Below are 56,980 nucleotides of genomic sequence, written 5' to 3' on the forward strand. Positions count from 1 at the left end.
GGTGACGGGCGACCTGTCGGATGAGCCGCCATGCCCCGCGTGCGGTCGGCGATCGCTGCGCCCCGACGTGGTGTGGTTCGGTGAGGCGGTCCACGGTCTCGACGAGATCTTCGACGCGGTGTCGCTCTGCGAGGAGTTCTGGGTCATCGGCACCTCGGGCGCGGTCACGCCCGCGGCATCGCTCGTCGCCGTCGCGGCCGAGGCCGGAGCCCGCACGGCCCTGCTCAACCTCGAAGCGCACGAGGACACGCGCCTGTTCGACGAGGTGCTGCTCGGTCCCGCGACCGAGACCGTCCCCGCGTGGACTGCGCGGTTCTGACGGTCAGCGGGGGAGGGTGAGGATCTCGGCGGCACCGTCGGTGATGGCGACGGTGTGCTCGGTGTGCGCGGTGCGGCATCCGGTGGAGCTGCGCAGCGTCCAGCCGTCGGGGTCGGTCACGAGGATGTCGGTGTCGTCCATCACCCACGGCTCGAGGGCGAGCAGGAGCCCGGGGCGCAGGCGGTAGCCGCGTCCGGGTCGGCCGATGTTGGGTACGTGCGGGTCGCCGTGCATGACGCTGCCGATGCCGTGGCCGCCGAACTCGGTGTTGACGGCGTACCCCGCCCCGGTGAGGACGGCGCCGATCGCGGACGAGATGTCGCCGATGCGATTGCCCGGGCGGGCAGCCTCGATCCCCGCCGCGAGGGCTCGCTCGGTGGCATCGATCAGGGCGGCGTCGCGCGGCGGCTGCGACGGGCCGACGGTGAAGCTGATCGCGGCGTCGGCGGCGACCCCGTTCTTCGTGATCGCGAGGTCGAGCGTGAGCAGATCTCCGGAACGCAGGGCGTAGTCGTGCGGCATCCCGTGCAGGACGGCGTCGTTGACGGCCGTGCAGATGTAGTGACCGAACGGGCCGTCGCCGAACGAGGGCGCGTAGTCGACGTAGCAGGATGTCGCCCCGGCTCGCACGATCAGCTCGCGAGCCCACGCGTCGATGTCGAGCAGGTTCACGCCGACGGTCGAGCGTTCGCGCAGCTCGCGGAGGATGTCGCCGACCAGCGCGCCGGTGGTGCGGGCGTAGCCGAGCTGCGTCTCGTTCAGGATCTCGATCATGGGCTGCTCTCCATCGGCGTGATTAAAATACCGGTCTGATAATACCGATATGCTCGCCGCATGATGGTTCGCCCGGCGCACACGCCCGAGACGATCGCGCGAGGCCGGCGTCTGGGCGCCTTCCTGCGCCAGGCGCGCGGCGACCGCTCGATCGCCGAGGTCGCCGCGGCCGCGCAGATCTCGGCCGAGACGCTGCGAAAGATCGAGACGGGCCGGCTGGCGACGCCGTCGTTCACGACGGTCGCCGCGGTCGCGAACGCTCTGGACCTCTCGCTCGACGAGATCGCCGCGCAGGCGCGGGGAACGGATGCCGCGCTGCCGGCGTGAGCGCGGATGTCGGCGGGCGCCGGTAGCGTCGGGGCATGGAACCGCACCGGCTCACCCGCGAGCAGGCACGTCGCATCATCGTGCGGGCGCAGCTGCTCGAAGCGGACCGCCCGGGTGACGTCGTCGAGGTCGCCGAGCAGCTCGGTGCGATCAAGATCGATCCGACGGCGGTCCTCGCTCCGAGCGAGCAGACCATCCCGTGGACGCGCATCGGCTGGGGGTACGAGCCCGGGCAGCTGACGAAGGCCGTCGAAGACGACCGTCAGCTGTTCGAGTACGCAGGGTCGTTCTATCCGGCGAGCGTCCTGCCGCTGATGCGCGTACGGATGCGCAGCCGGCCGCTGCGCGAGAGCGCCGCAGCGTGGCTCGAAGCCAACGCGGCGTTCCGCGCTGACGTGATCGCCCGTCTGCACCGGGACGGGCCGCTGCTGGCCGCCGACATCCCCGACACCGCCGCGGTGCCGGCGGGCAACGAGAGCGGCTGGTACAGCGACAACCAGGTGCCGCGCATGCTCGATCTGCTCGAGCGGCTCGGCGAGGTCGCGGTCGTCGGGCGGGTGGGACGACTGCGCCGATGGGATGTCGCCGAGCGCGCCCGCGGCCCCGAGCCCGACGGCCCCGACGCCGACGAGGCGGGCGCGCTGCTCGACGAGCGCCGCCTGCAGGGCGCCGGCCTGGCCCGCCAGCGATCGTCGTGGTCGGGAGTCGGCATGGCCGGCGAACCGGCGCTGGTCGACGGCAGCTCCTGGAAGTGGCGCGTCGACCCGCGGGCTCTCGCGGGGATCGACGACGACCCCGGTGGCCGGGTCGCGATCCTCAGTCCCTACGACGGCATGCTCTTCGACCGGCCGCGCCTCATCGAGGCGTTCGACTTCACCTACAAGCTCGAGCAGTTCGTGCCGAAGGCCCAGCGCGTCTACGGCTACTTCGCCCACCCGATCCTGTGCGGCGACCGGTTCATCGGTCTGCTCGACGCCGCGCTCGACAAGGCGAAGGAGAACCTCGTGGTCTCGGCGGTGCACGAGCTGGTGCCGTGGGAGAGCGAGGAGCGCGATGCGGTGGACGCCGAGATCCACGACCTCGCCGGCTGGCTCGGGGTGCCGGTGCGCGGGCTCGACTGACGCCTACCAGCCGACCGCCGAGGTCGCAACCAGGTCGCCGTGCCGACTGCGAGGGCGAAGCATGGGAGCAGCCCCGAAATCGAAACCGAAAGGAGCCGCCCATGGCCCGCATCATCGAGACCATCGACGTCGACGTGCCCGTGTCGGTCGCGTACAACCAGTGGACGCAGTTCGAATCGTTCCCGCACTTCCTGAGCTTCGTCGAGTCGGTCACCCAGCTCGACGACGGCACCACGCACTGGAAGGTGAAGATCGGCGGGGCTGAGCGCGAGTTCACTGCGAAGATCACCGAGCAGCACCCCGACGAGCGCGTCGCCTGGAACAGCGTCCAGGGCAAGGACGAGCACGCCGGCGTCGTCACGTTCCACAAGCTGAGCGAGAACGAGACGCGCGTCACCGTGCAGCTCGACTGGAAGCCCGAGGGCTTCGTCGAGTCGGTCGGCGCCGCCGTCGGCATCGACGACCACGCCGTGAAGAAGGACCTCACGCGCTTCAAGGAGTTCATCGAGTCGCGCGGCACCGAGACCGGCGCCTGGCGCGGCGACATCGAGAACTGACCTCGATCCGCGAAGAACACGAGGCCCCTCCGCTGAGCGGAGGGGCCTCGTCGGTGTCGCCGAGGTTCAGCTGCTGAGCTTGCGCAGCGCGGACCGCTTGTGCGCGGCCTGGTTGCCGCTCTTCTCCGACTCCACGATGAAGGCGGGCTCGTCCGCGGATGCCGTGAACTTCTGGCCCGCGAACTGGAAGTCCTTCTCCTTCTTCTCGACGATGGTGCCCTGCGTGCGCCCCTGAGAGGTGTCCCAGCTGACGCGGTCGCCCTTCGACAGTTCCTGAGCCATGCCGGCCCCTTCCGTTGTGCGTTCGTTGCGGCGATCCTGCCGCGCCGCACGGACGCCGAGGTAGTCGTTGACACAGTCCGCCGCGATACGCCAGCGCTCGCCCGGTCGCCTGCGTCCTGCGAGACTGCCGCCATGCGCACCATCGTGATCACGGGAGCCAGCGACGGAATCGGAGCCGCGGCCGCGCGGCGCCTCACCCGCGAGGGGCATCGCGTCGTACTCGTGGGGCGGTCGCCCGAGAAGACCCGCGCGCTCGCCGCCGAGTTGGGGGCCCCGTTCCACCTCGCGGACTACGCCGAGCTCGCCCAGGTGCGCCGGCTGGCGGGGGAGCTGCGCGACGCCTATCCGCGCATCGACGTGCTCGCCAACAACGCCGGCGGGATCTTCGGTCCGCGCCACCTCACGGTGGACGGCTTCGAGCAGACGTTCCAGGTCAATCATCTCGCCGGCTTCCTGCTGACGAACCTGCTGCTGGACCGGCTGGTCGAGAGCCGGGCATCGGTCATCCAGACGGCCAGCGTCGCCGCACGGGTGTTCTCACGCTTCGACGTCACCGATCTCAACGCCGCGGGGCGCTACTCGGGCCGCGTCGCGTACGGCAACGCGAAGCTCGCGAACATCCTCTTCACTCGCGAGCTGCAGCACCGTGCCGGTGGCCGAGGCGTCTCAGCCGCGGCCTTCCACCCGGGCGTCGTCGCGACGCAGTTCGCCGCTAACGTGCCCGGACCCTTCCGCTGGATGTACCACAACCCCCTCGCCCGTCGGGTGATGACCACGACCGACGAGGGCGGCGCGCGGATGGTGTTCCTGGCGAACGGCGAGCCGGGACGGGAATGGGTCCCCGGCGGTTACTACGAGAACGACCGCCTCACGCGGTCGCACCGCGACGCGACCGACGCCGTCCTCGCCCGGGAGCTGTGGGACCGCAGCGCCGAGATGGTCGCTCTGGCGCGCTGAGGACGCGCCGCGGATGCCGCACGGTGAGGCATCCGGGCCGGAAGCGCAAGGGGCTCCGGTCCGACGGGGTGACGGCATACGGTGGGGATCCCACGAACGGAGGACCCGATGGTCGACAAGCGCACCGAGGCTCACGGACCCGGGCAGCTGCCGGATCGGCAGCCGCGCCCCGACCCCACCGACCTGACGAACCAGGAGAGCTTCCGCCAGGGCTCATCGTCGCGTTGGCTCGTGCCCGCGGGGGTGCTGGCCGCCGTCGCGATCGTGCTGTACGCCCTCGCGTTCCAGCTGCAGGTCGTGCTGCCGGCGATCGGCATCGTCTTCACGGTGGTCGCGTGGGCGATGATGCTGGTCGCCTCGCGCTCGTCGGGGGACGCGCCGGTACGCAACCGGCGACTGGCCGTCGCGATGGGGATCCTGGCGGTGGGGGCGCTCGCCATCTTCATCGGGATCTACCTGGTCGAGACGCTCGGTGCGCCCGGCCGATGACCGCGGCGAACACGGGCGCCGGTCCGACCGGCGCGGGCGCGCAGCCGGCTGCTCATCACCGCGTCATCGTGGTGGGCGGCGGCAACGGGGGCGTCTCGGCCGCCGCGCGACTGCTGCGCCGGGGTGTGACGGATGTCGCGCTCATCGAGCCCCGCGACGTGCACGAGTACAAGCCGCTCTTCTCCCACGTCGCCGGCGGTACGGCGCGCATCAGCGAGACGATGCGCCCGCAGCGATCCGTCATGCCCCGTGATGTGACGTGGATCCGAGATGCCGTCGTGCAGGTCGACCCCGCGCGTTCGGTCGTTCAGCTGGCCGGGGGCGGCGAGGTCGGGTACGACCAGCTCGTGCTGTCACCGGGCATGCAGAAGGACTGGGCGAGCGTTCCCGGCCTGGCGGAGTCGATCGGCACCGGCGACGTCACGACGCACTACGAGGGCGATCTCGCCGCCCGGACCTCCTTGCGGCTGCGCGATCTGCGGCGCGGGACGGTCGTCTTCACGCAGCCCGCCGGCCCGGCCTCCTGCGCGGGAGCGGCGCAGAAACCCCTGTACCAGGCCTGTGACTACTGGCAGCGCACGGGCGTGCTCGGCGACATCCGCGCCGTGCTCGTCGTGCCCGACAAGACGGTGTTCGGCATCGAGGCGTTCGACCGCGAGATCCAGCGCGCCGTCGACCGCTACGGCATCGAGCTGCACACCGACAGTGCCCTCATCGAGGTGGATGCGGACCGCACCGAGGCCGTCATCGCCTCGCCGACGGGCATCGAGCGGATCCGGTACGACCTGCTCAGCGTCACGCCGCCGCAGTCGGCCCCGGAATGGATCCGCGCGTCGGGACTGGCCGCCGACGACGACCCCGACGGGTTCGTCGAGGTCGACCCCGAGACGCTGCGGCATCCCCGCTTCGTGAACGTCTGGGGGCTGGGGGATGCCGCAGCCACGACGAATTCGAAGAGCGGCGGCGCCCTGCGAAAGCAGACGATGGTGCTCGCGAAGAACCTCGCCGCGGTGCTGGCCGGAAAGGAGCCGACGGCGCGCTACGACGGCTACGGCGTCTGTCCGATGACGGTGTCGCGTGCGAGCGTCGTGTGGGCGGAGTTCGGGCCGTCGGGCGAGCTGATGCCGACGATTCCGTTCCTGCGCCGGATGTACCGCGAGAGCCGGCTGTCGTGGTTCTTCGACCGCCGCGTGCTGCCCTGGGTCTACTGGAACCTCATCCTCACCGGGCGCGTCTGACCGCGGCGTCGTCCCGGCTGTCGCCGGTCTCGGCCGTCAGCCGCACCCGCGCGACGAGGATGCCGGCGAGGATCGAACCGGCGCCCCCTACGGCCATGTCGCCGATGGTGTCGTCGTAGTTGACGAAGATCGTGGTGACGAAGACGGCGCCGAGCCACTCGATCATCTCCCACACGGCGCTCAGAGCGAGCCCGAACGCCGTCGTCACGACGACGCCGGTACGCCGGCGGAAGTGCGCCGCCCCGGGCAGCGGCACGACGTGCAGCCGGGCGGCGGCGAGATAGCCGACCGCCGCGAGCACGCCGGTGCACAGGAAGTGCATCGGGATGTCCCACGCGGGGTACGTGCGGTACAGGTCGGCGATGTTGCTCCAGGCCGCCACGAGCACGGTGACGCCGCACACGATGTCGAAGGCCGGTCGCGCCCCCAGGAAGCGCGGGATGACGAGTGCCGGAAGGGTGAGGGCGAGGACGCCGGCGTCGGTGGCCTCGAACCAGATCGCCGCGATCGCGACGCTGATCAGTCCGGCGAAGCGCACGGCGTCGGCCGCGACGGCGCTCGCCGAGCGCGGCGGGCGCAGGAAGTTCTCCACCATGACGGGGCGGCTCACGACGTCACCTCGTCGAGTCCGAGCACGACGTGCACGCCGAGGTGGTCGGAGGGCGCCGCGCCGTCGACCGTTCGCGTGTCGATCGCCGCGCGCCGCACGGTCGCGCCCCGGTCGACGGCGATCCAATCGATCGGGCCCCGCCGCACGCGCGGCTCGTGGTAGCCGCCGTAGGTGTCCCACAGCGGGGTCGTCCGCTCCGACGCGACCTCCCACGCATCGACGAGGTTGCCGCTGAGCAGTGCCGCGAGCGGGGCCGAACCGGGACCTGCGTTCATGTCGCCCATGACGACGACCCTGCCGGAAGCCTCTTCCGCGAGGTCGTGGAGCATCCACGCCGCGCGCAGCCGCGACCGGGCGGAGAAGACGTCGAGATGGGTGTTGAGCACCGTCAGTGACGTGCCCGTGGCACGGTCGCGGAAGCTCGCGCGGACGACGACGCGGGGCACCGGATTGCCCCACGAGAGCGACCCGGCGACGCCGGGCGTCTCGGACAGCGCCCGCTGGGCATGACCGGTCAGCTCGAGGCGCTCGGCGTCGAAGAAGATCGGGCATCCCTCGCCCCGCCCGTCGGCGTTGCGACCGTGACCGACGAAGCGGTAGCCCGGGCCCAGCGACGCGCGCACGAGGTCGGCCTGATCGGGCATCGCCTCCTGCGTGCCGAGGATCGCCGGCGGGTCGGCCCGCAGCACGGCGGCCAACCGGGGCGCCCGCACTCTCCACCGGTCGTTCGGCGGCCACGTCGGACCGTCGATGCGGCGCCGGATGTTCCAGCTCGCGATGCGCAGGTCACCGACGGCCGGCTCGGGCGGCGGGAAGAGCCGCCGGACGGCGACTTCGGCACCGACGGGAGTGGTCATGCGTCCCCTCTCGTTCCGAACGGGCCACGACGGGATGCCGCGACGCGCAGCCATCGTCGCACGATGCGGATCGGCGGCAGGTCGACGGGCCAGTGCGTCACGACGGATCGGAAGCCGCGCGCGATGCGCTGTCCGAACGCGCGACGGTCGAAGAACGGACGCATCGACATGCCCATCGCCGCGCGCCGGGCGTAGCGGATCGGGTAGTACTCGCCGAGGTGGAAGGCCAGGTCGAAGTCGTCGTGCAGACCGGGGTCGCGGTGCACGCGTGCGCTGACGCGGCGCCACGCCGATCGTCGGAACGCGAGGTTCGAGCCGAAGAGCGGGAGGTGCCCGAGAGCGGTGAACCCGACCACGGCGTACAGCCCGAGGTACGCGGCCGCGAGCGCCGTGCGCAGGAGCCGGGGGCCGTCGGTGAAACGGGCGCCGCCGGTGAGGACGGCGGTGCCGGGGCGGGTCTCGAACTGGTGGCGAAGCCGCTGCACCCATGACGCCGCGGGCACGCAGTCGGCGTCGAGACGGAGGATCACGTCGCACGTCGCGCGGTCGTAGCCGGTCGCCGCGGCGGCCGGGATGCCCGGGTCGGCGCACGGCACGACGCGGGCGCCGCCGGCTCGCGCGACCTCCGCCGAGTCATCGCGCGAGCCGTTGTCGACGACGACGACCTCGTCGGGCGGATCGGTCTGCAGCGCGAGGGCCCGCAGGCACCGCCGGAGGGCGGGGGCGTCGTCCTTGACCGGGATGACCACCGACACCGTCGGTCGCTCGGATCGCGGGGCATCGTGGTACGGCATCGCCCCCTACGTTAGGCGGCCGGTCGGGGAGGGCCGATCGGGTTGACAGCGCGGCATCCGGTCAGCAGTGACATGCTGGGGGTATGCCTCAGCAGAGCGATCTCCTCGCCGTCCTCGTCGATGCCGACAACGTCTCGCCATCGCGGATCGGCGGCGTCCTCGCCGAGATCGCCACCTACGGGACCGCGTCGGTCAAACGCGTCTACGGCGACTGGACCAAGACCCAGCTGCGCGGGTGGAAGGACGCCGCGAGCGAGCACGTCATCCAGCCGATGCAGCAGTTCGACAACACGACCGGTAAGAACGCCACCGACAGCGCGCTCATCATCGACGCGATGGACCTGCTCTACACGCGTCGTTTCCAGGGGTTCTGCATCGTCTCGAGCGACAGCGACTTCACCCGTCTCGCCTCGCGGATCCGCGAAGAGGGAGTGACGGTCTACGGATTCGGAGAGCGCAAGACGCCCGAGGCGTTCCGCAACGCGTGCGACCAGTTCACCTACCTCGAGGTGCTGGGCGCGGCGAACGAGCCGGACGCCGCGCGCTCGACGACGCCCGCACGCTGGTCCTCCGCCGCCCTGCGCGGGGACGCGCGGCTGGTCTCGCTGCTGCGCAGCAGCATCGACACGGCCTCGGCCGACGACGGCTGGGCCGACCTCGGCACCGTCGGCCAGCTCATGCGCAAGCAGCAGCCCGACTTCGACCCCCGCAACTGGGGCTACGCCAAGCTCTCCGACCTGCTGAAGGCGGTCGACCTGTTCACCATCGAGTCGAAGCCCGGGGGGATGTCGCTGCGTCCCAAGACCGGCAAGGGGACGAAGGCGTCTGAGGCGCCGACGCCGACCGGGGCGGGCGATGCCGAGACCGAGACCGATGCGGCATCGGCGCCCGGACGGACGAAGCGCACCCCTCGCAAGCGGGGATCGGCGCGGGGCACGGCCGCTGCCGACACCCCGGACGCGTCGCCGACGGCCGCCTCGGGAGAGGCCGCAGACGCACCCGCGCCGACCGGCGGTGCTGATCCCGCGACGGACGTCCCCCCGTCGGATGCCGCCCCGGCGGACGCGTCGGATGCCGCCGCGGCGGATGTTGCCGCGACGGATGCGCCCGCGACCGACGCCGCCTCGACGGACTCCCCGGCGACGGATGACGCCGACGCCGCCGCCCCGGCAGCCGCGCAGCGCCCGCGGAAGAAGAGCACCCGCAGCCGCGCGGCGGCGTCCGAGCCGCAGCAGGAATCGCCCGAGCCCGACGCCGCATCGGCCGTGTCGAGCAACGCGGCCGCTGGCGCGCCGGGTGACGAGTCCGCCGCCCCGAGTGAGACCGCAGCGTCGGCCCCGTCGTCCGAGCGCGCCACCGCACCCAGTCGCGCCCGCCGAACGCGCCGCCCCATCGAAGAGCTCACGCTCGATCAGGCCCTCGACGCCGCCCTCGACGCCGTGTCCGACGCTGCGCGTCGAGCCGAGGCCACGACGGTCGCCGACACGGCGGGCCCGGCGTCCGACGACGTCGCGACGCTCACGACGGAGGACGCGCCGCAGCCGGTCGCGGACCCGACGCCGGAGGAGGCGGAGCCCGCTCGTCCGAAGCGAGCTCCGCGGAAGCGGACCCCGAAAGCAGCACCGTCCGAGCCCGTCGCACCGGAAGCCACCGGAGCGACCGAGGCGACCGGAGCGGCCGAGGCGAACGGCGTCACCGACGCTGCCGTTGCCGGCGCGCAGCCCGAGCCCGCGTCATCCGATCCCGCGGCGGCTGACGCCGCTGACACCGACGCCCCGGCGCCCGCACGCAAGCGCGCCCCGCGCCGCGCGTCGCGACCGGGCTCGGCGGCCGGCTGATCCGCGGCGCGCGTCAGCGGCGGGCGTCGGCCCGTCGGCGACGCAGCGCTGCCACGAGCCCGCGGCGACCACGCGAGCCCGCGGGGACGACCGGAACGGGCTGGGTCACCACCGCGTCGACCACCATCGATCCGTTCTTGGGGCCTACCACGGGCACCGGCGTGGTCGCTGCGGAGATGTGGTCGGCCGAGGCGACGGGCATCGATGCCAGCTCGCGCCGCGCGCGCAGGTAGGCCGGGATGAGGATGACGGTCGCACCGAGCCACGCGAGCGGATTGCTCCACGCGACGCCCGCGAACCCGATGAGCGCACCGAGCACCACTGCCGCGCCGGCGCGCATGAACAGCTCGACGATGCCCGTGATCGTCGGCACGAGCGTGTGGCCGAGTCCCTGCAGCGCGCCGCGCAGGACGAAGAGCACGCCGAGCGCGGTGTAGGTCGCGCCGTTGATGACGAGCATGAGAGCGGCGAGGGCTACGACCTCGTCCGCTCCGTCTCCGACGAACAGGCGCACGAGCGGCGCTCCGAGAGTCACGAGCACGACCCCCAGCAGCACCGACCCGATCACGGCCATCCAGGTCGCCTGAGCGACGCCCTGACGGATGCGGTCGGGGCGTCCGCCGCCGTAGTTCTGCGCGACGAACATCGACACGGCGAGCCCGAGCGACTGCAGCAGGGCGATCGCCAGGCCGTCCACGCGCGAGGCCGTTGTGTAGGCCGCGATCGCCTCGGCCCCGAGCTCGTTGAGGCGTACCTGCACGGCGAGTGTGCCGATGGCGATGATCGACGCCTGGAACCCCATGGGCAGGCCCAGGCGCAAGTGCACGGCGAGGTCGCTCCGCGTGACCCGCCAGTCGGAGCGGGCCATGCGCAGCACCGGGATGCGCCGACGGATGTATTCGAGGCACAGGAGCACCGAGAGGGCCTGCGAGACCACCGTCGCGAGGGCGGCGCCGCCGACGCCCCAGCCGAGCGGGCCCACCATGAGCACGACGAGCGCGATGTTGAACAGGCACGCGACCGTGAGGAAGATCAGCGGCGTGCGGGAGTCTCCGATGGCACGGATGATCGCGGCGAGGTAGTTGAAGAACATCGTCGCGCCCGCACCGAGGAAGCTCACCACCGCGAACGTCGTCGCGCCGTCCAGCAGCTGCGAGGGAGTCTGCAGCAGTTCGAGCAGGGGCCGCGAGAGGAACGGGGCGACAACGGTCAGCACCACGCTCGTGATGGCTGTCAGCGCCGTGCCCGCGGCCACGGACCGCCGCACGGCGGCGTGGTCGCCGGCGCCGAACGCCTGCGCCGTCGGGATGGCGAAGCCGGAGGTGAGCCCCCACGCGAAGCCGATGAGGAGGAAGAGCATCGATCCCGTCGCGCCGACGGCCGCGAGCGCATCGACCCCGAGCCAGCGGCCCACGACGATGGCGTCGACGACGTGGTACATCTGCTGCACCACATTGCCGATCAGCAGCGGCACCGAGAACGCGAGGATGACCCGCCACGGGCTGCCGGTGGTGAGGGTGCGGGACATCAGCTGACCTTCCCAGATCGAGCGGGCACGACAACGGCGGTGCCGGGCACCGCCGGCACGAGTCTATCGAATCGATTCGAAATTGTCGTGGGCGCGGTCCGGATTGCGTCACCCCGCCGGCAGCACGACCCGGACGTCGAGACCGCCGGCCGGGCGTGCGGTGATGTTCAGCTCACCGCGATGGCTGCGGACGATCGCGGCGACGATCGTCAGGCCGAGCCCGACGCCCTGATCCGCCGCGCGCGCACGACCGCTGCCGCGGACGAACGGCTCGGTGAGGGTCGCGGCGAGGTCGGGGGCGACTACCGGACCGGTGTTGACCACCTGCAGCGTCGCGGCGCCGCCGGGCATGGTCCCCGTGCGCACCACGACGTCGCCGTCCTGCGGGAGGTTGTAGGCGAGGGCGTTGGCGACGAGGTTCGCCACGAGCTGCCGCGCCAACGGCTGATTCGCGTGCACGACCGCAGCGTCGCCCTCGAGACGGACCGGTGGCGGAGAGCCCTCGGCGGGGCCACCGCGCGCCGCCGCGGCCCGCGCTTCCGCCACGACCTCGGCCGCGAGCGGCCGCAGATCCACCGGCTCGAAGCGCAACCCTGCGCGACCGGCCCGCGCCAGCGCGAGCAGCGCCTCGGTCGTGGCGATGGCGCGCTCGTTCGTCGCGGCGACGCGTTCGAGCACCCGGTCGACGTCGCGCCCCGCGGGATCGGCGCGCGCCACCTCGACGATCGTCCGGATCACCGCGTGCGGGGTGCGCAGTTCGTGCGACGCGTTGGCGGCGAAGCGACCCTCCTCGTCGACGGCTCGCTCGATGCGATCGAGCATGCCGTCGAAGGCATCCGCCAACTCGGTCAGCTCGTTGCGCCTGCCGCGCAGCGCGATCCGCCGCTGCAGTGTCCCGGCGTCGACGCCGCGGACCACGTCGGCGATGCGCCCGACGGGCGCGAGCATCCATCCCGCCAGCAGCCACCCGCCGCCCAGGCCCACCACCGCGAACGCGGCGAAGGCCCAGCCCGCGTACTTCACGAACACCTCGGCGAGGTCGGCGCGGCCGGGGGCCCACATGCCGGTCGAACCGGTGAAGAGGTCGCCGTCGGGCACGAAGCGCAGCATCAGCAGCCCCGCGGCGAAGAGGACGACGCCCGCGAGCATGAGGAAGCCGGCGTAGCTGAGCGTGAGCGTCGCCCGCAGCGACAGCCCCCGGCGGCGCGCCGTCACGCCGGGTCCGTCATCCGGTAGCCCACGCCGGGGACCGTCTCGATGACCCCCGGCTCGCCCAGACGCTTGCGCAGGGTCGAGATGGTGATGCGCACGGCATTGGTGAAGGGATCGGCGTTCTCGTCCCAGGCTCGCTCGAGCAGATCCTCGGCGCTGATCACGCCGCCCTCGGCGGCGACCAGCACCTCGAGGACGGCGAACTGCTTGCGCGTGAGCGCGACATAGCGCCCGCCGCGATAGACCTCGCGGCGGAACGGATCCACCCGCACGCCGCCGAACTCTCGCACCGGCGGCGCGGCCGCGGGGGAGCGGCGGGCCAGGGCGCGCAGTCGCAGCACGAGCTCGCGCATCGCAAACGGCTTGGTCAGGTAGTCGTCGGCGCCGGACTCGAAGCCGCTCGCCTTGTCGTCGAGCCGGTCGGCGGCGGTGAGCATGAGGATGCGAGGACTCTCGGGATGCGCCGAGAGGTGACGGGCGATCTCGTCGCCATCGGGACCGGGGATGTCGCGGTCGAGCACGACGACGTCATAAGCGGTGAGTGCGAGCTGCTCGAGCGCCGTGTCGCCGTCGCCGGCCAGATCGGCCGAGATCGCCTCGAGTCGGAGGCCGTCGCGGATCGCCTCGGCGAGGAACAGCTCGTCCTCGACGATCAGCACACGCATGCCAGCCAGGATAGGCCGGGCGGCATATCGCCAGCGTATGCGGAATCGACGACGCCGCGGCAACATGCCGCCGGGTCGACTGGGACCATGACCGCTCCCTCCGCCCCGAGCCCGCATCGTCCGGCCCCGCCCGCCGCGTTCGAGTCCGCGCGACGCGCGACCTTCGTCGCGCCGCGGACGCGCCGCGCCCGACCCTCGCGGCGCGTCCGCAGGCGCCGCCTCGCGGTGGCCGCCCTCGCAGCGACGGGAGCCGTCGCGGTCGCCGCCGGGATCCTGGGCGTCCTCGCACCGGTCACCGGGTCGTCCCTGCCATCGCTGCCGTCCGTCCTCCTCGGCGCGGCGTTCTCGCCGTCTGCCGAGGACGGCTTCATCCCCGACGGCAGCCGAGTCGACCTCGCCGACGAGCAGCTGCCCGCCATCTCGCGCCTCGATCCGCAGCTTCTGGCCGCGATGCGCGCTGCCGAGGCGGATGCCGCCGGCGACGGCATCCGATTCGAGGTGACGGGAGGATGGCGCAGCCCCGAGTACCAGCAGTGGCTGCTCGACACCCGTATCGCGGAGGTCGGCGAAGAGACGGCTCGCGCGTACGTCGCGACCCCCGAGCAGTCGCGGCACGTCGACGGCGACGCCGTCGACATCGGTCCGGTCGACGCGCAGTACTGGCTGATCTCCTACGGCTCGGCCTACGGCATCTGCCAGACCTACGCCAACGAGCCGTGGCACTTCGAGCTCGCGACCGAGCCCGGTCAGGACTGCCCCGACATGCGCACCGATGCCACCGGCTGAGTCCGTCCGTCGCGTGCGCCTACGATCGAGGAACGCCCGTCCCGTCCGAGGAGTGCCCGTGTCGACCGTCACCGCCGCCGCCCGTGCCCACGCCGACGACCTCGCCGCGTTCGTCGCGGCGTCGCCGTCGAGCTTCCACGCCGCCCAGGAGGTGGCCCGGCGGCTCACCGACGCCGGCTTCACCGCGCTCGACGAGCAGGAGGGCTGGCCGGCGCAGCCCGGCGGGCGCTACCTCGTCGTCCGCGACGGTGCGGTGCTGGCGTGGGTCGTCCCGGCCTCGGCGACCCCGACGACCCCTGTGCGCGTCTTCGGCGCGCACAGCGACTCGCCCGCGTTCAAGCTGAAGCCGCGTCCGACCACCGGGCGCCTGGGGTGGCTGCAGGCCGGTGTCGAGATCTACGGCGGCCCGCTGCTGAACTCGTGGCTCGACCGCGAGCTGCGCCTCGCCGGACGCCTCGTGCTCGACGACGGCACCACGGTCCTCGCGGCGACGGGGTCGCTGCTGCGGCTTCCGCAGCTGGCGATCCACCTCGATCGCGAGGCGAACGACCACCTCGCGCTCGACAAGCAGACGCAGACCCAGCCGGTCTGGGGACTGGGCTCGGCCGACTCCGCCGACCTGATGGGCGAGCTCGCCGACGCCGCGGGAGTGGATGCCGCCCGCATCCGCGGCTACGACGTCGTGACGGCCGACGCCGCCCGCGGAGCCGTGTTCGGCTCGGGCGACGTGTTCTTCGCATCGGGGCGGCTCGACGACCTCGCCTCGGTGCACGCGGGGGTCGTGGCGCTGGAGCGCGCCGCGGACGGATTCGACGCCGACCACATCGCGATGCTCGCCGTCTTCGACCACGAGGAGGTCGGCTCGGCGACTCGCTCGGGTGCGGCCGGTCCGTTCCTGGCCGAGGTGATCGAACGCGTCCAGCTCGCTCTGGGCGCCGACCGCTCCGAGCAGCTGCGGGGCCTCGCGGCATCCTGGTGCGTCTCGAGCGACGTCGGTCACTCGGTGCACCCGAACTACGCGCACAAGCACGACCCGGTCGTCCAGCCGGTGCTCGGCTCGGGGCCGATCCTGAAGATCAACGCGAACCAGCGCTACGCGACGGATGCCGTCGGCGCGGCGGCCTGGAACGGGTGGTGCGAGGCGGCCGGGGTACGCAGCCAGGAGTTCGTCTCGCACAATGGCGTCCCGTGCGGTTCGACGATCGGGCCGATCACCGCGACCCGCCTCGGCATCCGCACCGTCGACGTCGGCATCCCGATCCTCTCGATGCACTCGGCGCGCGAGCTCGCCGGGGTGAGCGACCTGCACGACCTCGCGCTCGTGGCCGAGGAACTGTTCCGCCGGTAGAATGGCACGGTCCGCGGCACCGGCCCGGGCCAAGCGATGCAACTACCTGCTGATGGAGCAAGGCGGCACGTGATCACGAGCTGACCTCCCGGAGGCGCGCATGACGACGAACGATCGTTCCCTCATCCACCACACCGGCTGGGGATTCTTCCCCATCGCCTTCGTCGCCCGCCTGCCCTTCGCCATGATGGTCGTCGGCGTGCTCACCCTCGTCGTCTCGGCGACCGGCTCGGTGGGTCTCGGCGGGCTCACCTCGGCCGCCGTCGGCATCGGCGTCGTGATCGCGGGCCCGGTCATCGGCGACGCCGTCGACCGCTTCGGCCAGCGCCGCGTGCTCGTGCCGCTGGGAATCGCCAACGGCATCCTGTTGGGGCTGTTCCCGGTCGTGGTCACCTCGGGCCTCGCCGACCCCGTGATCCTCGCGGCGGCGGCCGCGATCGGACTCAGCGCACCGCAGGCGGCGGCGATGTCGCGCAGTCGCCTGATGGGCATCATCCGCGTCCGCGTCGGCGCCGATCACCGCCCGCGCACCCTCTCGCGCGTCATGTCGTACGAGTCCGCCGCCGACGAGACAGCGTTCGTCATCGGGCCGTTCCTCGTGGGGATCCTCGCCGCGGTGATCGCCCCGTGGGCGCCCATCGCCATCGCGGCGGCGTTGAGCCTCGTGTTCGTCACCGCCTTCGCCCTGCACCCGAGCGGTCGCGTCGCCGCCGCGCTGCCGGCGGGTGAGGTCGACGAGCGCGCGCCGATGGCGGAGGTGCTGCGCGGCCGCATCCTCGTCCTCGTCGCCGCGACGTTCGGGGTCGGACTGTTCTTCGGCGCGACGCTGACGTCGCTGACGGCCTTCGCGCAGACGGCGGGGGAGGGCGTCGAGGCTGGCCTGCTGTACGGCCTCATGGGCATCGGCTCCGCCGCGCTCGCACTGGCGGTCGTGCTGCTGCCGACCCGGTTCGCCCTGCGGCACCGGTGGCTCGTGTTCGCCGCCGTGCTCGCCCTCTCGGCCGGCGGCTATGCCGCCGCGGATTCGCTCGGTCTCGTGGTGGTCATGCTGCTGCTCATGGGCCTGGGCGTCGGGCCGACCCTCGTCACGCTCTTCAGCATCGCCGGTCATCGTTCGCCGGTCGGCCGCTCCGCGACCACGATGACGCTGCTCGGTTCGGCGCTGACCTTGGCGCAAGCCCTCGCCTCGGCCGTCACCGGGGCGATCGCCGAGGCGGGCGAGGTCCGCCTCGCGATGCTGCTGCCGACGATCGCGGGTGTGCTGGTGCTCGGGTTGGGTCTGGTCAATCTCGGCATCGAGCGGCGCGAGCGCTCCGCCCCAGCAGTCGACGCTGCGGTCGCGCCCGCACCGGCCGAGGCGCTCGCCGACCGCTGAGCTGACGCGGCCGGTCAGAGCCAGGACGACGCGGCGCCCGCGCCCGCCCCGAGCAGGACGACCGCCCAGGCCGGGCAGCGCCAGAGCGCGAGCAGCCCGAAGCAGACGAGAGCGAGCGCGAACTGGTCGACCCGGGTGACCGAGGTCGTGAAGACGGGGTCGTAGAGGGCGGCTCCGAGGATGCCGACCACGGCGGCGCTCGCGCCCCGCACCGCTCCTGTCGCGCGCGGCCGGCGGCGGATCGCGGCCCAGAGGGGCAGGGCGCCGAGCAGGAGCAGGAACCCGGGCAGAAAGATGCCCGCGAGCGCGATGGCCGCCCCCGCGACGCCCCCGGGCCCGACCTCGGAGAGAGCGCCCAGGTACGCGGCGAACGCGAACAGCGGTCCCGGCAGCGCCTGCGCGGCGCCGTACCCGGCCAGGAAGGTCTCGGCGTCGACCCACCCTGGCCCGACGACGGAACTGTCCAGAAGCGGCAGCACCACGTGACCCCCGCCGAAGACGAGAGCGCCCGAGCGGAGGAAGGCATCGAAGAGCGCAAGCGCCTCGCTGCCCGTGGTCGCCGCCACGATCGGGCTCGCGACGAGCAGAAGCGCGAGCACGACGAGCGCGCCGACCCCGACCCGCGTCCCGGCCGTCGGCAGAGCATCGGGCAGCGCCGTCGCGGATGCCGAGGTCGGAGCGTCCTCGCTCTGGTCGGCGTCGCGCAGCCAGATCGCTCCGGCGATCGCCGCGAGCGCGATGGCGAGGAGCTGCGCGTACGGTCCGCCCACCAGCAGGACGGCCACGGCCGCGGCGATCGCGATCGAGCCCCGGGATCGGTCGGGTGCGAGGGAGCGCGCCATGCCCCAGACGGCGTGGGCGACCACGGCGACGGCGACGACCTTGAGTCCGTCGATGACGCCGCCAGCGAGCGGGCCCGACACGGCGTCGACGCTGGCCGCAGCCCAGACCATCAGGGCGGCCGAGGGAAGGGTGAACGCGGCGAAGGCCGCGAGCGCCCCGGCCAGGCCGGCGCGGCGCATTCCGATCGCGAAGCCGACCTGACTGGAGGCGGGACCGGGCAGGAACTGGCACAGCGCCACGAGCTCGCCGTATGCGCGGTCGCTCAGCCAGCGCCGACGGGTGACGAACTCGTCGCGGAAGTACCCGAGGTGTGCGATCGGGCCGCCGAACGAGGTCAGTCCCAGACGCAGGAACACCCCGGCGACGGCGGCGAGGTTCGGCACGATGTCAGCGCACCACCCGCGGGTGAACACGGGGTGAACGCCGCGCGCGAATAGCACACCGAGGTGACCGACCGCGTCACCGGCCGGTCACCCGGACGCGCCCCCGCGTTCACCCTCCGCTGGTGCGCCGTGCCTAGCCTCAGCGGCATCCCTCCCTGCACCGAAGGTGGTCGTCATGCCCGCTGAGCGCCCGCGCGCCCGTTTTCTCACCGTCGTGTTGACGGCGACCTTGGCGACGGGAGTCGGTGCGGCCTTCGCTGCGCCCGCGCTCGCGGCACCGGCATTCGCCGCGCCTTCGGCCGCCGACCGCGCGCTCGCGTCGCTCGTCGTGACCGAGATCGCGCCCGACAACGTCGGCGCCGACGACTACGAGTACTTCGAGGTGCACAACCCGACCGGCAGCGACATCGATCTCGCCGCCGACGGGTACTCGTTCGCGTACACCTACGTCGACAGCGCCGACCGCGAGCGCGATGTGGCTCTCACGGTCGCTGAGGCGACGGTCGTCCCCGCCGACGGCACCGTGGTGTTCTGGCTGAGCTACGCGACCGGCAGCGTCGACTCGTTCGCCCGCTCCGTCGACGACTTCCGCGCGCACTGGGGCGCGGCTGCCGACACGACGGTCGTCCGAGTGACGGGGCAGCCGGGCATGGCCAACAGTGCCCCGCGCGGCATCCGCGTCCTGCAGAACGACGCGATCGTCGGCTGGTCCACGTACGGCCGGACGGCGGCCGCCGCGGGACAGTCGGCGCACTTCGGCCTGCCCGCCGAGCGCACCGACGGCGGCATGGACCTCCTCGCCGAGCCGGCGCCGGCGAGCCCGGGGGTCGTCGCGCCCGAGGCCGTCACCCCGCCCGCGGGCCAGCCCGGCGAGCCCGGCTTCGACCCGCAGCCCGATCCGGCTGTCGTGACGGCGCCGCTGCAGATCACCGAGCTGCTTCCCGACTCGGCGAACGTCTCGGGCTCGGACGGCTTCGAGTTCATCGAGATCTACAACGCCAGCAGCAGCCCGATCGACTTCTCGAACTACACGATCGACTACCTCTACCCCGTCGAGGGCACGTCCAGCACGTGGCCGGCGGCTCCGAGCGGCGTCGTGATCCCGGGCGGTGACACGCTCGTGTTCTGGATCAAGAACGGCGCCAACGACACGCTGACGGCAGCCGACTTCAACGCTCACTTCGCGACGAACCTCGTGCTGGGCGACGACCTCGTCGAGATCTCCTTTGCCGGCATGGCCAACGGCTCGCCGCGCGGCGTCGCGATCGAGACCAACACCGGGCGGCACGTCAGCACCGCGATGTACAACCTCGACGGCGCGGACGACACGGTCGCCGATCAGGGCATCCGGTACACCGTCGGCGCCGACCTCGCCACGCAGCGGATCGTCGATCTGGCGCCGGCGACGCCGGGCGCCGTGCAGGCCGATCAGGTGCCCGCCGGTCTCATGATCGTCGCGCCCGACACGCAGGCGCCGACCATCGTCGATCGCACCGCCGGCGAGATCCAGCCCGGCGCCGACTTCACCATCACCGCGACGGTGACCGACGATGTGCTCGCGCGCACGGTCAGCCTGACCCTGGCGAACGACGTCGACACCGTCAACTCGCCGGTGCGCGCCAACCTGCTCGACGCCGGCGACGGGACCGTGTCGTTCGTCGTGAACGCCGCCGACCTCATCGGCAAGAGCTGGTACGAGTACATCATCACCGCCAGCGACGGTACGAACCGCGTGTCGACCGAGCCTCGGCGCGTGCCGGTGGCCGGGGTCAACACCGACTCGGTGCGCCTGAACCTCGAGGACGGTCAGTTCGTCTCGGGCACGACGGGCGTCGTGGCCGCCGGCGACGCGTACCCGAGCCCGATCGACCTGACGATCGACGGAGCGGCGATCGACACCGAGCCCGCACTCGAAGACGAGCCGCGGTTCGTGTTCGAGACGACCAACGTCAACTACTACTTCAAGAACGGCGTGCGCATCGGCGACGACGTCCTCAACATCTTCGAGATCGGCACGGAGGGGTGGGAGACGATCATCACCCCGATCCCGCTCGACTACGTCGTCCAGGGCGACGAGCTCGTCGTGAGTGTCTGGGCGGGCACGAAGAAGGCCCCCGAGATCGATCCCGACGAGAATAACGACGACTTCGAGATCCGCGGCCTGCGTCTCGTGCTGCCCGACGGGCGCACGCTCACCCCGACCGGCTACGACGATCCCGCCGCCGTCCTGCGCATGGGTGACAGCGTCAACGCCACCGGTGCGCCCTCGGGCAAGCTCGACTACTACGAGGCTCGGTTCCCGCTCCCCGACGACGCCTTCTCGGCGATCGCCGCCCAGTGGGACACGACCGAGCGCCCGGACGGCTCCGCGGTGGTCACCGCCACCGACGGTGTCGCCGAGGTCTCGCGGACCGTCGTCGTCGACAACACCGCTCCCGTCGTGGCGTCGCAGATCATCGACGGCACCGCCTACCAGGGGCCGATCGTCATCGACGCCGAGGTCGTCGATGGCGGCTCCGGGGTCGCCGGCGTCGTGGCCCGCCTCGACGGTGCGGAGATCGCCCTGCCGCACGAGACGTCGTCGGTCGACCTGGCGGCGGGGGAGCACAGCGTCGAGATCACCGCGACCGACCATGTCGGCAACGCCGAGACCTGGACGGCGACGTTCACCACGTACGTCGAGCAGCCCAGCGCCGGCGCCCTCGCCCCCGCCGAGGGCGCGGAGGTTCCGGCCGGTGACGTGACGCTGCAGGCGAAGGTCGAAGACCCGACCCGCGACGTGCTCGACGTGGCCTTCCTCGAGGGCCGCCGCCTTGACCTGTCGGACGGCGACGTCTCCGTGCAGTCCGGCACGACGCAGGACGCTCGCGCGGTCGACCGTGCACCGGCCGAACCGCTGACCACCGACCAGCTGCGCACGCTGGCCGCGGTCGACGGCGTCGCCGAGCAGATCTCCAGCGACCGGGCCTTCCCCTACCAGCTCTTCGACGTCGCGGTCACCGATGCCGACGCGGGCGCGGACGTGCGCTCGACGTGGTCGGGCCGCGCGAACACGGGGGCGACGGTCGTCCTCTACGCCCAGCGTGCCGACGGGTCGGGCTGGGACGAGGTCGACCGGCACGTGGCGGCATCCGACGACGAGGCGTTCTCACTCGACGCCGTCGTCGCGGTCGACGATTACGCGTTCGCCGCGCCGGACGGCGAGGGGCGGGTCGTGCGGATGCTCGTGCAGCACTCCGAGGGCTTCGCCGGCGCCGACCTCAGCGACCGCACGACCCCGGTGGCGCCGCACAACGCCGCCGACGTGCCCCGCACCGACTACGACTTCACGTTCGCCTGGGAGTCCGATACGCAGTACTACAACGAGAACACGATGCCCGGCGAGCCGTACCGCCACCAGCAGGCGATCCACTCGTACCTGCTCGATCGGCGCGACGAGCTGAACCTGCAGTACCTCTTCCACACGGGCGACATCGTCGACGACTTCGACGTCATGGAGCAGTGGGAGCGGGCGGACCCGGAGTACCGGCGCCTCGATGTGGCCGGTCTTCCCTACGGCGTGCTCGCGGGCAACCACGACGTGGGTCACCACCTCGAGGACTACACGAACTACGGCGCGTACTTCGGCGAGGAGCGTTATGCCGGCAACCCCTGGTACGGCGGCAGCTTCGAGGACAACCGCGGCCACTACGACCTCATCTCGGCGGGCGGCATCGACTTCGTGATGCTCTACACCGGCTGGCTGCCCGGAGACGCGTCGATCGCCTGGATGAACGAGGTGCTCGCGCAGTACCCCGACCGCGTCGCGATCATCGCGCAGCACGAGTTCATCCTCACCACCGGCGGGCTCGGTGCGATCCCGCAGCGGGTCATGGACGAGGTCGTCGCGGTCAACCCGAACGTCCGCATGGTGCTGTCGGGGCACTACCACGATGCCTTCCTGCGCGAGGACGGCTTCGACGACGACGGTGACGGCGTGGACGACCGGACGGTCTTCTCGATGCTGTTCGACTACCAGGGTCTGCCGGAGGGCGGCCTCGGGTTCCTGCGCCTCCTGCACTTCGACAACGAGGGCCGGCAGATGCTCGTGCGCACCTACTCGCCGTCGCTCGACGTCTACAACTCGGACGAGGCGAGCCTGCTCGGTCCGGGCGGCCCCGGCGACTACTCCCCGCAGGAGTTCTCGCTCACGTACGACCAGCTCCGCATCGACCCCGGCACCCGCAGCCTCGGCACCGACGCGTTCTCCGCCGAGATCCTCGGCGGCACCGAGATCGCCTCGTTCACCGACGTGGCGAGCGGCTCGATCCTGTCGGCCTCGTGGCCGCTGGCCGAGACGGGCGAGCGCGGCTGGTACGTGCGCACGAGCGACCCCTACGGAGCCGTCGACTTCTCGCGCGTCTCGCTGTTCACGGTGGTGCCGGCAGTCGAGCCCGAGGTGCCGGGTGGATCCGACGGCGGTTCGGGCACGCCGGCGCCGCAGCCGGGTGGCGGCGGCGCCCCGGGCGCCGGGGGACCGGCGGCCGGACGACCGGATGCCGGAGCCGTCGGCGCCCCGGCCGGCGCGGCGCGTCCCGAAGGGCTCGCGGCCACCGGAGGAACGTCGGGCCTCACCGGTCTCGGTGCGCTCGCGGCGGCGGCGCTGATCCTCGCCGGCGGCGCGCTGACGGTCGCGCGTGGCCGGCGTCGCCGGGGGAGCACCACCGGCTGATCGCCGCGGGCGGTGGGCTTCACGCGGTCGAGCCGTCGTCGGAGCCCACCACCTGATGCCAGTCCGGCAGCGGGTCGGGCAGGGTCCGCCACCGGGCGGGCCCTGCCGCCAGCTCGCCGTCGTCGAGCACGGCCTCGTCGAGCACCTGACGGAGGCGGCCGGGGTTGAGATCGATGCCTGTCATCGCGAGATCCTGTCCGACGTCGTCGAGGCCGTGCCCCGCATCCAGCGGATCGATCCACATCGCCGACCCGGCCTGCTCCCAGCGGGCCGGTGTTCCCGCCCGTGTCGCGAGCCGGCAGACGCCCACCGAGCGAAGCAGGATGCCGCAGGCGCCGGAGTCGAGGATCTCGAGCGCCCGAACGAGCCGAGCGGGGTGGAAGGGCCGCAGCTGCTCGTACCGCAGCGTCGTGACGCGGCGGTCGGTGAGGAACGGCTCGTGCTCGCCGTTGAGTACACGCGTCCACCCCGCGCGATCGTCGCGGGGCCCCACGGGGAGGGTCGTTCCGAAGCCCAGCGCCGCCAGGTCGTCGCGGACGCCGCGGCTTAGTCGCACGCGCGCGGTCGGCGCCAGGTGCGACGCGACGGCCATGAGGATCGACAGGTCGGCGGTGGGCAGGCGCTCCCAGTTGACGATGACGACGGCGCTCGCGCCCTCGATGAGCTGAGCCGCCAGCCGAGCGCGAGCGCCGACGTCGGCGCGGGCGTCGCCGTCGGGCACGGTGCGGCGCACGGGTGCGTCGTCGCGGAGGTCGTCGAGAGCGTGGCGGGCATCGACGACGCAGAGGGTGTCCATGCCGTGCAGGGTCGAATGGACCAGGAGGGGATCGGCGGCGCTCGGCAGATCGATGACGTGCAGTGAGCGGTGGCGTCCGGCTGCGGCGCCCAGCCGCGCGTAGCGACGGCGTTCGGCGCTGCAGACTCCGGTGATGGCGAGATGTGTGGTCACGGCGTGCTTTCCGACTTGTGATGCTTCGATGCCCACCGTACCTTGTTGTTGATAAGTATTCTCAATAGGAGGTCGGCATGAAGGTTCGCGCATCGATCAAGTCGTTGAAGGAGCAGCCGGGCGCGCAGGTCGTGCGTCGTCGCGGCCGCGTGTACGTGATCAACAAGCTCAACCCGCGGTTCAAGGGTCGGCAGGGATGAGCGCGACCGTCGCGCCCGCACATCGGTGACACGGCGGCGGCCGGGAGGCAAGCGCTCGTCGGTGTCGGCTCGGGCCGCTAGCGTGTGCGACATGAGCACCCCCGCTGAGCGCGCCCAGACCCTGTCCGAACTCCACGCCGCCCCCGAGATCCTGCGGGTGGTGAACGTGTGGGACGTCGTGTCGGCCGAGGCGATCCTCGCCCTGCCCGAGACCCGGGCCATCGCGACCGCCGGCCACTCGATCGCCGCCACCTTCGGGTACGAGGACGGCACCGACATCCCCCTCGACCTCGTCCTCGATATGGTCGGCCGCATCGTGTCGGTCGCCGGCGACATTCCCGTGACGGCCGACCTCGACGCCGGTTTCGGCGACCCGGGCGAGACCACCCGCCGCGCGATCGGTGTCGGCATCGTCGGTGCGAACGTCGAGGACCGCTTGCAGCCGCTCGCCGACTCGGTCGCCGCCGTCGAGGCGATCGTGCGCGCCGGCGAGGCCGAGGGCGTTCCGTTCGCCCTGAACGCCCGCACGGACGCCTTCGTCCGCGCCGGTGACCGCTCCACCGAGGAGTCGATCGCCGACGCCATCGAGCGCGGACGCGCGTACCTCGACGCCGGCGCCGACCTCGTGTTCGTCCCCGGAGTCCTCGACGCCGACATCACCCGCCGACTCGTCGACGGACTCGGTGAGCGCAAGCTGAGCGTCATCGGCCTGCCGGGTGCGCTGACGGCGAGCGAGTACGAAGACCTGGGCGTCGCCCGCATCTCGTACGGGCCCACGACGCAGCGGGTCGCGCTGACGGCGCTGCAGGATGTCGCCCAGCAGCTCTACGCGAACGGTGTCATCCCGCCGTCGACCCGCCCGCTGAACTGACGCGGCGGGCGCGCCGCGGCATCCGAGCAGCCGCGGCGCGCCGTGCGTCATGTCAGGCCAGCGCCACGCGCAGTCCGTCGGCGAACCGGGTCGTCGGGCGCCCGATGAGGCCCGCGAGCGGGCTGTCGGAGACGTCGAGGACGCCCTCGCGGATGCCGGTGTCGATCCCGGCGACGAAGGCGGCCGTGCCCTCGTCGAGCCCGGCGCCCGTGAGCGCGGCGATGTGCTCGGCCGTGGTCAGTCGCGCGTACGCGACGTCGCGACCGACGACCTCGGATGCGGCCGCCGCGATGTCGTCGTAGGTGACCGGGGTGTCGCCGGCGAACTCGTAGACCTGTCCGATGTGTCCCTCCTCAAGGAGCACGACGGCCGCACCCTCGGCGAAGTCGGCGCGGGTCGCCGGCGAGATGCGCGCGTCACCCACGGACGCGGCGATGACGCCGGTGTCAGCGGACCGCTGCACGTCGGGGACGTAGTTCTCGACGTACCAGTTGTTGCGGACGATCACGGCGGGGATGCCGCTCGCGGCGATCGCCTGCTCGGTCGCGCGATGGTCGGCTCCGAGCGCCCAATCGAAGCTGCTCGCTTTCGGGGCGCTCGTGTACACGAGCTTGCTCACGCCCGCGGCCGCCGCGGCGTCGATGACGTTCCGGTGTCCGTCGAGGCGAGCGCCCGGCTCGGACCCGGAGATCAGCAGCACCGACTCCACGTCCGCCAGGGCGGCTTCCAGCGACGCCGGGTCGTCGTAGTCGACGTGCGCCGTGCGTACGCCGCGATCGGCGAGATCGGCGACCCGCGACAGGTCGCGTGCGCCGGCGACGATGGTGCCGGGTGCCGCGCCGCGGGTGAGCAGCGCGTCGACGACGAGGTGGCCGAGCTGTCCGCTGGCGCCGGTGATGAGGATCGTCATGGTGTTCCTTTCGGTCGGGTGATCCTCGGCGTCAACCGCGCTCGCCGTCAGCGGCATTCCCGCCGTTGGGTACCCACTTTCCGGTAAGCTACCCACGTGACGGTGAGTTTCGCGGAATTGCAGCAGCGCTCGGATCGGGCATTCACCGAGAGCTGCCCGACGCGCGTCGTGCTCGACCACGTGATGAGCAAATGGGGCGTGCTGGTGCTTCTCGCACTCACCGACGGCACGGCCCGATGGGGCGAGCTGCGCCGGTCCGTCGCGGGCATCAGCGAGAAGATGCTCGCATCGACGCTGCGAACGCTCGAGGCGGACGGCATCGTCCGGCGCACGGCCTACCCCGAGGTCCCGCCCCGGGTCGAATACGCGCTGACCCCCCGCGGCGACGAGCTGATGGAGCGCATGATGCCCCTCATGGAGTGGGTCGCCGACAACGCCGACGAGATCGTCGAGCAGGGCGCCCGGCCGGTTGCCTGAACACCGCCCGGGAATGCCGCGGCAGGGGTTCCGCCCGGCGCGTCAGCGATATATCGTCGAGTATCGCTAACGCATCGACGACCCGGGAGGTCAGCATGAGCGGAACATTCCCCAACGGCGGTTTCGGCGGCCGAGACAGCATCTTCGGCGGACGCGGCGGCTTCAACGTCTCCGACCTCGGAAACAACGTCTTCGAGGCGTTCGACCAGCTGCGTTCGACCTTCGAACAGAAGGTCAACACGCGCGTCGGCCGCGGCGACGTCCGCGCTGCGGTGCTCGCGCTGCTCGCCGAGCAGCCGATGCACGGCTACCAGATCATCCACGAGATCGACCAGCGCAGCGGGGGCTCGTGGAAGCCCAGCGCCGGCTCGGTCTACCCCACCCTGCAGCTGCTCTCTGACGAGGGACTCATCAGCGCGCAGGAATCGAACGGTCGCAAGACCTACTCGCTGACCGAGGCCGGTCGCGCCGCGGCGACCGAGTCCGGCGAGAAGCCCGCCCCCTGGGAGGGCACGAGCCGCGACCACAGCCGCGTGACGGCGCTGCCGAAGGCCGGCGTCGAGCTGGCTCAGGCCGCCGCTCAGGTCGGTCGCAGCGGTTCGCCTGAGCAGGTGCAGCAGGCCGTCGAGATCCTCGACGACGCGCGCCGCAAGCTGTACGCCCTGCTCGCGCAGGCTTGACCGGGGTGGCCTCGGCCCACCCGCATCCGTCCGCATCACCCGGCGCGCGACCCGCGCCGGGTGATGCGCGCATGCGCGCCCGCTACCGTCGGATCCTGCGGTTCGCCGCGCGCGCACTCGTGCAGACGTGGTGGTTCGAGCTCGTGCTGCCGCGTTTCGGGCTGCAGCGGCTCGCCGACCGCCGTCGCGCTGCGCGCATGCGCCGCCTGGCGCGACGGTTCCATGTGCTCGCGGTCGGGCTCGGCGGGCTGATGATCAAGGTCGGGCAGTTCATGTCCTCTCGGCTCGACGTGCTGCCGCCCGAGGTCACGTCGGAGCTCGCGGGACTGCAGGACGAGGTGCCCGCCGTACCGTTCGCGCAGATCCGAGCCGCGGCCGAGGCGGAGCTCGGGATGCCCCTGAACCGGGCCTTCGCCTCGTTCGACGAGACGCCCGTGGCGGCGGCATCCCTCGGTCAGGCCCACCGAGCCCGGCTGACGCCGGAGCTGGCGCAGGATGCCGGCTTCGCCGACGTGATCGTGAAGGTGCAGCGTCCGGGCATCCAGGCCATCGTCGACGTGGATCTGGCGGCGCTGCGCCGCGTCGCACGCTGGCTGCGCCGCATCCGCATCGTGGCCGAGCGCGCCGACATGCCCTCGCTCGTCGAGGAGTTCGCCGTCACGAGCCTCGAGGAGATCGACTACCGGCACGAGGCGGCCAACGCCGAGCGTTTCCGCGCCGAGTTCGCCGACACCCGCCGCGTGACCGTGCCCGAGATCGCGTGGGAGCGTTCGACGGCGCGCGTGCTGACCCTCGCGGATGTCACCGCCATCAAGGTCACCGACGTCGAGGGCCTCCGTCGCGCCGGCATCGACCCGCGCGAGGTCGCATCGGCGTTCGCCTCGGTCATGTTCGACCAGTTCTTCGGATTCGGCTTCTTCCACGCCGATCCGCACCCCGGCAACGTGTTCGTCACCCTCGTGCCGCCGGATGAGCGGAGCGAGGGCGACCCGCCGTGGGTGCTGACCTTCATCGACTTCGGCATGATGGGCGAGATCCCGCCGAGCACGCGCGCGGCGCTGCGCACCGTGCTCGTCGCCGCGGCCGGCCGCGATGGACGGGGCCTGGTCGCGGGCATCGACCAGGTCGGGGCGCTGCTCCCATCGGCCGACGTGCGCGAGCTCGAGCGCGCGATGACGCAGCTGTTCGCCCGGTTCGGCGGCATGGGCTTCGCCGAGCTGAAGCAGGTCGACCCGCGCGAGTTCCGCGACTTCGCCGGCGAGTTCGGCGAGCTCGCTCGCGCCCTGCCGTTCCAGCTGCCCGAGAACTTCCTCCTCGTCATCCGTGCGGCCTCGCTGACGTCGGGGGTCTGCACCTCGATCGACCCCGCGTTCAACCTGTGGGACGCCGTCGAGCCCTACGCGACGCGGCTGCTGCGCGAGGAGCGCGGCGACCTCATGCGCGACGTGGCACAGCGGGCGATGACCCTCGCCGACGTCACGATGCGACTGCCGCAGCGCCTGGACGGGCTCATCACCCACCTCGAGGACGGCAACCTCGACTTCGACAGCAGGCGCCTCGAACGCCGGATGTCGCGCCTCGAGCGCCTCGGCCGGCGGGCCGTGTCGGGCATTCTGTTCGCGGGCCTCCTCGTCGCGGGTGTCCTGCTGCGCTCCGATGACGAGGCATTCGGCACGGTGCTCATGGGTGCATCCGTACTGCCGCTCCTGCACGTGCTGTTCGCGGGTCTGTTCACCGGCGGCGGCGGGCGGCGCGAGTAGCGTGGGCTCCATGCCCCGCGATGCCTCGAGCCCCGCTGCGCGCGATCAGCTGCGAGCGCTCGTCGCTCGCGCGGCTCGCTCGGTCACCGGTGCCGGCTCGGGTGTCGCCGGCACGCCGGTCGGTTCGGCGGGCGCAGCGACGCCGCCCGGCACGCGCGCGGCCGCGGTCCTGGTGCTGTTCGGCGTGCTCGATGGCGCGCCGAGCGCTCACGCCCCCGAGGCGGCGGTGTCGCGCGATCTCGACGTGCTCCTGCTGGCGCGGGCCGCGACCCTGCGCTCGCATCCGGGGCAGGTGGCGCTGCCGGGCGGACGCATCGATCCCAGCGACGCCGGCCCGGTCGCCGCGGCCCTGCGCGAGGCGCGCGAGGAGACCGGGCTCGACATCGCGGGCGTCGAGGTGCTCGGACAGCTCCCCGCGCTACCCCTGGAGTACTCGCGCCACCTCGTCACGCCGGTGCTCGCGTGGTGGCGCCGTCCCTCGCCGGTGCGGGTCGTCGACGTCGCCGAGTCGGCCGCGGTCTTCCGCGCGCCGGTCGCCGACCTGCTCTCGCCGGCCAACCGCGTCGTGACGGTGCTGAGCCGGGACGGCCAGGAATGGCGCGGACCGGGCTTCGTGGTGCACGACCCGGCCGGCGACCACCTCGTCTGGGGATTCACCGCCATGCTGCTGGACGGCGTCTTCGACGAGCTCGGCTGGACCGAGGACTGGGATCGCACCCGCGAGCTGCCGCTGCCCTGACCGCGACACCGGCGACCGGTCAGAAGCGCCAGATGAGCGGCACGTAGAGCACGGCCGCGACCAGGAACAGCGCCGCCAACGGCAGCCCGAGCCGCCAGTAGTCGCCGAATCGGTAGCCGCCCGGAGCCATCACCATGAGATTGGCGGGCGTCGCGACCGGAGTGAGGAAGGATGCCGCGCCCGCGACGGTCAGCGCCATGAGGAAGGGCAGGGCGCTGACCTCGAGCGTCGCGGCGATCGAGGCGGCGACCGGAGCGATGATCAGGACGGTGGCGACATTGGAGATGAACTGCCCCAGCACCACGACCGCGACGCAGACGACGAGGAGAGCCAGGTGAGGGTCGGCCTCGCCGACGACCGAGAGCAGCCCGGCGGCGACGACGTCGGCCGCGCCCGTCTCGAGGAAAGCGACCGACAGCGGGATCATGCCGGCGATGAGCACGAGGGTCGTCCACGAGATGCCGTGGTACAGGTCGGGCAGTCGCACGACGCGCGTGGCGACGACCGCGGCGGCGGCGGCCAGGCCCGCCACCGCGGGCGGCGCGACGCCGGTTGCGAGCAGCACGACCATCGCCGCCGTGATGACGAGGGTGCGGCGCGATCCGCGGCCCAATCGCGTGTCCGTCACGGTGGTGACGGCGCCGGTCCGCACCGACTCGGGCAGCAGCGAAAGGGTCTCGGTCTCGCGTTCCGTGTGCGTGGCGGGCGCCGCGTCCGGACCATGGTGCGGCAGCAGCCGGGGGCCGAGGACGATGATGACGGCGATCGTGGCGGCCACCAGCGGTATGCCGACCAGCGCGAACTCGAAGAAGCCGAAGGGGCGGCCTGCCTCGGTCGCGGCGAGGTCTGATACGACGACGTTGACGGGGGTACCGGTCAGCGTCAGCAGAGATGCGGCCGAAGCGACGAAGGCGAGCGGGATCATGAGCTGGGACGTCGGCACCTTTGCCCGCCGGGCGATGACCGCGGCGACCGGGATGAGGGCCGCAACGGCCCCGTTGATGCTGATGAGCGCGGTGAGGACCGCGACGATGCCGCCGACCCAGAGCAGGATTCGGCCGCGCCGCGTGCCCGCCCGGGCGAGGATCACGCTGCCGACCCACCGGGTGACCCCACTGGTGTCGAGCGCGCTGGCCAGCACGAACAAGCTCGCGATGAACAGCACGGTCGGGTCGCCGAATCCGGCGAGGGCTTCGGGTAGGGTCAGGACCCCCGTCGCCCACAGCGCCAGCGCGACTCCCACGGCCACGATCTCCAGAGGGACGCGGGCGGAGAGGAACGCGACGATCGCGGCGGCGAGGATCAGGAATGTCGCGACGATCGGGTCCACGCGCTCCACGCTACTGGGGGCCTCCTCAGAATCCGCCGGGACGACGGGCTCCGCCGTGCGGGGGAGGCGCTGCGACGCCGGAGGCGGCAGGCTCGAAGCGTGACTGTCCCGCTGCGTCCTCCGCTCGTCCGCCGCCCCTCGACTCGCGTCGCCTCGGCCGCCGCGGCCGTCACCCTGGTCGCCACCGCGCTCGCCGCCTGCGCGCCCCCGGACGCCGCGACGGGACCGACGCCGCCCGCCGCCGTCGAGATCCCGGACTCGCCCGCCGGCGCCCAGGCGCAGTGGGCGGTCGACGAGATCAACGCCGACGAGGACCCGAGCATCGACGAGATCGAGCGGCGCTTCGATCCCACGACCCTCGAGCAGCTTCCCGCCGCCGATCTGCAGACGGTGCTCGTGCAGCTGCAGGCCGCCGCACCGTGGACGCCCACCGGGTACGAGGGCGACGAACAGCGGGCCCGCGTCACGATCGCCTCGGCCGAGGTGACGTACGACATGACGATCTCCGTGACCACCGACGAGCTCATCGACGGGCTTCTGTTCGCTCCGGCGGCGCCCGAGCGCGAACCGGCGCAATCCTGGGAGGAGCTGCGCGAGCAGGTCGAGTCGGCTCCGTTCGCCGCGACGGTGCAGGTCGCCGAGGTCGGCGGCGCGACGCTGCAGTCGTTCGGACGCCCAGGGGCCGCCCCGATCGGATCGATCTTCAAGCTGTGGGTGCTCGGGGCCGTCACCGATGCCGTCGACGGCGGGCGGCTGGCCTGGGAGGACGCGCTGGTGATCGATGCGCAGGTGCGCAGCCTGCCGAGCGGTGAGCTGCAGAACCTGCCGGACGGCGCGACGGTGACCGTCCGCGAGGCCGCCGAGAAGATGATCGCCATCAGCGACAACACCGCCACCGACGCCCTCATCCGCGCGGTGGGACGGGACGCCGTCGAACGCGCGATGGCGGCGATGGGGCATTCCGACCCGTCGCTGAACACCCCCTTCCCGACCACCCGCGAGCTCTTCTGGCTGCTGCTCGGCGACGGCGACCTCCGGACGCTGTGGGACGGCGCGGCGGGCGACGCCGATGCTCGGCGTGCGGTGCTCGAGCGACTCCCGGCGGGCGTCCCGGACGCTGCGGCGTTGAGCGGAGCGCAGCCGGCCTGGCGCGACGGCGTCGACTGGTTCGCGACCGCCGACGACCTGACGGCGGCGCACGCGGCGCTGCAGGAGCGGGCGACCACGCCCGCCGGTGCGCCGCTGCGCGACATCCTCTCGGCCAACCCCGGAGTCGAGTTCGGCGACCCGTGGCGCTATGTCGCCTTCAAGGGCGGCAGCTCGATCGGCGTGATGGCCGGCTCCTGGTACCTCGAGCGCGAGGGCGCGGCGCCCGTCGTCGTGACGGTGCTCGCCCGCTCCGACGATCCGGCTGCGCTGGTCCACCCGAGCGTCGCTTTCGGCTGGGCGCAGGACGCTGCGGCGATCCTCGGCGCGCCGTAGCCTGAAGCGATGAAGCGCTTCGGTCCTCGCGGCATCCGTCGTCGGTCGGTCACGGTCCGGCCGGCGCTGGCGGCCTCGGCTCTCGTCTCGTCGGTCATGCTCCTCTCGGGGTGCGCGGCGCCGACCGAGCCCGTTCCGACGACGCCCCCGCCCACCCCGAGCCCCGTCGCAACGACGCCGGTCGCCGACGCCACGACGTGGCGGCCGTCGGGGCATCCGGTCGACATCGTGACGCAGCTCGAGGTGCCCTGGTCGGTCGTGGTGATGCCCGACGGCACGCAGCTGGTCAGCCAGCGCGACACCGGTGACGTGCTCGAGGTCGATCCGGGCGCCGCGCCCCGCGTCGTCGGCCGGGTCGACCTGACCGCCCCGGTCGGCGAGGGCGGCCTGCTCGGCATCGCCGTGCCCGACACGGCCGAGCCGGATGGGGACGAGGAAGCCTCGCTCTACGCGTACGTGACGACGGCCGACGACAACCGGGTCGTCCGGATGCCGCTCGAGGGCGAACGCGGCGATCGGCGCCTCGGCGACCCCGAGGTCGTCATCGACGGCATCCCGCGCGACCGCGTGCACAACGGCGGGCGTATCGCGTTCGGTCCCGACGGGCTGCTCTACGTCGCCACGGGGGACGCCGGCAACCCGGATGCCGCGCAGGACCTCGACTCGCTCGGCGGCAAGATCCTGCGTCTCACGCCCGACGGGGAACCCGCGCCGGGCAACCCGTTCGAGTCGCCGGTGTACTCGCTCGGTCATCGGAACGTGCAGGGCATGGCGTGGACGCAGGACGGCACGCTGTGGGCGAGCGAATTCGGCCAGGACACGTTCGACGAGCTCAATCGCATCGAGGCCGGCGGCAACTACGGCTGGCCCGTGCACGAGGGCACCTCGGATGAGGCGGGCTACGTCTCGCCGGTCGTGACGTGGACACCCGATGAGGCAAGCCCCAGCGGCATCGCCGCCCGCGGCAACACCGTCTTCGTCGCCGGCCTGCGCGGCGAGCGAGTGTGGCAGGTCGACGTCGCCGACTCCGGCGCGGTCGGCGCGCCGGTCGCGCTGTGGCAGGGCGAGCTCGGGCGCGTCCGCGACGCGGTCGTCGCCGGTGACGAGCTGTGGCTGCTCACCGGCAACACCGACGGTCGCGGCAACGCTGCGGCCGGCGACGACCGACTCGTCCGCGTCGCCCTGACGCCCGGCGGGTGAGCGCGGAGTTGATAGCGTTCGAGGACGACTTTTACGAACAGGGGACCCGGTGACCGAACGCGTGACGTGGCTGCTCGTCGACGGCGAGAACATCGACGCGACACTCGGACAGTCGATTCTGGGGCGGCGTCCCCTGCCCGACGAGCGTCCGCGGTGGGATCGACTGCTGCAGTTCGTCGACGACCAATGGCAGCAGCCGGCACGCGGCCTGTTCTTCCTCAACGCCAGCAACCACCTGCCGATGTCGTTCGTGCAGGCCCTGCTCGCGCTGGGCTACAAGCCGGTGCCGCTGTCGGGCGATGCGGACGAGAAGGTCGTCGACATCGCCATCCAGCGCACGCTCGCGGCGCTGAAGGATCGCGCGGACGACGTCGTGCTCGTCAGCCACGACCGCGACTTCGTCGGTGAGGTCGCCGCGCTCACGGGCCCCGACCGTCGCGTCGGCGTCCTGGCGTTCGCGGAGTTCCGCAGCAGTGAGCTGACGGCGCTGCCGGGGGTGGAGTTCTTCGACCTCGAGTACGACGCGCACGCCTTCGACGCACCGCTGCCGCGCGTCCGCGTCATCCCGATCGAGGCGTTCGACCCGTGGGAGTTCCTCGGCTGACACGTCGGCGGGGTCGCGTCTACCGGCATCACCGGACGCTCGCAACCCCTCGACGCGGCACGGGCGCCCCCGCGTAGCCTGTGGCGATGTTGGCATCAGATCTTCCCGATACCGCGACCCTTCTCGACCTCATCGATGCGCGGCATCCGGCGAGTGTGACGATCGTCGCGCCGTCGTCGCCGATTCCGTCCGACCGGCGCCTCGCCCAGCTGCAGCTGCGCGAGGGCATCGACGAAGCCGCGCGCCAGCTCGCCGATACCGACGTGCCGGCTGAGGAGCGCGACGGCGTGATCGCGTCGCTGCGCGCGCTCGTCGACGACGAGGAGTTCTGGCAGAGCCAGTCGCGCTCGATCGTGGTCTTCGCCGCGCCCGGCCGCATCGCCGCCTTCCGGCTGCCCAGTCGCCTCGACGCCCGCGCGGCCGTGGGCGACCGCTTCGACGCGGGTCCGCTGCTGCGGGCCGTGACCTTCCCGCGCCGGGCGTTCATCGTCCGGCTGTCGCGTGACGGCGCACGCCTGAGCGAGATCGGCCCCGACCAGGGCCTGACCGAGCGCGCGATCGAGCTGCCCGACGACCTATGGGCCGCTCTCGAGCACACGACGACGGACGGTCAGCGCGATATGCCGCGGCCGCAGGGGACGACCGGCGACCGCATCGAGCGCGAGAAATTCAGTCGCATCGTGCAGGACGCGGTCGTCCGGGTCGTGCCGGCCGACGTGCCGCTGATCCTCGCCGCCTCGCAGGACCTCGAGCCCGCCTACCGCGCGGTCAACACGCACCGCGTGCTGCTCGAGCGCGGCATCCACGCTCACCCCGACTCGCTGTCGGACGCCGATCTCGAGCGGGCAGCCCGCGAGGTGCTCGACGCGCACGAGCACGGCGAGCTCGCCGCGTGGCGCGAGCGCTTCGGGTCGCTGCGTGCCCAGGGGCTCGCCACGTCGTCGGTGCGCGAGACGGCCGTGGCCGCGAGTACGGCGGCCGTCGAGGAGCTGCTGTTCGACGTGGGGTTCGAGCAGGAAGGTGTCATCGACGACACGGGGCACATCACCCGCGCGCCGGACGCCGGCCCCGGCACCTACGCCGTCCTCGACGAGATCGCCGCGCGCGTGCTGCGCTCCGGCGGCCGGGTGCGTGCGGTGCGCAGCACCGACCTGCCCGACGGGGCACCGGTGGCGGCGGTGCTGCGCTTCCCGCTGCCGACCGACCTGGTCTGACCCGATACGTTCGCCGGACCGACGGGGCCGGTGTCGTCGCGACCCGACGTCGAGGCGACACCGGCCCCGCGCCTCCGACGGACGTATCGTCAGACGGAGGCACGGCCGGTCCGGCCGCGGGCTCAGAGGCTCCGGATGTGCTTGATGTTCGACTTCGCGGTGTCGATGACGGCCCCGACGCCGCCGGAGTCCTTCGCGCCGAGCACCATCTTCGCCATCGACATCCCGAACCCGGCCACCTGCTCCGCCGTGATCGATGCCGGCATCGACAGTGCGTCGGGATCGGTGACGATGTCGACCAGCGACGGCCCGCGGTGGCTCAGGGCGGCCGCGACGGCGGCATCCAGATCCGCCGGGTCGGTCACGCGCCGGGCATGGAAGCCCAGGGCGGTGCCGACCGCGGCGAAGTCGACCATCGGCACATCGACGCCGAAGTCGGGGAAGCCGGCGACGAGCATCTCGGCCTTGACCATGCCCAGCGTCGAGTTGTTGAACACGAACACGTTGAGCGCCAGGTCATAGGCGGCGACCGTGATCAGCTCGCCCAGCAGCATCGACAGCCCGCCGTCGCCCGCGATCGCGATGACCTGGCGGTCGGGGTAGGCCAGCTGCGCGCCGAACGCGTGGGGGAGCGCGTTGGCCATCGAGCCGTGCCGCCACGAGGCGAGCAGGCGGCGCTGCGGCGTGGGCGTGACGTAGCGCGCCTGCCAGACGTTGCCCATGCCCGTGTCGGCGGTGAAGATCGCGTCATGCGCGGCGGCGCGATCGATCGCGGTCATGGCGCGCTCGGGATGGATCGGCCGCGCGTCCGAGTCGGTGTAGGTCGCGACGGAGTCCTTCATCGCCTTCCGGTAGCGCGTGCGCGTGTGCTCGAGGAAGCGATCGTCGGTCTTGGCGGAGGTCCGGGCGCGCAGAGCGGCCAGGGTGAGGCCGACGTCGCCGTGGACGGGGTGGGTCACAGAGGCCCGGCGGCCGAGGCGGCGGGCGTCGACGTCGATCTGAGCGATGGTCGTCTTCGCGCCGTCCGGCAGGAACTGGTCGTAGGGGAAATCGGTTCCCACCAGCACCAGCAGATCGGCCTCGTGCATCGCGTGATCGATCGCCCCGTAGCCGAGCAGGCCAGACATGCCGACGTCGTAGGGGTTGTCGTACTGGATCCACTGCTTGCCGCGCAGGGAGTGGCCCATCGGCGCCTGAAGGTGCTCCGCGAACGCGATGACCTCGTCGCGCGCGTCGCGCGCCCCCTCGCCGACGAACAGCGCGATCTTCTCGGCGCCGTCGATGGCGGCTGCCAGCTCGGCGACCGTACGGGCGTCGGGAGCGACACGGCCCGGCCGCGCGGGAACGAAGGGCGCGGCGTTTCCGCGAGCGTGGTGTTCGGCGAGGTCGCCGGGTAGCACGATGACCGACACCGCCGACCCGGCCGTCGCGTGGCGGATGGCGGACCCGACGACGCGCGGCGACTGCTCGGGCGTCAGGATCATCTCGCAGTAGTCGCTGCACTCGGTGAACAGCCGCTCCGGGTGGGTCTCCTGGAAGTAGCCCGATCCGATCTGGACACTGGGGATGTGGCTGGCGATCGCGAGCACGGGGACGCCCGACCGCTGCGCGTCGTAGAGGCCGTTGATGAGGTGCAGGTTGCCGGGACCGCAGCTGCCGGCGCAGACGGCGAGCTCGCCGGTCAGCTCGGCGTCGGCCGCGGCGGCGAACGCCGCTGCCTCTTCGTGCCGGACATGGATCCAGTCGATGCCGCCCTCGGCCGAACCGCCCGTTCGTCGCACCGCGTCGACGATGGGGTTGAGCGAGTCGCCGACGATGCCGTAGATGCGCTTCACCCCCGCATCCACCAGTTGGGCGACGATCTGTTCGGCGACGTTCTGCGGCACGGAAGCTCCTTCGGCTGAGGCTGACGGGATGCCTCCAGTCTCAGCCCGCTCGCTGTGCGTCAGCCAGGGGTTGCGTGAGGTCAGCCTTTGAGATCGGGGAAGTCGCTCTCGCGCCACTCGGTCTCGATGCGCTCGTCGGTCGCGGCGATCTCGCGATCGCGCAGCTCGACACGGCGGATCTTGCCCGAGATCGTCTTCGGCAGCTCGAAGAACTCGATGCGGCGCACGCGCATGTACGGCGCCATGTGCTCGCGCGCGTGGGCGAGGATCGCGCGGGCCGTCTCGGGCGAGGGCTCCCACGACGCCGCGAGCGCGACGTAGGCCTTGACGACGTTCAGCCGCACCGCGTCCGGAGCTCCCACCACGGCCGCCTCGGCAACGGCCGGGTGGGTCAGCAGGACGGACTCGACCTCGAACGGCGAGACCTTGTAGTCGCTCGCCTTGAACACGTCGTCGGTGCGCCCGACGAAGGTCAGCTGGCCGTCGGCATCCCGGGTCGCGACGTCGCTCGTGTGGTAGTAGCCGTCGTGATCGACGCGCGCCGTGCGCTCGGGTTCGCCGAGGTAGCCGGGGGTCAGGTTCAGCGGGCGCGTCGGGGCCGTCGGCAGGCAGATCTCACCCTCGTCGCCGATGCGTCCGGTCAACGGATCGATGAGTACGACATCGTTGCCCGGCAGCGGCCGGCCCATCGCTCCTGGCTTCAGCGCAACGCCCGGCGTGTTGCCGACGACGGCGGTCAGCTCGGTCTGGCCGTAGCCGTCGCGGATGGGCAGGCCCCACCAGCGGTCGATCGTCGCGATGACCTCGGGATTGAGCGGCTCGCCGGCCGACAGCAGCTCGCGCAGGGCGCGCGGACGATTCTCGAGGTCGGCCTGGATCAGCATGCGCCACACGGTCGGCGGCGCGCAGAACGTCGTGACCGCGTTGCGATCGAGCTGGTCGACGAGCGCCGCCGCGTCGAAGCGTGCGTAGTTGTAGACGAAGATCGTCGCCTCGGCGATCCACGGCGCGAAGAACAGGCTCCAGGCGTGCTTGCCCCAGCCGGGTGCGCTGATGGTCATGTGCACGTCACCGGGGCGTACGCCGATCCAGTAAGTCGTCGACAGATGCCCGACCGGGTAGCTGACGTGCGTGTGCACGACCATCTTCGGCCGCGAGGTCGTGCCCGAGGTGAAGTAGATCAGCGCGGGGTCATCGGAGTCGACGACGATGCCCGGGGCAGCGTCCGAGGCCGCCGCCGCGGCCGCGAAGCCCTGCCAGCCGGGCCGCTCGCCGCCCACCACGACGCGTCCGAAGTCGCCCGGGATGCCGTCGAACTTCGCGGCATCCGTCTCGTCGGCCAGGACGGCCCGGATGCCCGCGCGCTCGACCCGCTCGGCGAGGTCCTCGGTGCCGAGAACGACGGACGTGGGCAGGATGATCGCGCCGATCTTGAGGATCGCCAGCATCGCCTCCCACAGCTCGACCCGGTTGCCGAGCATGAGCATCACGGCATCACCGCGCCCGACGCCCAGCTGCGTCAGCCAGTTGGCGACGCGGTTGGAGCGCGAGCGCATCCGGTCGTACGTGACCCGTGACTCGGTGCCGTCCTCGTCGACGACGTGCAGCGCGATGCGGTCATTGCCCGCGGCGACGGCGTCGAACCAGTCGACGGCCCAGTTGAAGTGAGCGCCGACCTCGGGCCAGGCGAACCCGGCGTGGGCGGCCTGCGGGTCGTGGGCGTGGTCGAGCAGGGAGTCCCGTGCGGCGCGGAAAGCGGCGGTGGGCGTCGGGGCGGCGGAAGAAGACATGGGCCTCGGATCTGTCGGCGCGTCCGGCGCACGGCGCGAGGGACGCCCTCCCGAGTCTAAGAACGACCGGATGCCGCGGGCCACATGCACCCCGCTCTCGGCCACGGCCGGAGAGGATGGGGGCATGGTCCTCGCCCTCTTGCTCGATGTCGTCCTCGTCGTCGCCTTCGCCGCCGCGGGGCGAGCCAGCCACGACTCCGATGTCCTCGCGGGCCTGTGGCAGACCTCGTGGCCCTTCCTGGTCGCCCTCCTCGTCGGGTGGCTCGTCGTGCGGGGCTGGCGCGCACCGGCGGCACCGGTGCGGACCGGGCTCGGCCTCGCCGCGGTGACGGTCGCGGGCGGGATGCTGCTGCGCGCGGCATCCGGTCAGGGCACGGCCCTGCCGTTCGTCGTCGTCGCGACCCTCACCCTGTTCGCCGTGCTGGTGGGCTGGCGTGTCGTCGCCCGCGCGATCGGGGCGCTGCGGGCTCGGCGCTCTCTCAGCCGCGGGGCGGGCTCCCGCGCGTAGCGTGGTCGCATGCGTCGCCCCGTTCCCGACCCCGTCGGCCCCGGTCAGGAGTCCGTCTGGGACTATCCGCGCCCGCCGCGTCTCGAGCGCATCTCCGCGCGCGTGACGATCGACTTCGCCGCGGTGACGATCGTCGACACCGACGACGTCGTGCGCGTACTCGAGACCAGCCACCCGCCGGTGTACTACCTGCCGGCCGCGGCTTTCGTGCCGGGCTCGCTCGTGCCGACGGCGGGCTCGTCGTTCTGCGAGTTCAAGGGGGCGGCCGAGTACTTCGACGTCGTGCGCGGCACCGCCGTGGCGGCACGCGCGGCGTGGGGCTACCCCGACCCGGCGCCCGGCTACCAGGAGCTCGTCGGACACGTCGCGGTGTACGCGGGAGAAATGGACCGCTGCACAGTGGACGGCGAGGTCGTCACCCCGCAGCCGGGCGGCTTCTACGGCGGCTGGGTCACCGCGAACCTCGCGGGACCGTTCAAGGGCGTGCCCGGCTCGATGGGCTGGTGAGGGCCGGCGCCGTCGAGCCGGGCACGGGGATGCCGCGCCTAGCGGCGAGGCATCAGCGCTCCGCGCGCGCCAGGTTGGCCCGGAGCTCGTCGGCGTCCTGTCGCACGACGTAGGCGGGCTGGTCGCGCTCGACGCGCCAGCTCTCGGCGAGTGAGCCGATGTCGACGGTGTCGAAGCCGAACTCGTCGTAGAGCGCGGTCACGTGCGCCACGGCGTCGGGGTGGTCGCTCGCGGTGGCGAGGGCCCGGCGGCCGGGCGTGCCGGCGGGGGAGCCGTCGGTGGTGATGTCGGCGGCCGGGATGTGGTTGAACGCCTTGACGACCTTCGCGTCGGCGAAGTGGCGCTGCGCCATCTCGGACGTCGTCGTCAGCTTGTCGTCGAGTTCGGCGATGCGGCCGTCGCGCTCCCAGTAGTAGTTGTTCGTGTCGAGCACGATCTTGCCGGCCAGGGGCTCGGCCGGGATGTCGCCGAGCGCCTTGAGCGGTACCGTCACGACCGCCCAGTCCGCGGCCTCCGCGGCTTCGCGGGCGCTCGCCGCGCGAGCGTGCGCACCCAGCCGATCCACGAGGTCCGCGAGCGTCTCGGGCCCGCGGGAGTTCGCGATCACGACGTCGTAGCCGCGTGCGACGAGACCCTCCGCGAGAGCGCTGCCGATGTGTCCTGCTCCGATGATTCCCACTGTCGTCATGGCGGGCTCAACCGGACAGGTCGCGCGGGCATTCCCCGTCGAGAGGGACGGGCGCGATCAGATGATCTGCCCGATGGGCTCGCGCTTCTCGGCCTGGAACCGGTCCTCGGTGCGCCCGCGCGCCCAGTAGCCCGACAGCGACACCCCCGCGCGGTCCAGTCCGCGCTCGTCGAAGAGCACGCGCCGCAGCGCCTTCATCGACTCGCGCTCGCCGTGGGCGAAGACCTGGACGTCGCCCGTGCGCCAGTCGCACTGGCGCACCACCGCTGCGAGCGCCTCGGGGTCATGCGTCGCGTCGACGACCCATTCGACCTCGACGCCCGCCGGGGCGGTCAGCGGCAGGATCGCGTCATCGGAGTCCACCTCGATGAACGCGCGGCCCACCGCGTCCGCGGGCAGCGCCTCGAGGGTCGCCGCGATCGCGGGCAGTGCCGAGAGGTCTCCCGCGAGCAGGTGCCAGTCGGCGGCGGCATCCGGCGTGTAGCCTCCGCCCGGCCCCAGAAGCGCGATCGTGTCGCCGACTTGCGCACGTGCCGCCCAGGGGCCTGCGAGCCCCTCGTCGCCGTGGACGACGAAGTCGATGTCGAGTGTGCCGGCCACAGGGTCGACGCGGCGCACGGTGTACGTGCGGGTCACGGGGGCCGATTCCGGCGCCGGCGTGGTGAACTTCAGCTTGACGTACTTGTCGGTCTCGGGCCGGTTCTCGAACGCCGCCATCCCGGGCCCGCCCAGCGTCACCCGGACCAGGTCGGCCGAGAGCCGTTCGGTCGCGACGACCTCGAGGTCGATGCTCGGACGAGGGACGCGGGGAGCCGTGCGGGAAGAAAGGGTCACCTTACCTACGGTACCCGCGTCGGCCGCGGGGCGGGTTCAGACGAACCGCACCCAGTTCGCTCCCGCGCCGGTCTCGGCCTGCTGCAGCAGCGTCAGCTCGGCGCCGTCGACGGCATACAGCGAGATCGTCGTCGACCGCTCTCCGGCGGCGACGAGCCGGTCGCCGCTCGGCGAGACGGCGAACCCGCGCGGCTGGGGCTCGGTGGGGATGAACGTCTCGACGGGGCGGACCGTCCCGTCGCCGGTCACGGGGACCGCACCGAGCGAGCTGGTCGAGCGCTCGGAGGTCCAGAGATGCCGCTCGCCGGCGCCGAGGTGGATGTCGGCGCCCCACACCGCGTGGTGGGCGACGGGGTCGGCTCCGATCTCGCCACGGACGAGCCCGGCCGCCGGGTCGACGGCAGCGGCCTGCGAGCGCAGCTCGAGGGCACCGGTCTCGCGGTCGCGGCCGTAGTGGAGGACCTCGCCGGAGTACTCGGTCATGACGTAGACGGCGTCCTGGGCTTCGGTCAGCACGAGGTGACGCGGACCGCTGCCGGCGGGCGCGGCGACGGTGCCGACGGGAGTGAGCATCAGGTCGTCGCCGAGGGCGTACGAGGCGATGAGGTCATCGCCCAGCGACACGAAGTAGACGAACCGGCCGTCGGACGAGGGAAGCACGGAATGCAGCTTCGAGAACTCCACGCGGCCGGTCGGCTCACCCACGACGCCGTCGACGATCGGCGCGACGATGCCGTAGTCGCCGCCGTACGAGGCGGCGAGCAGCGCCGAGCCGTCGCGGGTCAGGGCGATGTAGCTGACCGACCCGCCGGGCAGCGCGAAGCGCGAGCGCGGGGTGAGGGTTCCCGTCTCGCGGTCGAGCGCAAGCGTGACGATCGCCGCGGGGTCGCCCTTCACACCCGCGTAGACGAGGTCACGTGCGGTGTCGACGGCGAAGGTGCCCGTTCCCGGGAGGTCTGCCGTGACGGCGAGGCGCTCGAGCGACTCAGCCGCGAGGCGGAACACGCTGATGCTGTTGTCGCCCGCGTTGGCGACCAGGACGAGAGAGGAGTCAGTCACACAGCGAGCCTAGTCCGGGGGTGCCGACGGTCCCGCGGCGGGAACGCACCGCCGGGACTGGTAAACTCGCGGACGGAAGTGTGTCCGAGCGGCCTAAGGAGCATGGCTGGAATCCATGTAGGCGGGGTAACTCGCCTCGCAGGTTCAAATCCTGTCACTTCCGCCACGAACAGCAGAGCGCCACTCCCTCGGGGGTGGCGCTCTGTCGCGTCAGGCGGGCGCTCGCTCAGTCGCCGGCACCGCTGGGCCCATCGAGGATGCCCGCCCACACCTCGCCGCCCGACACGATGCGCTGCGACGCGTCGAGGCGGGCGGCGGCGGTCGTCGGCTTACGGGTGGCCTGCGCGTGGATGCATCCGGCGAACTCTGCGGTGAAGCCCTGCCGCGGATGCCGCGCCGTGACGGCCCGCAGCACGTCGCCGTCCCACAGCTCGGGCGCGACGCCCGACACATCGAGGCTCGTCGCGACCTCGAGCAGGTGCCCCTCAGCATCCTGGTCGGGGTCGACGCTCAGCCACATGTGGCGCTCGATGACCTCGCGCACCCGTTCGCGGCGCTCGGATGACCAGCCGGCCCCGGCCGCGAACGCCCAGGCTGCCGCACCGCCGGCGGACTCGAACGCGACCTCGTGGGCGTCGAAGGACGGCGTCACGCCGAGGTCATGCAGCATCGCCGCGACGAAGAGCAGCTCGGCGTCGTACGGCAGCGACAGCGCGTCGGCGCGCAGCCGGGCCCAGGCCCACGACCGGAGGCCGTGGGCCACGAGGGCCGGCGAAGACCAGCGCTGCAGCGTCTCGAGGGCGGCCGCGGCGGTCGGGGTCGGGGGAGCGAGGAGCTCGTCGAGATCGAGGGTCACCCGGTCATCATCGGCCCTGCGGGGCCGGATGCCGGTCCCCGCCGGCCGGTCCGGCAGGGATCAGCGCGACGGAGTCGCGAATGCGACGATGGGGAGCGTTTCGAGGCGTCACGAAGGGTCATATGACCCTCACCACCCCGCGAAGGGTTTAGCGTCGGTGGGTCGCCATCGCGACGACATCCCCTCAGGAGCATCACCATGAGTTCTGCCACCTCGAAGAGTCCGGCCCCCGCCAAGCGGAAGAAGCCGTTCTACCGTTCGTTCGGCTTCCAGATCACCATCGCCCTCATCGCCGGCGTGCTGCTCGGCCTGCTCGCACGCCAGCTCGGGCCCGACGCCGAAGGCAACCCGAACGGGCTCGCCGCCACGCTCTCGACGATCGGCAGCGGCTACGTCACGCTGCTGCGCACGGCGGTCGTGCCGCTGATCTTCCTCGCGATCGTCGCCTCGATCACGCAGCTGCGAAACGTCACCAACGCCGCGCGGCTGGCCGGGCAGACCCTGCTGTGGTTCGCCATCACCGCCCTCATCGCCGTGACGATCGGCATCGTGCTCGGTGTCACCATCCAGCCGGGCGCGCGCGTCGACGCCGGCCAGCTCACCCCCGACACGCCCTCGAACGTCGGTTCGTGGTGGAGCTTCCTCACGGGCCTCATCCCGCAGAACTTCCTCGGGCTCACGGTCTCGACCTCGATCGACCCCGACACCGGCGCCGCATCGTCGAGCGTCGGCTACAACGTCCTGCAGATCATCGTGATCTCGGCCGCGATCGGCATCGCCGCGCTCAAGCTCGGCGCCCGGGCCGAGGCGTTCGTGTCGTTCACCGAGTCGGCGCTCAAGGTCGTCCAGCGCGTGCTGTGGTGGATCATCCGCATCGCCCCGATCGGAACGCTCGGCCTCATCGGCTCGGCCGTCGTGACCTACGGGTGGGAGAAGCTGACGACGCTGCTGTGGTTCGCCGTGGCGATCTACGTCGGCCTCGCCCTCGTGCTGTTCGTCGTGTATCCCGTGCTGCTGAAGACTCACGGCCTGTCGATCCGTCAGTACTTCTCGGGTGTGTGGCCCGCGGTGCAGCTCGCGTTCGTGTCGCGGTCGTCGATCGGCACCCTTCCGCTGACGCAGCGCGTGACCGAGCGCAACCTCGGTGTGCCGCGCGAGTACGCCTCGTTCGCGGTGCCCTTCGGTGCCACGACCAAGATGGACGGCTGCGCCGCGATCTACCCCGCGATCGCCGCGATCTTCGTCGCCCAGTTCTTCGGCCTCGAGCTGTCGTTCGTGCAGTACCTGCTGATCGTCGTCGTGTCGGTCGTGGGCTCGGCCGCCACCGCGGGCACGACCGGCGCGACGGTCATGCTCACCCTGACGCTCACGACGCTGGGACTGCCGCTCGAGGGCGTCGGCCTGCTGCTGGCGATCGACCCCATCCTCGACATGGGCCGCACCGCCGTCAACGTCGCCGGTCAGGCGCTCGTGCCGACGATCGTCGCCAAGCGCGAGGGCATCCTCGACGGCGAGCTGTACGACGCCGAGCGTTCGGGCGACCCGTTCGCCGACGACAGCGCCGACGAGCTCGAGCAGACCGCGCGCGCCTGATCGCCGCTGCGCCTGAAACGGGCCGGTCCGGATTCTCCGGGCCGGCCCGTCTCGCGTGAGAGCCTCCCTTGCGCGGTGGCGCGGTCAGGCGCGGACGAGGGTCCGCGGCAGCAGGATCGCCGTCAGGCGCCGCGGGGTCGACACCGAGGCGAGAAGTCCCCGACGCACCTCGGCCGCATCGGCCGCGGCCGCGCCGCCCGCCGAGATGTCCATGCCGTCGCCGGGACGGCCGAAGCCGGCGCGCTCGACGGCATCGACCAGCGCGGCGACGCGCTCGGCGGGCACCGCAGGCAGGGCCGACAACCGCGTCCCCAGCGCGCGGGGGCTCTCGGCGTCCGAGAGCGGCAGTCCGACGTCTCGGGCACTGTCGCGGACGAGCTGCCAGGCCGCCAGGATGTTCCCGCCGCGGGCGGCGGAGAGCTGGCGGTGGCGGCGCACTGCGGCCAGCAGTGCCGGGAGGAGCAGCAGGGCGACGGCGCCGAGGACGACTCCGGCGTACGGCAGCGCCACGGCGACGGACGGCGTCGGCGACGTCGTCCCGGGAGCCGCGGTGGTCGCCGGGCTCGGCGCAGCCGCATCGCTGGGCGCGGCCGACGCCGTGGGCTGGGGCGCCGGATCGGGCGTGACGTCCTCGCCGCCGTCGTCGGGGACCGGCTGCGTCGAGCGCTGATACGTCGGCGGCGCGCCCAGGCTGTTCGTCGGCTCGAACGGGACCCAGCCGATGCCCGCGAAATACACCTCGGGCCACGAGTGCAGCTGCGAGCTCATGACGGACGCGACGCTCTCGCCGTCGACCGATCGCCCCGTGAGGCTGCCCGGCAGGTAGCCCACGACGATGCGCGAGGGCATCCCCAGCGTGCGCGCCATGACGGCGAAGGCCGAGGCGTAGTGCACGCAGTAGCCGCTGCGCACCTCGAGGAAGTCGGCGATCGCGTCGACGCCCGAGCCGTCGAAGCCGTCGGCCACGGGCGCGTCGAGCGAGTAGCGGAAGTCCGATCCGCGGAACCACCGCTGCAGCGCGGCGAGCTGGTCGTATGCGGTGACCTCGCCCGCGGTGATCTCACGCGCGGTGCGCTCGATCGACGGCGGCATGGCCTCGGGAAGCTGCGTGACGGACTCGGACAGCCCCTCGGCGGTCGTGCCGGCTGCCTGGATCTGCTCGAGCGTCGGGCGCACGACGTGCGTCGTGGTGACGTACTCCTGGCCCTGCGTGTCGGCGCCGTCGCCGATGACCGTCCGGTTGCTCGGCATCGCCGCCCACGAGCCGGCGAGATCGTCGACGCGCACGGCCGGCGACGGGATCGGCAGCCACGTCGACGACAGCTGGGTGATCGCCACCGTCGTCCGGTACTCGGTGATCCGGATGTCGGGATCGGCGACGACGGGCCCGAGGGCCTCGGGCGTGAGCGGCGCGGTCTCGTCGCGGTCGGGCTCCCAGACGCGGCCGTCGAAGCGAGAGAGCGTCGTCGCGCGCAGGTACGGCGCCGAGGGTGCATTGGTGCGCGTCGTGAGCACCTCGACCTCGGTGGGGCGCCGCAGGTCGTCGCCCAGCTCGAGATTGGGGTTGATGGTCGTCGCCGGTCCGGTGCCGATGCCCACACGGGGCGCAGGCCGCGGCAGCTCGGGGACGACGGCGACCGTCGCGACGATCGCGGCGACCGCGAGGCCCGCGGCCAACGCCGACCCGGTCCGCGACGAGCGTCCGGACGTCGCGGATGCGGCCGCCCCGGATGGTGTTCGCGACGCCGCCGCGGCCACCAGTGCCCGCTCGCGCGTACGCGTCTCGGTGCGGAGGAGCAGCAGCAGGGATGCCGCGAAGGCGACGAACGTCGCGATATCGAGGGGTGCCGGCACCGACAGAGCCGGGATCAGCCAGACCGCGACGAGGGCGACGGCTGCTAGCAGCGGCATCCGTGCGGTGATGACCGTGTGGTCGAGCAGGACGGTCAGCGCGGCCAGCGCGGACACGGTGACGACCGCCAGCGCTCGGCCGACCTCGAGCGGCGCGACGCCCGTGATGATCTGGTCGGCCGCGCCCGCGGCGATCGCGGGCAGCTCGGCAATCGTGCCGGGGGAGGGGATGACCAGCAGCAGCGCGGTGCCCCCGAAGTAGATCGCGGTCACGAGCGCCCCGGCCAGCAGCAGCTCGGCGAGCGTCACGAGCACCGCCGGTGTCCGCAGCCGCCGCAGCGCCGCGCCGGTCCCGAGGATCGCGACCACGACCGCGGCCGCCGCGGCGAGCCAGGGGCCGGCTGCGACGACGCGCAGCAGCGGAAGGACCGCCGCCGCGATCGCGACGAGGAGGGCCAGGGCCAGACGCACGTGGCCGCTGCGGCGAACCTCGGGCCGCCGCACCTCAGAACGCCGCACGAGTCGTCCCCCGCTCGGTGGCGAGCTGCCAGGTATCGGCGAGGTCGCGGTCGGGGCTCAGGGGCGCCGCCCGCCAACCGGCGTCGCGTGCGCGCGCGAACACGTCGGCGGTGGTGTCGGCCGCCCACAGCACGGGGAGCGCGCTGTGGCCGACGAGGGGCGACAGCGCGGTGACGTCGCCAGGGGTCACCCGTGCGGTGACGATGACGACCGGTCCTGCCACGGTCGCGGCGAAGAACCGCGGAACGAGCGGGAGGCGGTCCTCGCCGCCGGCGACGACCGTCGCGAGGTCGAGGCTCAGCTGCTCGACCGCGACCGTGTCGCCGGCCGGAACCGGGGCGCCCAGCAGCGCTCCCTCGGTGTCGAGCACGGTCACGTCGTAGCCCTCGCGCGCGAGCCGGGCGCTCGCCGAGACCGCCGCTGACACGGCCGCCTCGAACGCCGCGTCGACGCCGGGCCGCGACGCGTCGGCCGACCACCGCGCCGCGGCGCGGTCGAGCACGACGGTGGCCTCGGGAGTCGACTCCTGCTCTTCCTGGCGCACCATGAGCTCGTCATGGTGAGCGCTCGCCCGCCAGTTGATGCGTCGCATCGAGTCGCCGGGCTCGTAGGCGCGGGGGATGAGGTTGTCGGCGCCCTCGCCGAGCTGGTGGGTCGCCGTGTGCAGGCTGCCGCCGGCCTCACCGGGGTATTCGGCGAGGGGCGGCAAGGCGACGACCGCCGGTGTGACGGTCACCGGTTCGGTGCTCCCGAGTCGCAGGCGACGGCGCGCGAAACCGAACGGATCGGTGATCGTCAGGTGGAACGGGCCGATCTCCCGGATGCCGCGCTGCGCCGGCCGGAGGCGGTAGGTCAGCCGCATCCGTCCCGCCGACCCCGCCGGGACGACACCGGTGGCGTCGCCGTCGATGCCCTCGGGCAGGATGTCGCTCCACCGCGCGAGCGCGCCCGGCAGCCCGGCGCGCGCCGACACGTGAACCGTGACGACGCTCTCTCGTCCGACGGCCGCGACATCGGGGGCGAACGAGCGCGAGACCTCGCCGTATCGATGGACGAACCACAGTGAGACCCACGCCAGCACGACGGTCACCAGCAGCAGCACGCCGACGTAGACGAGCTCGGCGACGTCGACGGCATGAGCGAGGACGATCGCGCCCGTCCCCAGGACGACGGCCCCGCCACCGCGCAGCGTCAGCGGCCACCCGCGGCGCAGCGGCGCCAGGAGACGCGCAGGCCCCGTCGAGGTCGCGGGGCGGGTCGGCCTGCCGGACATCACCGCACCGGCAGCGGCACCGGGACGTCGGCCGCGATGGCCGCGAGAGCCGCGTCGACGACCTCGGCGCCGCTGCGGCCGCGCGCGGCACCGCTGCTGCGGGCCGGGATGAGGCGGTGGGCGAACACGGGCTGCAGCAGTGCGATGAGGTCGTCGGGGATGACGAACGGCCGGCCGTCGAGCGCCGCCCACACCTTCGCGGCGCGCACGAGCTGAAGCGTGGCACGCGGACTCGCGCCCAGACGCAGGTCGGGGTGGTCGCGGGTCGCCCGGGCGATCGCGACCGCGTACTCCTCGATGGCGGGCGAGACGTGCAGGCGACGCGCCCACGCGATGAGGTCCTGCACGTCGGCGGCCGAGACGACCGGCGACAGGGATGAGAGCGGGTTGACGCTGTCGCGATCACGGAGCATGCGCGCCTCGGATGCCGCATCCGGGTAGCCCATCGAGATGCGCATCATGAACCGGTCGCGCTGGGCCTCGGGCAGGGCGTAGGTGCCGTCCATCTCGAGGGGGTTCTGCGTGGCGACGACCAGGAACGGGGCGGGGAGGAGGTGCGTGCGCCCGTCGACGGTCACCTGGCGCTCCTCCATCGCCTCGAGCAGCGCCGACTGCGTCTTGGGGGAGGAGCGGTTGATCTCGTCCGCGATGACGATGTTGGCGAAGATCGCGCCCTGCTTGAACTCGAACTCGCGATCGGCCTGGTTGAAGACGCTGACGCCGGTGACGTCGCCGGGCAGCAGATCCGGAGTGAACTGGATGCGGCGCACCGACGCGTCGACGGTCGCGGCGAGGGCTCGCGCCAGCATCGTCTTGCCGACGCCGGGCACGTCCTCGATCAGCAGATGCCCCTCGGCGAGCAGGCACACCAGCGCCGATCGCACGGCCTCCGGCTTGCCGTCGATGACCCGGGCGATGCTGGCGGCGATCGCGTCGGTGGTGGCGGCGAACCGATCGGCGCCGAAAGCCGCCCGCGTGCCGTCGTTCGTCATGCGATCCCCTCGTTCCCCGCGCCACGCCGCGTCGCGCGCGTCTGCGGCAGAGCCTAACCGGCTCCGGTGACGGGAGGACTCAGCTTCCGGGTTAGACTGGTGACAGCTCTCCGCGAGGCGGCATCCAGGCCAACTCCCCCAGGACGGAAACGTAGCAAGGGTAACCAGGCTCTGCCGGGTTCGCGGAGAGTCTTAATTTTCCCCACCGTCGTGGCCTGCGGCATTCGCCGCCACGACCCGGGGGGATTTTCCCGGCTCGTGGTCAGGCCTCTCCTCTTAGGCTGAACCCGTGGCTCAGAGCATCTACATCACGTCCGCAGAAGGCCATTCCGCGAAGTCGATCATCGCGCTGGGGGTGCTCGAGGCCTTCAGTCGCGTCGCACCGCGCGTCGGCGTCTTCCGCCCGATCGCGCGCTCGACCGACGAACGCGACTACGTGCTCGAGATGCTGCTCGACCACGACGGCGTCGATCTCGACTACGACGACTGCATCGGCGTCACGTACGACGACATGCGCAGCGACCCGGATGCCGCCCTCTCGCGCATCGTCGAGCGCTACAAGGCCGTCGAGGCGCAGTGCGACGCCGTCGTCATCATGGGCAGCGACTACACCGATGTCGGCTCGCCGGCCGAGCTGGGCTACAACGGCCGCATCGCCGTGAACCTCGGCGCGCCGGTGCTGCTGGTGCTCGGCGGCCGCGCGGGACAGGGCGGGGGCGAGAAGCTCGGTTCCTCGGCTGCCCGTACTCCCGACGAGATGGGGCAGATCGCCTCGCTCGCCGTCGCCGAGCTGCGCGGCGACCGGGCGGAGCTGTTCGCCGTCGTGGCCAACCGCGCGGACGGCGACCGTCTCGACGAGATCATCGGCGCCGTCCGTGGTGCCGTGCCGAAGGACGTCCCGGTCTGGGCCGTGCCCGAGGACCGCTTCCTCGTGTCGCCGTCGGTGCGCGGCGTGCTCGAGGCGGTGCAGGGCACCCTCGTCAAGGGCGACGCCGAGCTGCTCGGACGCGAGGTGCTCGGAGTCGTCATCGGAGCGATGTCGATGGTGAACGTGCTGCCGCGCCTGAGCGAGCGCTCCGTCGTCGTCATCCCGGCCGACCGCGCCGAGGTGCTGCTCGCGACGCTGCTCGCGCACGCGTCGGGCACCTTCCCGACGCTGTCGGCGATCGTCATCAACGGCGGGTTCCCGCTGCCCGAGTCGGTCGACCGGCTCATCGACGGCGTCGGCGCAACCCTCCCCATCATCGCGACCGATCTCGACACGTACGAGACGGCGGCGCGCATCATGAGCACGCGCGGACGCCTCGCGGCGGACTCGCGCCGGCACTACGACGCAGCCCTGGCGCTGTTCGAGCGTCACATCGACACGTCCGAGCTCACGCAGGCCCTCGGCCTGGCACGGTCCACCGTCGTGACGCCCCTCATGTTCGCGTACGGACTCGTCGAGCGGGCGCGCACCGACCGGCGCCGCATCGTGCTGCCCGAGGCCGACGACGACCGCGTGCTGCACGCGGCATCCATCGTCCTCTCGCGCGGCATCGCCGACATCACCCTGCTCGGCGAAGAGGTCGAGGTGCGCTCGCGCGCGCTCGAGCTCGGCCTCGACCTGCGCGACGCGGAGATCCTCTCGCCGTTCGACGCGGTGCACGTCGACAAGTTCGCCCGCGAGTACGAGCGCCTGCGCGCCCACAAGGGCATGACGTACGGGCAGGCCGCGGACGCCGTGACCGACGTGTCGTACTTCGGCACGCTCATGGTGCACCTGGGGCTCGCCGACGGCATGGTCTCGGGCGCGGCCCACACGACGGCGCACACGATCCGTCCGGCGTTCGAGATCATCAAGACCAAGCCCGGCGTCTCGGTCGTCTCGAGTGTCTTCCTCATGGCGCTGGCCGACCGCGTGCTCGTCTACGGCGACTGCGCGGTCATCCCCGACCCCACGAGCGAGCAGCTCGCCGACATCGCCGTGTCGTCGGCCGAGACCGCGCGCCAGTTCGGCATCGACCCGCGCGTCGCGATGCTTTCGTACTCGACCGGAGAGTCGGGCTCGGGTGCCGACGTCGACAAGGTCCGGGCGGCGACGGCACTCGTGCGCGAGCGCGCGCCGGAACTGCTCGTCGAGGGCCCGATCCAGTACGACGCGGCCACCGACGCCGCGGTCGCCGCCAAGAAGATGCCAGGCTCGTCGGTCGCGGGCAAGGCGACGGTGTTCGTCTTCCCCGACCTGAACACGGGCAACAACACCTATAAGGCCGTGCAGCGCTCGGCCGGTGCGATCGCGATCGGTCCCGTGCTGCAGGGCCTGAACAAGCCGATCAACGACCTCTCGCGCGGAGCGCTGGTCGAAGACATCGTCAACACGATCGCCATCACCGCGATCCAGGCCCAGGGAGGGGCATCCGCATGAGCATCGTGCTCGTCATCAACAGCGGCTCGTCGTCGTTCAAGTACCAGCTGATCGACGCCGCGACCGGATCCCCGCACGCCTCCGGCCTGGTCGAGCGGATCGGCCAGGAGCAGGGCCGCGTCAAGCACACCGTCTTCTTCTCGGGTACCGAGGCGACCGGGACGGATGCCGCCGTCGCGGCGACCGACGCGACATACGAGCGCGAGCTGCCGATCGCCGATCACACGGCCGGGTTCCAGCTGATGCTCGACGCCTTCGCCGAGAACGGGCCGTCGCTCGAACGCCTCGCGCCCGTCGCCGTCGGACACCGTGTCGTCCACGGCGGTGCCCGCTTCTTCGAGCCGACGCTCATCACCCCGCTGGTGGAGATCAACATCGACGAGCTGTCGGTGCTCGCCCCGCTGCACAACCCGGGTGCGCTGCAGGGCATCCGCGCCGCGAAGGCCGCCTTCGGCGACCTGCCGCACGTCGCGGTCTTCGACACCGCCTTCCACCAGACGATGCCGCCGGCGGCCTACACGTACGCGATCGACGCCGAGCTCGCCGAAGCGCACCGCGTGCGCCGCTACGGCTTCCACGGCACCTCGCACAAGTTCGTCTCCGAGGCGGCGGCCGCCCACCTCGGGCGGCCCCTCGCCGACCTGCGTCAGATCGTCTTCCACCTCGGCAACGGTGCGTCGGTCACGGCGATCGACGGCGGGCGCTCGGTCGACACGTCGATGGGCCTGACCCCCCTCGAGGGACTGGTCATGGGCACGCGCTCGGGCGACCTCGACCCCGCCGTGATCTTCCACCTGGCGCGCCGCGCCGAGATGAGCATTCCCGAGCTCGACGACCTGCTCAACAAGCGCAGCGGCGTGCTCGGCCTCGCCGGCGTCTCGGACATGCGCGACATCGAAGACGGTGTCGAGCGCGGCGACGAGAAGGCGACGCTGGCGTTCGAGGTTTACGCTCACCGGCTGCGGGCCTACGCCGGCGCCTACCTCGCTCAGCTCGGCGGCGTCGACGTGATCTCGTTCACCGCGGGTGTGGGGGAGAACTCGCCGCTCGTGCGGGCGAGCGCGCTCGCCACGCTGGGCTTCGCCGGCGTCGAGATCGATCCGGCGCGCAACGAGCAGCGCGGTCGCGGCATCCGTCGCATCTCCACGGATGCGTCGGCCGTGACGGTGCTCGTCGTGCCCACGAATGAAGAGCTCGAGATCGCACGCCAGACCCTCGAGGTGACCGCCTGACATCTTCCGGCCGCGTGGCGCGTCGAGCGGGCCGGGGATGATTACGCTGGGTCTGTGACCGCGGCTCAGCTTCCCGACCTGACCACCTACGACGGCGTGCTCTTCGACCTCGACGGGGTTCTCACCCCCACCGCCGAGGTGCACATGCACGCGTGGCAGGCGATGTTCACCGAGCTCTTCACGGCGTGGGGGATCACCCCGCCCTACACCGCGGACGACTACTTCCGTCATCTCGACGGCAAGAAGCGCTACGACGGCGTCGCGAGCCTGCTGCGCTCGCGCGACGTCGAGGTGCCGTGGGGCGACCCGGCCGACGACCCGTCCGCCGACACGATCTGCGGCATCGGCAACCGGAAGAACGCCGTCTTCGAGCGCGTGCTGCGCGCCGACGGCATCGCGCCCTACCCGGGTTCGCTGGCCCTCGTCGAGAAGCTGCAGGCGGCCGGCACCCCCATCGCGGTCGTCTCGAGCTCGAAGAACGCCCGCGAGGTGCTCGAGGTCGCCGGACTGCTCGAGCGCTTCCCGGTCGTGATGGACGGCGTGGTCGCCGAAGAGCGCCACCTGCCGTCGAAGCCGGCCCCCGACGTCTTCGCCGAAGGGGCGCGCATGCTGGGCGTCGACCCCGCCCGCTCGGTCGCGATCGAGGATGCCCATTCCGGCGTCGAGTCGGCCGTCGCGGCAGGCTACGCTCTCGTGGTCGGTGTCGATCGCGGTGCCGGCGCCGACACGCTCCGCGCCCTCGGAGCGCACGTCGTCGTCGACGACCTCGACGCCTTCGTCTGAACCCGAATCACCCGAACGCGCCGGCCGCCTCCAGCGGCCGGTCCCCGCCCTTTGGAAGGCCGTCATGATCGATCGCGATCGCTTCCCCGTCGACCCGTGGCGACTCGTCGAGAAGAGCTTCTCAGTCGACGACATCGGCGTCACCGAGACTCTCTTCGCGGTCGGCAACGGATACCTGGGCCTGCGAGGCAATCACCCCGAGGGGCGCAACGCGCAGGAGCACGGCACCTTCATCAACGGGTTCCACGAGATCTTCCCGATCCGTCACGCCGAGCAGGCCTACGGGTTCGCCGAGGTCGGCCAGACGATCATCAACGCGCCCGACGCCAAGGTGATGCGGGTCTACGTCGACGACGAGCCGCTGACCCTCGACATCGCCGACGTGCGCGACTACGAGCGCGTGCTCGACATGCGCACGGGCGTGCTCACACGCAAGCTGCTGTGGATGACCCCGAGCGGCAAGGAGGTGCAGGTCGACTTCGAGCGCCTCGTCTCGTTCGAAGAGAAGCACCTCGCGATCATGCGGCTGACCGTGACGGTGCTCAACGCCGACGCTCCCGTGACCGTCAGCTGCCAGATCGTCAACCGCCAGGACGGCGAGGACGTGTACGGCGGATCCGCGCCCAACCTGCCGAAGGCCGGCTTCGACCCGCGCAAGACCGAGAAGATCGACGAGCGGGTCCTGCAGCCGCAGGAGTACTGGCAGGACGAGGACGGCCGGGCGGTGCTGTCGTACAAGGCGACGAACTCGGGCATGACCGTCGCCGTCGTGGCCGATCACATCGTCGAGACCGAGAACGAGCACTCCGCCCGTCGCCTGGTCGAGCCCGACATCGCCAAGAACGTCTTCCGGGTCCACGCCAAGCGCGGGGTTCCCGTCACGGTGACCAAGCTCGTGAGCTACCACACCTCCCGCGGCGTCCCAGCGCGCGAGCTCGTCGACCGCGGGCGCCGCATGCTCGACCGCGTGCGCGACGAGGGCGTCGATGCGCAGTTCGAGCGACAGGCGGCATGGTGCGCGGACTTCTGGCGCCGCTCCGACGTCCGCATCGGCGGGCACGACGATCTGCAGCAGGCCACGCGCTGGTGCCTGTTCCAGCTCGCGCAGGCCGCCGCGCGCGCCGACGGCCAGGGCGTGCCCGCGAAGGGCGTGTCGGGCTCGGGGTACAGCGGCCACTACTTCTGGGACACCGAGGTCTACGTCCTGCCCTTCCTCGCCTACACGACCCCGCTGTGGGCTCGCAACGCGCTGCGCATGCGCTACCTCATGCTGCCCGCCGCGCGGCGCCGCGCCCGGCAGCTCAACGAGGCCGGCGCGCTCTTCCCGTGGCGCACCATCAACGGCGAGGAAGCGTCGGCGTACTACGCCGCCGGCACCGCGCAGTACCACATCAACGCCGACGTCAGCTTCGCGCTGGCCAAGTACGTCCGCGCGACCGGCGACACCGACTTCCTCTACCGCGAGGGCGTCGACATCGCCGTCGAGACGGCGCGGCTGTGGTCGACGCTCGGGTTCTGGCGCTCCGGCGACACCGGCGACGACGAGTCGTTCCACATCCACGGCGTCACCGGCCCCGACGAGTACACGACCGTCGTCAACGACAACCTCTTCACCAACGTGATGGCCCGCTTCAACCTGCGCTTCGCGGCGCGCACGGTGCGCGACATGGCCGACGAAGCGCCGGAGGCCTACCGCGCACTCGTGGACCGGCTCGAGCTCGACCCGGGCGAGGCCGATGCGTGGGAGCGCGCGGCCGAGGCCATGCGCATCCCGTTCAGCGACTCGCTCGGCATCCACCCCCAGGACGCGGTCTTCCTCGATCGTGAGGTGTGGGACCTCGAGAACACCCCCGAGAGCCAGCGGCCGCTGCTGCTGCACTTCCACCCGCTCGTGATCTACCGGTACCAGGTGCTCAAGCAGGCGGACGTCGTGCTGGCGCTCTTCCTGCAGGGCAACCACTTCACCGACGAGGAGAAGCTGGCCGACTTCGAGTACTACGACCCGCTGACCACGGGCGATTCGACGCTGTCGGGCGTCGTGCAGTCGATCCTCGCCGCCGAGGTGGGGTACCAGGAGCTGGCGCTGGAGTACTTCCTCGAGTCGATCTACGTCGACCTGGGCGATCTGCACAGCAACGCCGCCGATGGCGTCCACGTCGCATCCGCCGGTGGCGTGTGGACGGCGCTGGTGTCGGGATTCGGCGGGATGCGCGATCACTACGGCGCGCTGAGCTTCGATCCGCGTCTGCCGCGGGACTGGCCGTCGCTGGAGTTCACGCTGCACTGGCAGGGCACCCGGCTCGACGTCACCGTCACCGCCGATGCGCTCACGGTGGCAGCGGGCGCGGGCGAAGCCGTCGACTTCTCGGTGCGCGGACGCGATGTCCGGGTGGCCGGCGGCGAATCGGTGACCGTCCCGCTCGCGGGGCAGGGCCCACTGCTGGCGGGACGGCCGTCGCTGCGCCAGGTCGCCGAGTCGCGCCGCGAGGACGGGTCGCTGCTGGGCGCGTCCGTTCCGGTCGCCACCATCACCACATCGATCCCGACGGTGAGCAACGAGGTCCCGACGATCACGGGCGAGATCCCGGTCGTGCCCGACTACGAGCAGACCTTCAGCGAGCAGGTGCGCACCGGTCTCGACGCCTGAGCGGCGCCGGGGTCGTGCGCCCTCACCGCGGCGCGGACGCGCCGGCCGGCGCGAGGTCGGCCATGATCGCGCGCACGGCGTCGCGGCCCGCGCGGTTGGCGCCGACGGTGGACTGCGACGGGCCG

Annotated in this window: 50 protein-coding genes, 1 tRNA gene, 1 other RNA gene and 1 pseudogene (2 of these 53 only partly in view); 31 read left to right on the plus strand and 22 right to left on the minus strand. The window is 72.1% G+C overall.

Annotated elements, in window-relative coordinates:
• Positions 1 to 319, plus strand: partial view of an NAD-dependent deacylase gene (locus JOF37_RS13435; protein WP_210007275.1) — the 3' portion only. It extends 365 nt beyond the left edge of the window; only the last 319 of its 684 coding nucleotides appear in the window; the start codon falls outside the window, past its left edge; it ends in the stop codon at positions 317 to 319.
• A gap of 3 nt (positions 320 to 322) precedes the next feature.
• Here the strand turns inward: JOF37_RS13435 and map are convergent, their stop codons facing one another.
• Positions 323 to 1,093, minus strand: a complete 771-nt coding sequence (gene map, locus JOF37_RS13440; protein WP_210007276.1) for a type I methionyl aminopeptidase — start codon at positions 1,091 to 1,093, stop codon at positions 323 to 325.
• Between the two features lie 63 nt (positions 1,094 to 1,156).
• On the opposite strand from map, the gene JOF37_RS13445 reads away from it, so the two are divergent.
• From JOF37_RS13445 to JOF37_RS13455, 3 genes are all read left to right on the plus strand, one after another.
• Entirely contained in the window at positions 1,157 to 1,420 is a 264-nt protein-coding gene (locus tag JOF37_RS13445) for a helix-turn-helix domain-containing protein (RefSeq protein ID WP_210007822.1), read from the plus strand.
• Positions 1,421 to 1,455: 35 nt separating this feature from the next.
• Complete coding sequence (locus JOF37_RS13450; RefSeq protein WP_210007277.1) at positions 1,456 to 2,541, plus strand: winged helix DNA-binding domain-containing protein; 1,086 nt, start codon at positions 1,456 to 1,458, stop codon at positions 2,539 to 2,541.
• A gap of 101 nt (positions 2,542 to 2,642) precedes the next feature.
• Entirely contained in the window at positions 2,643 to 3,098 is a 456-nt protein-coding gene (locus tag JOF37_RS13455; RefSeq protein WP_210007278.1) for an SRPBCC family protein, read from the plus strand.
• 66 nt (positions 3,099 to 3,164) lie between these two features.
• On the opposite strand, the gene JOF37_RS13460 is transcribed toward JOF37_RS13455, so the two are convergent.
• Positions 3,165 to 3,380 (minus strand): hypervirulence associated TUDOR domain-containing protein, encoded by a 216-nt coding sequence (locus JOF37_RS13460; protein ID WP_210007279.1) that lies wholly within the window; start codon positions 3,378 to 3,380, stop codon positions 3,165 to 3,167.
• Between the two features lie 132 nt (positions 3,381 to 3,512).
• Between JOF37_RS13460 and JOF37_RS13465 the strand changes: the two genes are divergently transcribed.
• The 3 genes from JOF37_RS13465 to JOF37_RS13475 all read left to right on the plus strand — a co-directional run bounded on the left by JOF37_RS13465 (position 3,513) and on the right by JOF37_RS13475 (position 6,064).
• On the plus strand, positions 3,513 to 4,337 hold the full coding sequence (locus JOF37_RS13465; RefSeq protein WP_210007280.1) for an SDR family NAD(P)-dependent oxidoreductase: 825 nt from the start codon (positions 3,513 to 3,515) through the stop codon (positions 4,335 to 4,337).
• Between the two features lie 108 nt (positions 4,338 to 4,445).
• A complete protein-coding gene (locus tag JOF37_RS13470; protein ID WP_210007281.1) occupies positions 4,446 to 4,826 on the plus strand; it encodes a 6TM ABC transporter family protein in 381 nt (126 codons plus the stop codon).
• Positions 4,823 to 6,064 (plus strand): NAD(P)/FAD-dependent oxidoreductase, encoded by a 1,242-nt coding sequence (locus JOF37_RS13475; protein ID WP_210007282.1) that lies wholly within the window; start codon positions 4,823 to 4,825, stop codon positions 6,062 to 6,064. Before JOF37_RS13470 ends, JOF37_RS13475 begins: the two co-directional genes overlap by 4 nt.
• Here the strand turns inward: JOF37_RS13475 and JOF37_RS13480 are convergent.
• The 3 genes from JOF37_RS13480 to JOF37_RS13490 are packed head-to-tail and all read right to left on the minus strand — an operon-like array spanning position 6,048 to position 8,325.
• A complete protein-coding gene (locus JOF37_RS13480; RefSeq protein ID WP_307803464.1) occupies positions 6,048 to 6,674 on the minus strand; it encodes a DUF2238 domain-containing protein in 627 nt (208 codons plus the stop codon). The two genes, JOF37_RS13475 and JOF37_RS13480, sit on opposite strands and share 17 nt — an antisense overlap.
• Complete coding sequence (locus JOF37_RS13485; RefSeq protein ID WP_210007283.1) at positions 6,671 to 7,531, minus strand: endonuclease/exonuclease/phosphatase family protein; 861 nt, start codon at positions 7,529 to 7,531, stop codon at positions 6,671 to 6,673. Before JOF37_RS13485 ends, JOF37_RS13480 begins: the two co-directional genes overlap by 4 nt.
• Positions 7,528 to 8,325 (minus strand): glycosyltransferase family 2 protein, encoded by a 798-nt coding sequence (locus JOF37_RS13490; RefSeq protein ID WP_210007284.1) that lies wholly within the window; start codon positions 8,323 to 8,325, stop codon positions 7,528 to 7,530. Before JOF37_RS13490 ends, JOF37_RS13485 begins: the two co-directional genes overlap by 4 nt.
• Positions 8,326 to 8,408: 83 nt before the next feature.
• Between JOF37_RS13490 and JOF37_RS13495 the strand changes: the two genes are divergently transcribed.
• Positions 8,409 to 10,163, plus strand: coding sequence for an NYN domain-containing protein (locus JOF37_RS13495; protein ID WP_210007285.1), 1,755 nt, complete (start codon positions 8,409 to 8,411; stop codon positions 10,161 to 10,163).
• A 13-nt stretch (positions 10,164 to 10,176) separates the two neighbouring features.
• Here JOF37_RS13495 and JOF37_RS13500 read toward each other — a convergent pair whose 3' ends face one another.
• From JOF37_RS13500 to JOF37_RS13510, 3 genes are all read right to left on the minus strand, one after another.
• Positions 10,177 to 11,691, minus strand: coding sequence for an MATE family efflux transporter (locus tag JOF37_RS13500; RefSeq protein ID WP_210007286.1), 1,515 nt, complete (start codon positions 11,689 to 11,691; stop codon positions 10,177 to 10,179).
• A 108-nt stretch (positions 11,692 to 11,799) separates the two neighbouring features.
• Positions 11,800 to 12,906 carry a sensor histidine kinase gene (locus JOF37_RS13505; protein ID WP_271175095.1) on the minus strand — a complete coding sequence of 369 codons (1,107 nt, stop codon included), beginning with the start codon at positions 12,904 to 12,906 and terminating at the stop codon, positions 11,800 to 11,802.
• Positions 12,903 to 13,568, minus strand: coding sequence for a response regulator transcription factor (locus JOF37_RS13510; protein ID WP_210007287.1), 666 nt, complete (start codon positions 13,566 to 13,568; stop codon positions 12,903 to 12,905). Before JOF37_RS13510 ends, JOF37_RS13505 begins: the two co-directional genes overlap by 4 nt.
• Before the next feature lie 87 nt (positions 13,569 to 13,655).
• Between JOF37_RS13510 and JOF37_RS13515 the strand changes: the two genes are divergently transcribed.
• The 3 genes from JOF37_RS13515 (at position 13,656) to JOF37_RS13525 (ending at position 17,077) form a co-directional block, all read left to right on the plus strand.
• A complete protein-coding gene (locus JOF37_RS13515) occupies positions 13,656 to 14,354 on the plus strand; it encodes a D-alanyl-D-alanine carboxypeptidase family protein (RefSeq protein WP_210007288.1) in 699 nt (232 codons plus the stop codon).
• Between the two features lie 58 nt (positions 14,355 to 14,412).
• On the plus strand, positions 14,413 to 15,702 hold the full coding sequence (locus JOF37_RS13520; protein ID WP_271175096.1) for a M18 family aminopeptidase: 1,290 nt from the start codon (positions 14,413 to 14,415) through the stop codon (positions 15,700 to 15,702).
• A 100-nt stretch (positions 15,703 to 15,802) separates the two neighbouring features.
• Positions 15,803 to 17,077 carry an MFS transporter gene (locus tag JOF37_RS13525; protein ID WP_210007290.1) on the plus strand — a complete coding sequence of 425 codons (1,275 nt, stop codon included), beginning with the start codon at positions 15,803 to 15,805 and terminating at the stop codon, positions 17,075 to 17,077.
• Between the two features lie 14 nt (positions 17,078 to 17,091).
• Here JOF37_RS13525 and chrA read toward each other — a convergent pair whose 3' ends face one another.
• Positions 17,092 to 18,303, minus strand: coding sequence for a chromate efflux transporter (chrA, locus tag JOF37_RS13530; RefSeq protein WP_210007291.1), 1,212 nt, complete (start codon positions 18,301 to 18,303; stop codon positions 17,092 to 17,094).
• Between the two features lie 175 nt (positions 18,304 to 18,478).
• Between chrA and JOF37_RS13535 the strand changes: the two genes are divergently transcribed.
• Positions 18,479 to 23,014, plus strand: a complete 4,536-nt coding sequence (locus JOF37_RS13535) for a lamin tail domain-containing protein (protein WP_210007292.1) — start codon at positions 18,479 to 18,481, stop codon at positions 23,012 to 23,014.
• A gap of 19 nt (positions 23,015 to 23,033) precedes the next feature.
• Here JOF37_RS13535 and JOF37_RS15810 read toward each other — a convergent pair whose 3' ends face one another.
• On the minus strand, positions 23,034 to 23,963 hold the full coding sequence (locus JOF37_RS15810; RefSeq protein WP_210007293.1) for a GTP-binding protein: 930 nt from the start codon (positions 23,961 to 23,963) through the stop codon (positions 23,034 to 23,036).
• A gap of 77 nt (positions 23,964 to 24,040) precedes the next feature.
• Here JOF37_RS15810 and ykgO point away from each other — a divergent pair, with 77 nt between their 5' ends.
• Complete coding sequence (gene ykgO, locus JOF37_RS13545; protein WP_210007294.1) at positions 24,041 to 24,163, plus strand: type B 50S ribosomal protein L36; 123 nt, start codon at positions 24,041 to 24,043, stop codon at positions 24,161 to 24,163.
• A gap of 91 nt (positions 24,164 to 24,254) precedes the next feature.
• Positions 24,255 to 25,034 (plus strand): isocitrate lyase/PEP mutase family protein, encoded by a 780-nt coding sequence (locus tag JOF37_RS13550; protein WP_210007295.1) that lies wholly within the window; start codon positions 24,255 to 24,257, stop codon positions 25,032 to 25,034.
• A gap of 52 nt (positions 25,035 to 25,086) precedes the next feature.
• On the opposite strand, the gene JOF37_RS13555 is transcribed toward JOF37_RS13550, so the two are convergent.
• Positions 25,087 to 25,944 (minus strand): SDR family oxidoreductase, encoded by an 858-nt coding sequence (locus JOF37_RS13555; protein WP_210007296.1) that lies wholly within the window; start codon positions 25,942 to 25,944, stop codon positions 25,087 to 25,089.
• Between the two features lie 96 nt (positions 25,945 to 26,040).
• Between JOF37_RS13555 and JOF37_RS13560 the strand changes: the two genes are divergently transcribed.
• The 4 genes from JOF37_RS13560 (at position 26,041) to JOF37_RS13575 (ending at position 29,600) form a co-directional block, all read left to right on the plus strand.
• Positions 26,041 to 26,421, plus strand: a complete 381-nt coding sequence (locus JOF37_RS13560) for a winged helix-turn-helix transcriptional regulator (protein ID WP_271175097.1) — start codon at positions 26,041 to 26,043, stop codon at positions 26,419 to 26,421.
• 95 nt (positions 26,422 to 26,516) lie between these two features.
• Positions 26,517 to 27,101: a PadR family transcriptional regulator gene (locus JOF37_RS13565; protein ID WP_210007297.1), complete on the plus strand. Its 585-nt coding sequence runs from the start codon at positions 26,517 to 26,519 to the stop codon at positions 27,099 to 27,101.
• A gap of 71 nt (positions 27,102 to 27,172) precedes the next feature.
• Positions 27,173 to 28,861 carry an ABC1 kinase family protein gene (locus JOF37_RS13570; protein WP_210007298.1) on the plus strand — a complete coding sequence of 563 codons (1,689 nt, stop codon included), beginning with the start codon at positions 27,173 to 27,175 and terminating at the stop codon, positions 28,859 to 28,861.
• A gap of 10 nt (positions 28,862 to 28,871) precedes the next feature.
• Positions 28,872 to 29,600, plus strand: coding sequence for an NUDIX hydrolase (locus JOF37_RS13575; RefSeq protein WP_210007299.1), 729 nt, complete (start codon positions 28,872 to 28,874; stop codon positions 29,598 to 29,600).
• 19 nt (positions 29,601 to 29,619) lie between these two features.
• Here JOF37_RS13575 and JOF37_RS13580 read toward each other — a convergent pair whose 3' ends face one another.
• The gene (locus JOF37_RS13580) at positions 29,620 to 30,930 is read right to left on the minus strand and encodes an SLC13 family permease (RefSeq protein WP_210007300.1); all 1,311 of its coding nucleotides are present in this window, start codon (positions 30,928 to 30,930) and stop codon (positions 29,620 to 29,622) included.
• Between the two features lie 99 nt (positions 30,931 to 31,029).
• Here JOF37_RS13580 and JOF37_RS13585 point away from each other — a divergent pair, with 99 nt between their 5' ends.
• From JOF37_RS13585 to JOF37_RS13600, 4 genes are all read left to right on the plus strand, one after another.
• The gene (locus JOF37_RS13585) at positions 31,030 to 32,412 is read left to right on the plus strand and encodes a serine hydrolase (RefSeq protein ID WP_210007301.1); all 1,383 of its coding nucleotides are present in this window, start codon (positions 31,030 to 31,032) and stop codon (positions 32,410 to 32,412) included.
• Positions 32,413 to 32,421: 9 nt separating this feature from the next.
• Positions 32,422 to 33,612 (plus strand): PQQ-dependent sugar dehydrogenase, encoded by a 1,191-nt coding sequence (locus tag JOF37_RS13590; protein WP_210007302.1) that lies wholly within the window; start codon positions 32,422 to 32,424, stop codon positions 33,610 to 33,612.
• Between the two features lie 49 nt (positions 33,613 to 33,661).
• A complete protein-coding gene (locus JOF37_RS13595) occupies positions 33,662 to 34,216 on the plus strand; it encodes an NYN domain-containing protein (protein ID WP_210007303.1) in 555 nt (184 codons plus the stop codon).
• An 86-nt stretch (positions 34,217 to 34,302) separates the two neighbouring features.
• Positions 34,303 to 35,430 (plus strand): baeRF11 domain-containing protein, encoded by a 1,128-nt coding sequence (locus JOF37_RS13600; protein WP_210007304.1) that lies wholly within the window; start codon positions 34,303 to 34,305, stop codon positions 35,428 to 35,430.
• Between the two features lie 122 nt (positions 35,431 to 35,552).
• Here the strand turns inward: JOF37_RS13600 and JOF37_RS13605 are convergent, their stop codons facing one another.
• Positions 35,553 to 37,316, minus strand: coding sequence for a thiamine pyrophosphate-dependent enzyme (locus JOF37_RS13605; RefSeq protein WP_210007305.1), 1,764 nt, complete (start codon positions 37,314 to 37,316; stop codon positions 35,553 to 35,555).
• 80 nt (positions 37,317 to 37,396) lie between these two features.
• Positions 37,397 to 39,106, minus strand: coding sequence for an AMP-binding protein (locus JOF37_RS13610; RefSeq protein ID WP_210007306.1), 1,710 nt, complete (start codon positions 39,104 to 39,106; stop codon positions 37,397 to 37,399).
• A 124-nt stretch (positions 39,107 to 39,230) separates the two neighbouring features.
• Here JOF37_RS13610 and JOF37_RS13615 point away from each other — a divergent pair, with 124 nt between their 5' ends.
• Entirely contained in the window at positions 39,231 to 39,614 is a 384-nt protein-coding gene (locus JOF37_RS13615) for a DUF3054 domain-containing protein (RefSeq protein WP_245338173.1), read from the plus strand.
• A 9-nt stretch (positions 39,615 to 39,623) separates the two neighbouring features.
• Entirely contained in the window at positions 39,624 to 40,121 is a 498-nt protein-coding gene (locus JOF37_RS13620) for a DUF427 domain-containing protein (RefSeq protein WP_210007308.1), read from the plus strand.
• Positions 40,122 to 40,173: 52 nt separating this feature from the next.
• Here JOF37_RS13620 and JOF37_RS13625 read toward each other — a convergent pair.
• The 3 genes and pseudogenes from JOF37_RS13625 to JOF37_RS13635 all read right to left on the minus strand — a co-directional run.
• Positions 40,174 to 40,821: pseudogene (locus tag JOF37_RS13625) on the minus strand (NADPH-dependent F420 reductase); the annotation flags it as partial.
• 45 nt (positions 40,822 to 40,866) lie between these two features.
• Positions 40,867 to 41,643, minus strand: coding sequence for a siderophore-interacting protein (locus JOF37_RS13630; protein ID WP_210007310.1), 777 nt, complete (start codon positions 41,641 to 41,643; stop codon positions 40,867 to 40,869).
• A 36-nt stretch (positions 41,644 to 41,679) separates the two neighbouring features.
• Entirely contained in the window at positions 41,680 to 42,702 is a 1,023-nt protein-coding gene (locus JOF37_RS13635; RefSeq protein ID WP_210007311.1) for a lactonase family protein, read from the minus strand.
• Between the two features lie 74 nt (positions 42,703 to 42,776).
• Here JOF37_RS13635 and JOF37_RS13640 point away from each other — a divergent pair.
• A tRNA-Ser gene (locus JOF37_RS13640) sits at positions 42,777 to 42,868 on the plus strand.
• Positions 42,869 to 42,928: 60 nt separating this feature from the next.
• On the opposite strand, the gene JOF37_RS13645 is transcribed toward JOF37_RS13640, so the two are convergent.
• Positions 42,929 to 43,558 (minus strand): HD domain-containing protein, encoded by a 630-nt coding sequence (locus JOF37_RS13645; RefSeq protein WP_210007312.1) that lies wholly within the window; start codon positions 43,556 to 43,558, stop codon positions 42,929 to 42,931.
• 198 nt (positions 43,559 to 43,756) lie between these two features.
• Here JOF37_RS13645 and JOF37_RS13650 point away from each other — a divergent pair, with 198 nt between their 5' ends.
• The gene (locus tag JOF37_RS13650) at positions 43,757 to 45,151 is read left to right on the plus strand and encodes a dicarboxylate/amino acid:cation symporter (protein ID WP_210007313.1); all 1,395 of its coding nucleotides are present in this window, start codon (positions 43,757 to 43,759) and stop codon (positions 45,149 to 45,151) included.
• Between the two features lie 84 nt (positions 45,152 to 45,235).
• On the opposite strand, the gene JOF37_RS13655 is transcribed toward JOF37_RS13650, so the two are convergent.
• Genes JOF37_RS13655 through JOF37_RS13665 form a run of 3 tightly spaced genes read right to left on the minus strand, consistent with a single transcriptional unit; the run spans position 45,236 to position 49,786 of the window.
• Positions 45,236 to 47,521 carry a transglutaminase TgpA family protein gene (locus JOF37_RS13655; RefSeq protein WP_210007314.1) on the minus strand — a complete coding sequence of 762 codons (2,286 nt, stop codon included), beginning with the start codon at positions 47,519 to 47,521 and terminating at the stop codon, positions 45,236 to 45,238.
• Positions 47,508 to 48,794, minus strand: coding sequence for a DUF58 domain-containing protein (locus JOF37_RS13660; protein WP_210007315.1), 1,287 nt, complete (start codon positions 48,792 to 48,794; stop codon positions 47,508 to 47,510). The genes JOF37_RS13655 and JOF37_RS13660 overlap by 14 nt, the downstream gene beginning before the upstream one ends.
• Entirely contained in the window at positions 48,794 to 49,786 is a 993-nt protein-coding gene (locus tag JOF37_RS13665) for an AAA family ATPase (RefSeq protein WP_210007316.1), read from the minus strand. The genes JOF37_RS13660 and JOF37_RS13665 overlap by 1 nt, the downstream gene beginning before the upstream one ends.
• A gap of 101 nt (positions 49,787 to 49,887) precedes the next feature.
• Between JOF37_RS13665 and ffs the strand changes: the two genes are divergently transcribed.
• The 5 genes from ffs to JOF37_RS13690 all read left to right on the plus strand — a co-directional run bounded on the left by ffs (position 49,888) and on the right by JOF37_RS13690 (position 56,855).
• Positions 49,888 to 49,984, plus strand: an RNA gene (gene ffs, locus JOF37_RS13670) — signal recognition particle sRNA small type.
• Between the two features lie 91 nt (positions 49,985 to 50,075).
• Positions 50,076 to 52,193, plus strand: coding sequence for a phosphate acetyltransferase (gene pta, locus JOF37_RS13675; RefSeq protein ID WP_210007317.1), 2,118 nt, complete (start codon positions 50,076 to 50,078; stop codon positions 52,191 to 52,193).
• Positions 52,190 to 53,425 carry an acetate/propionate family kinase gene (locus tag JOF37_RS13680; protein WP_210007318.1) on the plus strand — a complete coding sequence of 412 codons (1,236 nt, stop codon included), beginning with the start codon at positions 52,190 to 52,192 and terminating at the stop codon, positions 53,423 to 53,425. Before pta ends, JOF37_RS13680 begins: the two co-directional genes overlap by 4 nt.
• Before the next feature lie 54 nt (positions 53,426 to 53,479).
• On the plus strand, positions 53,480 to 54,208 hold the full coding sequence (locus JOF37_RS13685; protein ID WP_210007319.1) for an HAD family hydrolase: 729 nt from the start codon (positions 53,480 to 53,482) through the stop codon (positions 54,206 to 54,208).
• Positions 54,209 to 54,272: 64 nt separating this feature from the next.
• Entirely contained in the window at positions 54,273 to 56,855 is a 2,583-nt protein-coding gene (locus tag JOF37_RS13690) for a glycoside hydrolase family 65 protein (RefSeq protein WP_210007320.1), read from the plus strand.
• Positions 56,856 to 56,877: 22 nt separating this feature from the next.
• On the opposite strand, the gene JOF37_RS13695 is transcribed toward JOF37_RS13690, so the two are convergent.
• A protein-coding gene (locus JOF37_RS13695) for an NAD(P)-binding domain-containing protein (protein ID WP_210007321.1) crosses the window boundary here: on the minus strand, positions 56,878 to 56,980 show its end. 1,001 nt of this gene lie beyond the right edge of the window; 103 of the gene's 1,104 nt are visible here — the last part of the coding sequence; its start codon lies off the right edge, out of view; it ends in the stop codon at positions 56,878 to 56,880.

It is taken from the genome of Microbacterium imperiale, assembly GCF_017876655.1.
In the GTDB taxonomy this organism is placed as follows: Bacteria; Actinomycetota; Actinomycetes; order Actinomycetales; family Microbacteriaceae; genus Microbacterium; species Microbacterium imperiale.

Bases quoted from the DNA above. Each gene is read 5' to 3' on its own strand.
- JOF37_RS13465 (WP_210007280.1), top strand. From the start codon at position 3,513: ATGCGCACCATCGTGATCACGGGAGCCAGCGACGGAATCGGAGCCGCG.
- JOF37_RS13535 (WP_210007292.1), top strand. From the start codon at position 18,479: ATGCCCGCTGAGCGCCCGCGCGCCCGTTTTCTCACCGTCGTGTTGACG.
- JOF37_RS13550 (WP_210007295.1), top strand. From the start codon at position 24,255: ATGAGCACCCCCGCTGAGCGCGCCCAGACCCTGTCCGAACTCCACGCC.
- JOF37_RS13495 (WP_210007285.1), top strand. From the start codon at position 8,409: ATGCCTCAGCAGAGCGATCTCCTCGCCGTCCTCGTCGATGCCGACAAC.
- JOF37_RS13470 (WP_210007281.1), top strand. From the start codon at position 4,446: ATGGTCGACAAGCGCACCGAGGCTCACGGACCCGGGCAGCTGCCGGAT.
- JOF37_RS13610 (WP_210007306.1), bottom strand. From the start codon at position 39,106: ATGTCTTCTTCCGCCGCCCCGACGCCCACCGCCGCTTTCCGCGCCGCA.
- JOF37_RS13525 (WP_210007290.1), top strand. From the start codon at position 15,803: ATGACGACGAACGATCGTTCCCTCATCCACCACACCGGCTGGGGATTC.
- JOF37_RS13510 (WP_210007287.1), bottom strand. From the start codon at position 13,568: ATGCGTGTGCTGATCGTCGAGGACGAGCTGTTCCTCGCCGAGGCGATC.
- JOF37_RS13690 (WP_210007320.1), top strand. From the start codon at position 54,273: ATGATCGATCGCGATCGCTTCCCCGTCGACCCGTGGCGACTCGTCGAG.
- JOF37_RS13455 (WP_210007278.1), top strand. From the start codon at position 2,643: ATGGCCCGCATCATCGAGACCATCGACGTCGACGTGCCCGTGTCGGTC.
- JOF37_RS13460 (WP_210007279.1), bottom strand. From the start codon at position 3,380: ATGGCTCAGGAACTGTCGAAGGGCGACCGCGTCAGCTGGGACACCTCT.
- JOF37_RS13450 (WP_210007277.1), top strand. From the start codon at position 1,456: ATGGAACCGCACCGGCTCACCCGCGAGCAGGCACGTCGCATCATCGTG.
- JOF37_RS13500 (WP_210007286.1), bottom strand. From the start codon at position 11,691: ATGTCCCGCACCCTCACCACCGGCAGCCCGTGGCGGGTCATCCTCGCG.
- JOF37_RS13615 (WP_245338173.1), top strand. From the start codon at position 39,231: ATGGTCCTCGCCCTCTTGCTCGATGTCGTCCTCGTCGTCGCCTTCGCC.
- JOF37_RS13650 (WP_210007313.1), top strand. From the start codon at position 43,757: ATGAGTTCTGCCACCTCGAAGAGTCCGGCCCCCGCCAAGCGGAAGAAG.
- JOF37_RS13590 (WP_210007302.1), top strand. From the start codon at position 32,422: ATGAAGCGCTTCGGTCCTCGCGGCATCCGTCGTCGGTCGGTCACGGTC.
- JOF37_RS13555 (WP_210007296.1), bottom strand. From the start codon at position 25,944: ATGACGATCCTCATCACCGGCGCCAGCGGACAGCTCGGCCACCTCGTC.
- JOF37_RS13660 (WP_210007315.1), bottom strand. From the start codon at position 48,794: ATGTCCGGCAGGCCGACCCGCCCCGCGACCTCGACGGGGCCTGCGCGT.
- JOF37_RS13485 (WP_210007283.1), bottom strand. From the start codon at position 7,531: ATGACCACTCCCGTCGGTGCCGAAGTCGCCGTCCGGCGGCTCTTCCCG.
- JOF37_RS13565 (WP_210007297.1), top strand. From the start codon at position 26,517: ATGAGCGGAACATTCCCCAACGGCGGTTTCGGCGGCCGAGACAGCATC.
- JOF37_RS13680 (WP_210007318.1), top strand. From the start codon at position 52,190: ATGAGCATCGTGCTCGTCATCAACAGCGGCTCGTCGTCGTTCAAGTAC.
- JOF37_RS13490 (WP_210007284.1), bottom strand. From the start codon at position 8,325: ATGCCGTACCACGATGCCCCGCGATCCGAGCGACCGACGGTGTCGGTG.
- JOF37_RS13515 (WP_210007288.1), top strand. From the start codon at position 13,656: ATGACCGCTCCCTCCGCCCCGAGCCCGCATCGTCCGGCCCCGCCCGCC.
- JOF37_RS13665 (WP_210007316.1), bottom strand. From the start codon at position 49,786: ATGACGAACGACGGCACGCGGGCGGCTTTCGGCGCCGATCGGTTCGCC.
- JOF37_RS13570 (WP_210007298.1), top strand. From the start codon at position 27,173: ATGCGCGCCCGCTACCGTCGGATCCTGCGGTTCGCCGCGCGCGCACTC.
- JOF37_RS13600 (WP_210007304.1), top strand. From the start codon at position 34,303: ATGTTGGCATCAGATCTTCCCGATACCGCGACCCTTCTCGACCTCATC.
- JOF37_RS13575 (WP_210007299.1), top strand. From the start codon at position 28,872: ATGCCCCGCGATGCCTCGAGCCCCGCTGCGCGCGATCAGCTGCGAGCG.
- JOF37_RS13620 (WP_210007308.1), top strand. From the start codon at position 39,624: ATGCGTCGCCCCGTTCCCGACCCCGTCGGCCCCGGTCAGGAGTCCGTC.
- JOF37_RS13445 (WP_210007822.1), top strand. From the start codon at position 1,157: ATGGTTCGCCCGGCGCACACGCCCGAGACGATCGCGCGAGGCCGGCGT.
- ykgO (WP_210007294.1), top strand. From the start codon at position 24,041: ATGAAGGTTCGCGCATCGATCAAGTCGTTGAAGGAGCAGCCGGGCGCG.
- map (WP_210007276.1), bottom strand. From the start codon at position 1,093: ATGATCGAGATCCTGAACGAGACGCAGCTCGGCTACGCCCGCACCACC.
- JOF37_RS13475 (WP_210007282.1), top strand. From the start codon at position 4,823: ATGACCGCGGCGAACACGGGCGCCGGTCCGACCGGCGCGGGCGCGCAG.